At 64.3% G+C, this 57,032-nt stretch carries 52 protein-coding genes (2 of these 52 only partly in view); 22 read left to right on the top strand and 30 right to left on the bottom strand.

Annotation, left to right across the window (positions count from 1 at the left end):
• The 3 genes from C167_RS0123955 to C167_RS0123945 all read right to left on the bottom strand — a co-directional run.
• On the bottom strand, window positions 1–79 hold the 5' portion of the coding sequence (locus C167_RS0123955; RefSeq protein ID WP_017520845.1) for a sensor domain-containing diguanylate cyclase. The gene continues 947 nt to the left of window position 1, outside the view; only the first 79 of its 1,026 coding nucleotides appear in the window; it begins with the start codon at window positions 77–79; its stop codon lies beyond the left edge, outside the window.
• Window positions 80–177: 98 nt separating this feature from the next.
• Window positions 178–2,457, bottom strand: a complete 2,280-nt coding sequence (ptsP, locus tag C167_RS0123950) for a phosphoenolpyruvate--protein phosphotransferase (RefSeq protein ID WP_017520844.1) — start codon at window positions 2,455–2,457, stop codon at window positions 178–180.
• A 31-nt stretch (window positions 2,458–2,488) separates the two neighbouring features.
• A complete protein-coding gene (locus tag C167_RS0123945; protein WP_017520843.1) occupies window positions 2,489–2,968 on the bottom strand; it encodes an RNA pyrophosphohydrolase in 480 nt (159 codons plus the stop codon).
• A 147-nt stretch (window positions 2,969–3,115) separates the two neighbouring features.
• On the opposite strand from C167_RS0123945, the gene C167_RS0123940 reads away from it, so the two are divergent.
• On the top strand, window positions 3,116–3,769 hold the full coding sequence (locus C167_RS0123940; RefSeq protein ID WP_017520842.1) for an HAD family hydrolase: 654 nt from the start codon (window positions 3,116–3,118) through the stop codon (window positions 3,767–3,769).
• On the opposite strand, the gene C167_RS0123935 is transcribed toward C167_RS0123940, so the two are convergent.
• From C167_RS0123935 to ilvA, 3 genes are all read right to left on the bottom strand, one after another.
• Window positions 3,756–4,241 (bottom strand): DUF2269 family protein, encoded by a 486-nt coding sequence (locus C167_RS0123935; RefSeq protein WP_017520841.1) that lies wholly within the window; start codon window positions 4,239–4,241, stop codon window positions 3,756–3,758. The two genes, C167_RS0123940 and C167_RS0123935, sit on opposite strands and share 14 nt — an antisense overlap.
• A 10-nt stretch (window positions 4,242–4,251) precedes the next feature.
• Window positions 4,252–4,719, bottom strand: a complete 468-nt coding sequence (locus C167_RS0123930) for a DUF2269 domain-containing protein (RefSeq protein ID WP_017520840.1) — start codon at window positions 4,717–4,719, stop codon at window positions 4,252–4,254.
• A gap of 69 nt (window positions 4,720–4,788) precedes the next feature.
• On the bottom strand, window positions 4,789–6,315 hold the full coding sequence (gene ilvA, locus C167_RS0123925) for a threonine ammonia-lyase, biosynthetic (RefSeq protein ID WP_085988865.1): 1,527 nt from the start codon (window positions 6,313–6,315) through the stop codon (window positions 4,789–4,791).
• Window positions 6,316–6,505: 190 nt separating this feature from the next.
• Between ilvA and rpiA the strand changes: the two genes are divergently transcribed.
• The 3 genes from rpiA to C167_RS0123910 all read left to right on the top strand — a co-directional run bounded on the left by rpiA (window position 6,506) and on the right by C167_RS0123910 (window position 9,760).
• A complete protein-coding gene (rpiA, locus tag C167_RS0123920) occupies window positions 6,506–7,177 on the top strand; it encodes a ribose-5-phosphate isomerase RpiA (RefSeq protein WP_017520838.1) in 672 nt (223 codons plus the stop codon).
• Between the two features lie 93 nt (window positions 7,178–7,270).
• Window positions 7,271–7,603, top strand: a complete 333-nt coding sequence (locus tag C167_RS0123915) for a YegP family protein (RefSeq protein ID WP_017520837.1) — start codon at window positions 7,271–7,273, stop codon at window positions 7,601–7,603.
• A gap of 213 nt (window positions 7,604–7,816) precedes the next feature.
• Window positions 7,817–9,760, top strand: coding sequence for an autotransporter outer membrane beta-barrel domain-containing protein (locus tag C167_RS0123910; protein WP_017520836.1), 1,944 nt, complete (start codon window positions 7,817–7,819; stop codon window positions 9,758–9,760).
• Window positions 9,761–9,858: 98 nt separating this feature from the next.
• Here the strand turns inward: C167_RS0123910 and C167_RS0123905 are convergent, their stop codons facing one another.
• Entirely contained in the window at window positions 9,859–10,629 is a 771-nt protein-coding gene (locus C167_RS0123905; protein ID WP_017520835.1) for a CatB-related O-acetyltransferase, read from the bottom strand.
• A 62-nt stretch (window positions 10,630–10,691) separates the two neighbouring features.
• Window positions 10,692–11,624 (bottom strand): SdiA-regulated domain-containing protein, encoded by a 933-nt coding sequence (locus C167_RS0123900; RefSeq protein ID WP_017520834.1) that lies wholly within the window; start codon window positions 11,622–11,624, stop codon window positions 10,692–10,694.
• Window positions 11,625–11,763: 139 nt separating this feature from the next.
• On the opposite strand from C167_RS0123900, the gene C167_RS0123895 reads away from it, so the two are divergent.
• From C167_RS0123895 to C167_RS0123865, 7 genes are all read left to right on the top strand, one after another.
• Complete coding sequence (locus C167_RS0123895) at window positions 11,764–12,780, top strand: AraC family transcriptional regulator (protein ID WP_017520833.1); 1,017 nt, start codon at window positions 11,764–11,766, stop codon at window positions 12,778–12,780.
• 894 nt (window positions 12,781–13,674) lie between these two features.
• A complete protein-coding gene (locus C167_RS0123890) occupies window positions 13,675–14,724 on the top strand; it encodes an ABC transporter ATP-binding protein (RefSeq protein ID WP_017520832.1) in 1,050 nt (349 codons plus the stop codon).
• Window positions 14,721–15,635, top strand: coding sequence for an ABC transporter permease (locus C167_RS0123885; protein WP_017520831.1), 915 nt, complete (start codon window positions 14,721–14,723; stop codon window positions 15,633–15,635). The genes C167_RS0123890 and C167_RS0123885 overlap by 4 nt, the downstream gene beginning before the upstream one ends.
• Window positions 15,632–16,420 carry an ABC transporter permease gene (locus C167_RS0123880; RefSeq protein WP_017520830.1) on the top strand — a complete coding sequence of 263 codons (789 nt, stop codon included), beginning with the start codon at window positions 15,632–15,634 and terminating at the stop codon, window positions 16,418–16,420. The genes C167_RS0123885 and C167_RS0123880 overlap by 4 nt, the downstream gene beginning before the upstream one ends.
• A gap of 43 nt (window positions 16,421–16,463) precedes the next feature.
• On the top strand, window positions 16,464–17,513 hold the full coding sequence (locus C167_RS0123875) for an extracellular solute-binding protein (protein ID WP_017520829.1): 1,050 nt from the start codon (window positions 16,464–16,466) through the stop codon (window positions 17,511–17,513).
• A gap of 385 nt (window positions 17,514–17,898) precedes the next feature.
• Window positions 17,899–19,287, top strand: coding sequence for an APC family permease (locus C167_RS0123870; protein WP_017520828.1), 1,389 nt, complete (start codon window positions 17,899–17,901; stop codon window positions 19,285–19,287).
• A 55-nt stretch (window positions 19,288–19,342) separates the two neighbouring features.
• Window positions 19,343–20,374, top strand: coding sequence for a histone deacetylase family protein (locus tag C167_RS0123865; RefSeq protein WP_017520827.1), 1,032 nt, complete (start codon window positions 19,343–19,345; stop codon window positions 20,372–20,374).
• Between the two features lie 264 nt (window positions 20,375–20,638).
• Here C167_RS0123865 and C167_RS0123860 read toward each other — a convergent pair whose 3' ends face one another.
• The 4 genes from C167_RS0123860 to C167_RS0123845 form a co-directional block, all read right to left on the bottom strand.
• Complete coding sequence (locus C167_RS0123860) at window positions 20,639–21,022, bottom strand: NirD/YgiW/YdeI family stress tolerance protein (RefSeq protein WP_017520826.1); 384 nt, start codon at window positions 21,020–21,022, stop codon at window positions 20,639–20,641.
• 118 nt (window positions 21,023–21,140) lie between these two features.
• Window positions 21,141–22,061, bottom strand: a complete 921-nt coding sequence (locus C167_RS0123855; protein ID WP_017520825.1) for an SdiA-regulated domain-containing protein — start codon at window positions 22,059–22,061, stop codon at window positions 21,141–21,143.
• An 84-nt stretch (window positions 22,062–22,145) separates the two neighbouring features.
• The gene (locus tag C167_RS0123850; RefSeq protein ID WP_017520824.1) at window positions 22,146–22,811 is read right to left on the bottom strand and encodes a fumarylacetoacetate hydrolase family protein; all 666 of its coding nucleotides are present in this window, start codon (window positions 22,809–22,811) and stop codon (window positions 22,146–22,148) included.
• 157 nt (window positions 22,812–22,968) lie between these two features.
• Window positions 22,969–24,363 (bottom strand): FAD-binding oxidoreductase, encoded by a 1,395-nt coding sequence (locus C167_RS0123845; RefSeq protein ID WP_017520823.1) that lies wholly within the window; start codon window positions 24,361–24,363, stop codon window positions 22,969–22,971.
• 190 nt (window positions 24,364–24,553) lie between these two features.
• Here C167_RS0123845 and serA point away from each other — a divergent pair, with 190 nt between their 5' ends.
• Window positions 24,554–25,783: a phosphoglycerate dehydrogenase gene (gene serA / locus C167_RS0123840; protein ID WP_017520822.1), complete on the top strand. Its 1,230-nt coding sequence runs from the start codon at window positions 24,554–24,556 to the stop codon at window positions 25,781–25,783.
• A gap of 251 nt (window positions 25,784–26,034) precedes the next feature.
• Here the strand turns inward: serA and C167_RS0123835 are convergent, their stop codons facing one another.
• Together C167_RS0123835 and C167_RS0123830 are read right to left on the bottom strand one after the other, a co-directional pair.
• On the bottom strand, window positions 26,035–26,466 hold the full coding sequence (locus C167_RS0123835; protein WP_017520821.1) for a DUF4399 domain-containing protein: 432 nt from the start codon (window positions 26,464–26,466) through the stop codon (window positions 26,035–26,037).
• 142 nt (window positions 26,467–26,608) lie between these two features.
• Complete coding sequence (locus tag C167_RS0123830; RefSeq protein ID WP_017520820.1) at window positions 26,609–27,103, bottom strand: DUF523 domain-containing protein; 495 nt, start codon at window positions 27,101–27,103, stop codon at window positions 26,609–26,611.
• Between the two features lie 256 nt (window positions 27,104–27,359).
• On the opposite strand from C167_RS0123830, the gene C167_RS0123825 reads away from it, so the two are divergent.
• On the top strand, window positions 27,360–27,908 hold the full coding sequence (locus tag C167_RS0123825) for a DUF6160 family protein (protein WP_017520819.1): 549 nt from the start codon (window positions 27,360–27,362) through the stop codon (window positions 27,906–27,908).
• A gap of 4 nt (window positions 27,909–27,912) precedes the next feature.
• Here C167_RS0123825 and C167_RS0123820 read toward each other — a convergent pair whose 3' ends face one another.
• The gene (locus C167_RS0123820) at window positions 27,913–28,524 is read right to left on the bottom strand and encodes a 2OG-Fe(II) oxygenase (RefSeq protein WP_026079242.1); all 612 of its coding nucleotides are present in this window, start codon (window positions 28,522–28,524) and stop codon (window positions 27,913–27,915) included.
• Window positions 28,525–28,651: 127 nt separating this feature from the next.
• Here C167_RS0123820 and C167_RS0123815 point away from each other — a divergent pair, with 127 nt between their 5' ends.
• A complete protein-coding gene (locus C167_RS0123815; protein ID WP_017520817.1) occupies window positions 28,652–29,392 on the top strand; it encodes a hypothetical protein in 741 nt (246 codons plus the stop codon).
• A gap of 153 nt (window positions 29,393–29,545) precedes the next feature.
• Here C167_RS0123815 and C167_RS0123810 read toward each other — a convergent pair whose 3' ends face one another.
• Window positions 29,546–30,484, bottom strand: a complete 939-nt coding sequence (locus C167_RS0123810) for an alpha/beta hydrolase (protein WP_017520816.1) — start codon at window positions 30,482–30,484, stop codon at window positions 29,546–29,548.
• 122 nt (window positions 30,485–30,606) lie between these two features.
• Here C167_RS0123810 and C167_RS0123805 point away from each other — a divergent pair, with 122 nt between their 5' ends.
• Together C167_RS0123805 and C167_RS34130 are read left to right on the top strand one after the other, a co-directional pair.
• Complete coding sequence (locus C167_RS0123805; RefSeq protein WP_017520815.1) at window positions 30,607–31,182, top strand: DUF6436 domain-containing protein; 576 nt, start codon at window positions 30,607–30,609, stop codon at window positions 31,180–31,182.
• A gap of 88 nt (window positions 31,183–31,270) precedes the next feature.
• On the top strand, window positions 31,271–31,783 hold the full coding sequence (locus C167_RS34130) for a hypothetical protein (protein WP_017520814.1): 513 nt from the start codon (window positions 31,271–31,273) through the stop codon (window positions 31,781–31,783).
• Between the two features lie 3 nt (window positions 31,784–31,786).
• On the opposite strand, the gene C167_RS0123795 is transcribed toward C167_RS34130, so the two are convergent.
• Window positions 31,787–32,836, bottom strand: a complete 1,050-nt coding sequence (locus tag C167_RS0123795) for an AraC family transcriptional regulator (RefSeq protein WP_017520813.1) — start codon at window positions 32,834–32,836, stop codon at window positions 31,787–31,789.
• Window positions 32,837–32,943: 107 nt separating this feature from the next.
• Here C167_RS0123795 and C167_RS0123790 point away from each other — a divergent pair, with 107 nt between their 5' ends.
• Window positions 32,944–35,331, top strand: a complete 2,388-nt coding sequence (locus C167_RS0123790; RefSeq protein WP_017520812.1) for a penicillin acylase family protein — start codon at window positions 32,944–32,946, stop codon at window positions 35,329–35,331.
• Window positions 35,332–35,753: 422 nt separating this feature from the next.
• Here the strand turns inward: C167_RS0123790 and C167_RS0123785 are convergent, their stop codons facing one another.
• From C167_RS0123785 to C167_RS0123750, 8 genes are all read right to left on the bottom strand, one after another.
• Entirely contained in the window at window positions 35,754–36,626 is an 873-nt protein-coding gene (locus C167_RS0123785; protein ID WP_017520811.1) for an ABC transporter permease subunit, read from the bottom strand.
• Window positions 36,627–36,708: 82 nt separating this feature from the next.
• Window positions 36,709–37,590, bottom strand: a complete 882-nt coding sequence (locus tag C167_RS0123780; RefSeq protein WP_085988864.1) for an ABC transporter permease subunit — start codon at window positions 37,588–37,590, stop codon at window positions 36,709–36,711.
• A gap of 26 nt (window positions 37,591–37,616) precedes the next feature.
• A complete protein-coding gene (locus tag C167_RS0123775) occupies window positions 37,617–38,771 on the bottom strand; it encodes an ABC transporter ATP-binding protein (RefSeq protein ID WP_017520809.1) in 1,155 nt (384 codons plus the stop codon).
• 151 nt (window positions 38,772–38,922) lie between these two features.
• Window positions 38,923–40,017 (bottom strand): polyamine ABC transporter substrate-binding protein, encoded by a 1,095-nt coding sequence (locus C167_RS0123770; protein ID WP_017520808.1) that lies wholly within the window; start codon window positions 40,015–40,017, stop codon window positions 38,923–38,925.
• A gap of 229 nt (window positions 40,018–40,246) precedes the next feature.
• Entirely contained in the window at window positions 40,247–41,347 is a 1,101-nt protein-coding gene (locus C167_RS0123765) for a polyamine ABC transporter substrate-binding protein (protein WP_017520807.1), read from the bottom strand.
• A gap of 118 nt (window positions 41,348–41,465) precedes the next feature.
• On the bottom strand, window positions 41,466–42,833 hold the full coding sequence (locus tag C167_RS0123760) for an aspartate aminotransferase family protein (protein ID WP_017520806.1): 1,368 nt from the start codon (window positions 42,831–42,833) through the stop codon (window positions 41,466–41,468).
• Window positions 42,834–42,894: 61 nt separating this feature from the next.
• Window positions 42,895–44,253, bottom strand: coding sequence for a glutamine synthetase family protein (locus C167_RS0123755; protein ID WP_026079240.1), 1,359 nt, complete (start codon window positions 44,251–44,253; stop codon window positions 42,895–42,897).
• Window positions 44,254–44,293: 40 nt separating this feature from the next.
• A complete protein-coding gene (locus C167_RS0123750) occupies window positions 44,294–45,043 on the bottom strand; it encodes a gamma-glutamyl-gamma-aminobutyrate hydrolase family protein (RefSeq protein ID WP_017520804.1) in 750 nt (249 codons plus the stop codon).
• A 278-nt stretch (window positions 45,044–45,321) separates the two neighbouring features.
• On the opposite strand from C167_RS0123750, the gene C167_RS0123745 reads away from it, so the two are divergent.
• The 4 genes from C167_RS0123745 to aguA all read left to right on the top strand — a co-directional run bounded on the left by C167_RS0123745 (window position 45,322) and on the right by aguA (window position 50,089).
• Window positions 45,322–46,701, top strand: coding sequence for a glutamine synthetase family protein (locus tag C167_RS0123745; RefSeq protein ID WP_017520803.1), 1,380 nt, complete (start codon window positions 45,322–45,324; stop codon window positions 46,699–46,701).
• A 245-nt stretch (window positions 46,702–46,946) separates the two neighbouring features.
• A complete protein-coding gene (locus C167_RS0123740) occupies window positions 46,947–48,008 on the top strand; it encodes a polyamine ABC transporter substrate-binding protein (RefSeq protein ID WP_017520802.1) in 1,062 nt (353 codons plus the stop codon).
• Window positions 48,009–48,063: 55 nt separating this feature from the next.
• Window positions 48,064–48,705: a TetR/AcrR family transcriptional regulator gene (locus C167_RS0123735; RefSeq protein ID WP_017520801.1), complete on the top strand. Its 642-nt coding sequence runs from the start codon at window positions 48,064–48,066 to the stop codon at window positions 48,703–48,705.
• Between the two features lie 274 nt (window positions 48,706–48,979).
• The gene (gene aguA / locus C167_RS0123730; protein WP_017520800.1) at window positions 48,980–50,089 is read left to right on the top strand and encodes an agmatine deiminase; all 1,110 of its coding nucleotides are present in this window, start codon (window positions 48,980–48,982) and stop codon (window positions 50,087–50,089) included.
• Window positions 50,090–50,310: 221 nt separating this feature from the next.
• Here the strand turns inward: aguA and C167_RS0123725 are convergent, their stop codons facing one another.
• Window positions 50,311–51,687: an OprD family porin gene (locus tag C167_RS0123725; protein WP_017520799.1), complete on the bottom strand. Its 1,377-nt coding sequence runs from the start codon at window positions 51,685–51,687 to the stop codon at window positions 50,311–50,313.
• Between the two features lie 898 nt (window positions 51,688–52,585).
• Here C167_RS0123725 and C167_RS0123715 point away from each other — a divergent pair.
• Window positions 52,586–52,888 carry an integrase core domain-containing protein gene (locus C167_RS0123715; protein WP_017520797.1) on the top strand — a complete coding sequence of 101 codons (303 nt, stop codon included), beginning with the start codon at window positions 52,586–52,588 and terminating at the stop codon, window positions 52,886–52,888.
• A gap of 476 nt (window positions 52,889–53,364) precedes the next feature.
• Here the strand turns inward: C167_RS0123715 and C167_RS0123710 are convergent, their stop codons facing one another.
• The 4 genes from C167_RS0123710 to C167_RS0123695 all read right to left on the bottom strand — a co-directional run.
• Window positions 53,365–54,486: a polysaccharide biosynthesis/export family protein gene (locus C167_RS0123710; RefSeq protein ID WP_017520796.1), complete on the bottom strand. Its 1,122-nt coding sequence runs from the start codon at window positions 54,484–54,486 to the stop codon at window positions 53,365–53,367.
• Between the two features lie 31 nt (window positions 54,487–54,517).
• A complete protein-coding gene (locus tag C167_RS0123705; RefSeq protein WP_017520795.1) occupies window positions 54,518–55,918 on the bottom strand; it encodes an undecaprenyl-phosphate glucose phosphotransferase in 1,401 nt (466 codons plus the stop codon).
• Window positions 55,919–56,020: 102 nt separating this feature from the next.
• A complete protein-coding gene (gene rfbA, locus C167_RS0123700; protein WP_017520794.1) occupies window positions 56,021–56,896 on the bottom strand; it encodes a glucose-1-phosphate thymidylyltransferase RfbA in 876 nt (291 codons plus the stop codon).
• A protein-coding gene (locus tag C167_RS0123695) for a glycosyltransferase family 4 protein (protein WP_017520793.1) crosses the window boundary here: on the bottom strand, window positions 56,893–57,032 show its 3' end. The gene runs 979 nt beyond the window's last position; only the last 140 of its 1,119 coding nucleotides appear in the window; its start codon lies beyond the right edge, outside the window; it ends in the stop codon at window positions 56,893–56,895. Before C167_RS0123695 ends, rfbA begins: the two co-directional genes overlap by 4 nt.

The raw sequence follows: 57,032 nt of genomic DNA, 5'->3' as shown, positions 1-57,032 counted from the left end.
TGACGATGCTCAGGGCATAGCGCAGGGTACGGGCGCTGTCGCTGGCTTGTGTGCAGGGATTTTGGTCGAGCTTTTCCATAAGCTGCGTCCCGGCCGGTCTTCCAGCCTTGTTTCTTCGTCCGCCCTGCAGTGATGCACGTATCCGTCAGGGGTCTTTCGCCAAGGGCTGCTGCAGCGTCAGGCCTGGATGGTCGCCGCCGGGTTGATCACACGGCCCAGCCCCAGGTTGCGCAGAGCCAGGTGCAGCGAACTGTGGATGACCTGCGGGTTGTCGAAGGTCATCAGTTGGCCGAGCAGTTCGCGAGCCTTGGACAAGGTCATCTGGCGCAGCAGCCATTTAACCTTAGGCAAGTTGGTGGCGTTCATCGACAGGGAATCGAAGCCCATGGCCATCAACAGCACGGCGGCGGCGGGATCACCGGCCATTTCTCCGCAAATGCTCACCGGCTTGCCTTCGGCGTGGGAGTCGTCGACTACCTTCTTCAGCGCCTGCAGCACGGCCGGGTGCAGGTAGTCGTAGAGATCGGCGACGCGCGGGTTGTTGCGGTCCACCGCCAGCAGGTACTGGGTCAGGTCGTTGGAGCCGACCGAGAGGAAGTCCACCTGGCGCGCCAGTTCGCGGGTCTGGTACACGGCCGCGGGGATTTCCACCATCATGCCGATCGGCGGCATGGGGATGTCGACGCCTTCGTCGCGCACCTCGCCCCAGGCGCGGTGGATCAGGTGCAGCGCCTCTTCCAGCTCGTGGGTGCCGGAGATCATCGGCAGCAGGATGCGCAGGTTGTCCAGGCCTTCACTGGCCTTGAGCATGGCGCGGGTCTGCACCAGGAAGATTTCCGGGTGGTCAAGGGTGACGCGGATACCGCGCCAGCCGAGGAAGGGGTTGTCTTCCTTGATCGGGAAGTAGGACAGCGCCTTGTCGCCGCCGATGTCCAGGGTGCGCATGGTCACCGGCAGCGGATGGAAGGCGGAGAGTTGCTCGCGGTAGATGGCGAGCTGTTCCTTCTCGCTGGGGAAGCGGTCGTTGATCATGAACGGCACTTCGGTGCGGTACAGCCCGACACCCTCGGCGCCGCGCTCCTGGGCGCGCGCCACGTCCGCCAGCAGGCCGGTGTTGACCCACAGCGGCATGCGATGGCCGTCCAGCGTCTCGCAGGGCAGCTCGCGCAGCGCGGCCAGGCCCTTGCTCAGTTCCTTCTCTTCGGCGACCACTTCGCCGTACTGCTTGACCAGCTGCGGCGAGGGGTTGGTATAGATCTCGCCGTGGTAGCCGTCGACGATCAGGTCGATGCCGTCGACCTTGGAATACGGCAGGTCGACCGCGCCCATCACCGTGGGGATACCCATGGCGCGGGCGAGGATGGCGACGTGGGAGTTGCCCGAGCCGAGCACCGAGATCAGGCCCACCAGCTTGCCTTCGGGCACCTCGCCGAGCATGGCCGGCGACAGCTCCTCGCTGACGATGATGGTCTGGTCGGGGTAGGTCAGCGACTGCTTACGCTCTTCCTGGAGGTAGGCCAGGATGCGCCGGCCGATATCCTTGACGTCCGATGCGCGCTCGCGCAGGTAGGCGTCGTCCATCAGTTCGAAGCGCTGCACGTGCTCCATGACCACCTGGCGCAGGGCGCCCTGTGCCCACTGGCCGGTGCGGATGATGCGTTTGACTTCGAGGCCGATGGAAGCGTCGTCGAGCATCATCAGGTAGACGTCGAACAGCGCCCTCTCTTCCTTGCGCAGCTGGGTGGCCAGCTTGCTGGAGAGGTTGCGCATGTCTTCGCGGACCGATTCCAGCGCCTGCTTGAAGCGCTCGACCTCGGCCTCGACATCGTCGATGGGTTTGTCCGGGACCACTTCGAGATCGGCCGGCGGCAGGACCACTACGGCCTTGCCCACGGCCACGCCGGGCGCGCCGGGGACGCCGACGAACTTGGCTTCGCTGATGCCCTTGCCCATCTTGCCCAGGCCGCGGATCGAGCCGGTGGCTTCGGCGTGGGCGATAACACCGGCGAGCTGCGCGCTCATAGTGACGAGGAAGGCTTCCTCGCCCTCGTCGAACTGGCGCTTTTCCTTCTGCTGCACGACCAGAACGCCCATCACCCGGCGGTGGTGGATGATCGGCGCGCCGAGGAAGGAGGCGTAGCGTTCCTCGCCGGTCTCGGCGAAGTAGCGGTAACGGGGGTGTTCGGAGGCGTTCTCGAGGTTCAGCGGCTCCTCGCGGGTGCCGACCAGGCCGACCAGGCCCTCGTTGGGTGCCATGCTGACCTTTCCGATGGAGCGCTTGTTCAGGCCCTCGGTGGCCATCAGCACGAAGCGGTTGCTCTCCGGGTCCAGCAGGTAGACCGAGCACACCTGGGTGCCCATCGCCTCCTTCACGCGCTGCACGATGATGCCCAGCGCCGCCTTGAGGTCCTTGGCGGAGTTCACTTCCTGGACGATCTTACGCAGCGTGTTGAGCATGGCGTGGGGGTCTAACTCCTTGAACTTCGTGCTAGTCGCGCGCCAGGAGGCGCGGTGCCAATTCCTTCAGTGCCCGGCGGTAGACCTCGCGCTTGAAGGTCACGACCTGGCCCAGCGGGTACCAGTAGCTCACCCATTTCCAGCCGTCGAATTCGGGTTTGCCGGTCACATCCATGCGCACCCGGCTTTCCTCGCCGGTCAGGCGTAGAAGGAACCACTTCTGTTTCTGCCCGATGCACAGCGGCTGGCTGTTGGTACGCACCAGGCGTTGCGGCAGGCGGTAACGCAGCCAGCCCCGGGTACAGGCGAGGATCTTGACGTCCTGCTCTTCCAGGCCGACTTCTTCGTTCAGTTCGCGGTACAGCGCTTCCTCAGGGGTTTCGCGGGCGTTGATGCCGCCCTGGGGAAATTGCCAGGCTTCCTGGTTGATGCGCCGTGCCCACAATACCTGTCCGACATCGTTGCAAAGGATGATGCCGACATTGGGGCGAAAACCATCGGGATCGATCACGGCGGTACATCCTCGAAATCGCGTGTGCCCGCATTGTTCCACAAAGCTTGTGACAGCGGCAACGCGGGCTTCGGCGTCCTGTGCCAGGTGGGCAAAAGCCGTTACTCTAGGCGACTTTTCCGTATTGGCAACTGGCGGTAATCCATCGTGCGACTGGCTCTCTTCGATCTCGACAACACCCTCCTGGCTGGCGACAGCGACCACAGCTGGGGCGAATGGCTGTGCCAGCGGGGGCTGGTGGATGCTGGCGAGTACCAGGCGCGCAACGATGCCTTCTATGCCGACTACATGGCCGGTACCCTCGACGTATTCGCCTACCAGGCCTTCACCCAGGCGATCCTGGGCCGCAACAGCCTGGAGCAGCTGGCCATCTGGCACCGCCAGTTCATGGAGGAAGTGATCGAACCCATCGTCCTGGCCAAGGGCGAGGCGCTGCTGGCCGAGCACCGCGCCGCCGGCGACAAGCTGGTGATCATCACCGCCACCAACCGCTTCGTCACCGGGCCGATCGCCGAACGCCTGGGCGTGGAAACCCTGATCGCCACGGAGTGTGAGATGGACAACGGCCTCTACACCGGCCGCACCTTCGACGTGCCCTGCTTCCAGGGCGGCAAGGTGACCCGCCTGAACCGCTGGCTGCAGGAAACCGGGCTGACTCTGGACGACGCCTACTTCTACAGCGACTCGCGCAACGACCTGCCGCTGCTGGAGCTGGTCGCCAACCCGGTGGCGGTGGACCCCGACGACACCCTGCGCGCCGTCGCTATCGAGCGCGGCTGGCCGGTAATCAGCCTGCGCTGAGGGCTCCGAAGCCCTTGTTGACCATCAGGTAGAAGATCGCCAGGAACGCCAGGAACGCCGGCCAACCCAGGGCGAACCACCCGCGCATATAGAGGAAGGCTCGCGGCGGCAACGCGGTGCCTTCCCGGTGCGCAGCCTCGGCCATGTTCCGCACGCGAATCTGCAGCCAGACCACCGGCAGCCAGCAGGCGCCCGCGAACATATAAAGCCCCAGGCTCCACAGCAGCCAGCCCGAGTCCAGCGGCCAGCCGGCCATGTGCGCCATGGCGATGCCACTCAGCGGCTGGAACACCGCCGTGGTGGCGATGAACAGCCAGTCGGCGGTGACCAGGTGGCGGAAGGTGATGCGGATGGCGTCCAGGTTGCCGCTGCGCCAGGCGCGCCAGCTGTAGTAGGCCGAGCCCAGGCCGGTGCCGAACAGCAGCGTGGAAGAGAGGATGTGCAGGGTCTTGAGCAGCAGGTAGAGGTTCACGCGGCGGGCATCACACCGGCTTGCTGATCATCAGCACCAGGATGGCAACCACGCACAGCAGCGCCAGCGCGAAAAAGGCCAGGCCGAACTTCCATTGCCGCGCCGCACCGGCAGCGATCGGTTCGCCACTGCCCTGCGCCGCCAGCGCCAGGTCGCGGATGCGCCACAGGCGGGTGGTGAAGAGCAACCAGAAGATCGTCGCGACGATCAGCAGGCAGGCGCTGCCCAGCAACCAGGTCTGGCCCAGCGGCCAGCCGACGGTCTGCACCATGCGATAGCCGCTGACCGGCAGGCTGGCGACGCTGCCGGCGACCAGCACCCAGCCGATCAGGCCGATGCGCTGCAGCGCCTTGGCGATCACCCCGGCGTCACCGCCACGCCAGCTGCGCCAGCCGTACCAGGCCAGGCCGATGATGGCGAGGAAGGGCAGCACGGCGGCGATGCCGTGGAGGATGCGCAAGGTCTGCAGGCTTTCCATTTCAATTCCCTGTGAAGAAGACGGCGATGCGACAAGCCTAGCAGCAGTCGCGCCGCCCCGGCCTGGTCCTCAGCCGAGGAACAGGCGGTAAGCCGGGTTGTCCGTCTCGTCCCAGTAGGGGTAGCCGATCTCATCGAGCGCGGCCGCCACCAGGTGGCGCTCTTCTTCCGGCACTTGCAGGCCCGCGACTACACGGCCGTCGGCGGCGCCGTGGTTGCGGTAGTGGAACAGGGTGATGTTCCAGCGCCCGCCCAGGCGGTTGAGGAAGTTGAACAGCGCCCCGGGGCGCTCGGGGAACTCGAAGCGGAACACCTGCTCGCCGGAAACGCGCGGCGAATGGCCGCCGACCATGTGGCGGATGTGCAGTTTGGCGAGCTCGTTGTCGGTCAGGTCCAGCACCGGGAAGCCCTGGTCCTGCAGCTGCTGCACCAGCGCCGCGCGCGGGTCGTTTTCCGGATGCGTCTGCACGCCAACGAAGATGTGCGCCTCGCTGTCGGTGTTGTAGCGGTAGTTGAACTCGGTGATCTGGCGCTTGCCGATGGCCTCGCAGAAGGCCTTGAAGCTGCCCGGGCGCTCGGGGATGGTCACGGCGATGATCGCCTCGCGCTTCTCGCCCAGCTCCGCACGCTCGGCCACGTGGCGCAGGCGGTCGAAGTTGATGTTGGCGCCCGAATCGATGGCGACCAGGGTCTCGCCCTTCACGCCTTCGCGCTCGACGTACCGCTTGATCCCGGCCACCGCCAGCGCGCCGGCCGGTTCGGTGATCGAACGGGTGTCGTCGTAGATGTCCTTGATCGCCGCGCAGATCTCGTCAGTACTGACGGTGATCACCTCGTCGACGTAGTCCTTGCACAGCTCGAAGTTGTGCTTGCCGATCTGTGCCACGGCCACGCCGTCGGCGAACAGCCCGACCTGGCCGAGCACCACGCGCTCGCCGGCGGCCTTGGCGGCCTGCAGGCAGTTGGAGTCGTCCGGCTCGACGCCGATGACCTTGATCTCCGGGCGCAGGTATTTGACGTAGGCGGCGATGCCGGCGATCAGGCCGCCGCCGCCGACGGGCACGAAGATCGCGTCGATGCGGCCCGGGTTCTGGCGGAGGATTTCCATCGCCACGGTGCCCTGGCCGGCGATCACGTCCGGATCGTCGTAGGGATGGATGTAGACGTAGCCCTTCTCTTCCACCAGCTTGAGCGAATGCGCCAGCGCATCGGGGAAGGCATCGCCGTGCAGCACGGCCTTGCCGCCGCGGGCGCGTACGCCCTGGACCTTCAGCTCCGGCGTGGTACGCGGCATCACGATGGTCGCCTTGATGCCCAGTTCGCGGGCGGCCAGCGCCACGCCCTGGGCGTGATTGCCGGCGGAGGCGGTGACCACGCCGCGGGCGAGTTCTTCCGGGCTCAGCTGCGCCAGCTTGTTGTAGGCGCCGCGGATCTTGAAGGAGAACACCGGCTGCAGGTCTTCGCGCTTGAGCAGAATCTGGTTGCCCAGGCGCTCGGAGAGCTGGCGGGCGGGCTGCAGGGGCGTTTCCACGGCAACGTCGTAGACACGCGAGGTGAGGATCTTCTTGACGTAGTGTTCGAGCATCGGAAGGGCTATATCGGCGGCTTTTCGAGGAACCGCGAGTCTACTCCAGCGGGCGCGGCGCGGGCCACCGAACAATCCGCGCGCAGATGACCGTAACAGTTGCCCGGCGGCGCAACACCGGCGCGCCATCGACCGCTATAATCCGCCCTTTCGATTATTCCCCGGCGCTTTCGCGCCCAGCCAGGTAAGAAGACCCTTCGCCATGAACCAGGATCAGCTCAAGCAGGCAGTGGCCCAGGCCGCCGTCGACCACATCCTTCCGCACCTCGACAGCAAGAGCATCGTCGGCGTGGGCACCGGCTCCACCGCCAACTTCTTCATCGACCTGCTGGCCAAGCACAAGGCCGAGTTCGACGGCGCCGTGGCCAGCTCCGAAGCCACTGCCCAGCGCCTGAAGGGCCATGGCATCCCGGTCTACGACCTGAACAGCGTCAGCGAGCTGGAGTTCTATGTGGACGGCGCCGACGAGACCAACGAGCGCCTGGAGCTGATCAAGGGCGGCGGCGCCGCACTGACCCGCGAGAAGATCGTCGCGGCGGTCGCCAAGCAGTTCATCTGCATCGCCGACGCCAGCAAGCTGGTGCCGATCCTCGGCGGCTTCCCGCTGCCGGTGGAAGTCATCCCCATGGCCCGCAGCCACGTGGCGCGCCAGCTGGTGAAGCTGGGCGGCGACCCGGTGTACCGCGAGGGCGTGCTGACCGACAACGGCAACATCATCCTCGACGTGCACAACCTGCGCATCGACAGCCCGGTGCAACTGGAAGAAGCGATCAACAACATCGTCGGCGTGGTCACCAACGGCCTGTTCGCAGCGCGCCCGGCTGATTTGCTGCTGCTGGGCACCGCTGAAGGCGTGAAGACGCTCGAGGTCTGAGCCCGCGAGGCGCCATCCGCCGGATGGCGCCTTCCAGAGCGCCTGCTGCCGTCTACGCTGGGATGACCGAGTCCTTCCGCAAGGAGATGCAGCATGGCCGCCAAGTACCATCTGAAGAAGGCCAGTGATGGCCAGTTCCTCTTCAACCTCCACGCCAGCAATGGCGAGATCGTCCTGACCAGCGAGCTCTACAAGGCCAAGCCTTCGGCCCTGGGCGGCATCGAGTCAGTGCGCAGCAACTCCCAGCGCGAGGGCGCCTTCGAAATCAAGGTCGCCAGCAACGGCAAGCATTACTTCGTGCTCAAGGCCAGCAAAGGCCAGGTCGTCGGGCAGAGCCAGATGTACGCCAGCAAGGCCACCGCCGACGCCGGGGTGACAGCGGTCAAACGCTATGCACCAGAAGCGCCGATCAGCGACGACACCTGATAACGCACTGACTTGGTGAGCGCCCCCGCGCGCATGCCTTTCACGGCCGGCATCCCCACCGGTCGTGTATCGCTATTGTTACAGTGGCGCGACACCCTCGGATACTGAAGCGTCAAATTCCGCCCATCTCCGGCGAACCGGTCCACATCCTGCTTTCCTCCGCCGCACGCATCGAAGACCGATGCGATTCCAATCGACACAGAGGAAAGTGCCGTGTTCAAACCCTTAGCCGTTGCAGTCAGCCTGGGCTGCGCTGCGCTGGCGATCGACGCCAATGCCTACGAATACGGGGAATACGCCGGGGATACCCTCGACACCCTGATCAACGATTACCCCGGCCGTTACCGCGGTACCGCCAGCTTCGCCGGCGCCACCGCGCTGATGCAGTCGCGCCTGGGCTTCGGCTACCAGACGCAGGTCCAGGACTTCACCTGGGCCGGCAACCGCAGCTCGCAGAACGTCATCGCCAGCGCTCCGGGCAGCAGTGGCCAGTACGTGGTGCTGGGCGCCCACTACGACACCTACTACGGCCGCCCCACACTGCAGGGCCTGGACGATAACGGCTCGGGCGCCGCCGTACTGACGGAGATCGCCCGCAACCTGGGCGGCATCGCCCTGGAGAACGGCCTGGAAGTGGTCGGTTTCGGCGCCGAAGAGGAAGGCCTGCGCGGTTCGCGCGCCTACGTCGCCTCCCTGAGCGACGAGCAGCGCAGCAACCTGCTGGGCATGATCAACCTCGACAGTCTCATCACCGGCGACAGGATGTACGCCCACGCCGGCTTCAACAGCGTCGACAACCCCGCACTGGGCGCCTACCGCGACCAGCTCCTGCGCATCGCCCAGGAACTGAAGATTCCGCTGTTCACCAACCCCGGCCTGAACGAGGAATATCCCGCCGGCACCGGTTGCTGCAGCGACGGCGAAAGCTTCGAAGGGCTGAACGTCCCGGTGCTGTTCATCGAGGCCACCAACTGGGAGCTGGGCGACCTGGATGGCTATGTGCAGACCGACAACCCCGCCATCCCCGGCGGCGCCACCTGGCACAATCCGACCCTGGACAATGAGCAGGTCCTTACCGGCGCCTTCGGCCAGGAGCGCATCGACCAGCGTCTGCGCGACTTCTCCCGCTTGCTCACGCGACTGGTGCTGGAGCTGACCAACGCCGACCTGCTTGCGTCCACCGCTTCCGGTGGCGCCATGGCCCGGCAGATGGAAGACCAGCTGCAGCGCCAGCACCTGGCCCTGACTCGCCTGCACGACCGCCGGTGGCTGACGCTGCTGGGCACTTCCCGCCCAGTCGGCAGCTTCGACGGTGCCGTCGGCGTGGAAGGCGAAACCACCCCCGAAAGCGGCTTCGACATGCCCGGAGACCCGCGCTCACACCGCGCCGGTGTCAACCTGCTGGGCGACTATCGCGCCAGCGAAGCCGTGACCGTCGGCGGCAGCCTGAGCTTCCAGCGCAGCCGCGACAACCTGGACCACAGCGCCCGCCTGGAAGCGGAAACCTGGCAGCTGGGTCTCTACGGCCTGCTCAACGATGGCGGCCCGTCCTGGCTGGCCGGCGAGCTGAGCGCAGGCTACGCCGAATTCGACAGCAAGCGCTCGGTGTACCTGAAGGCGAAGAACGGCCCGGTACTGCTCGACCAGCGCATCGACGGCGATACCAACGCCTGGTTCTGGGGCGCACGGGTCGACGGCGGCTATGACTTCGACATCGCCGGCATCAAGACCGGGCCGCAAGGCGGGCTGGACTACGTGCACTACAAGATCGACGATTTCAACGAGGACGACGACCTGCGTACTGCGCTGGGCTATGAGAAGCAGGACTACGATTCGGTAGAAGCCAGCCTCGGCTGGGGCCTGCGCGGCGAGCTGCCGCTGGGCAACCGCATGGCGGTGCAGCCCTATGCCAGCGTGCGCTGGGTGAAGGAACTGGCAGACGGCCGCCTGGACGATATCGCGCTGACCGCCCTGGGCGATGGCCGCACCCGCAACGCTGACCTGGGCGACGTGGACAAGGACTTCGGGCGCGCCCAGGCCGGCGCCCTGCTGGCAGTCACCGAGCAGTTGGGCGTGTTCGCCGAGGCCAACTCGCGCTTCGCCCACAGCGAAGGCAGCCAGGCGTCCTACTCCCTCGGCGTGCAGTGGCAGTTCTGATCGATGCTGAGCGAGGCGCCCTCCGGGGCGTCTCGCGCTTCTTGTGCAGCGGGCCGTAACCGGGCTCGCCGGCCTGCTTCAGCGGCAACTGCCAGGCATCATGTATCGGAGGCACCGGTCAGCGACGCGGACTGCGCCGGCTCCGCCGGCATCACTCGCAGTCGGAAGGGCTCCGAAGCAATCTGCAGACGGCGCGGACGGACAGCCGCTGGCGGTGTTATTTTTTCCAGGGCCACCAGACAGGCTTGTGGATCATCCAGCGGAAGCTCGCCGAGGACGTCCAGCGGCAAGTCCCACCAGCGACTGGCCAACAGGCCTTCGATGACCTCCGGCTCGAAGCGATAGCGGATCACCCGCGCCGGCGTCCCGGCAACGATGGCGTAGGGCGGTACATCGCTGTTCACCAGCGACTGCGCGCCAATGATGGCCCCTGTACCAATCTTGACGCCGTCGAGGATCAGCACGTCGCGGCCGATCCATACGTCATGGCCGATCACCACCGGGCGGTAGGGGTGGTCGCGCTTGATCGGGCGGTTGATCAATCTGGGGTTGGAAGCGAAGTGATGGGTGGTCAGCCAGTCGATGGGGTGCGATTGGCGCGCCTGGCCGATCACCACTTCGGTGGCGATCGAGCAATAGCGTCCGATGCGCGAGACGTGGCGAAACTCGCTGCCACTGACGATATCGGTGTAGGCGCCGATTTCCAGGTCCGCGGAGTAGATCTTCGCCTTGCCGATCTTCACGCCCGGCTCCAACGACAGGCGCGCACCGTCACGCAGTGACTTGATGCCACCGGCGAGGCGGCACTGATGCCCGGCGAGGGATTTTTTCAGACGCCGATTGATCAGCGCCTCTTGAATGACATTCATGGCCCAATCCCGGCTCAACGCCACTACTTAGGATTCGGAAGGCGGCCACTGTATCTCCTTTGTTACTGAGACTCCAATGACGACGACTTTCGGAAGACATAAAAGAGATTCGGTTCACTGACCACGTACAAAGTGCCCTGGTCGTCCATCGCAATGCCTTCGGCCTGCGGCACACTACGTCGCAATCCCTGCATCCCGCGCAACAGCGACAGGGAGCTGATCGGCTCACCATCGGCGCTCAGCTCCAGTACCAGCCGCGACTCGTCGGACAGTGCCAGCAGGTGCCCGCTGCGCTCGTCGTACTGCAGGCTGGACAGGTCGCGGACGAACAGGTTGCGGTTGTGCTGCAGGTCTTCCACGACATGGACGGCAATGGGCTGCTCCGTCTGCTCGTAGGGGAAGCCGCGCACTTCGTAGATATGCACGGGCTTGCGCTCCTTGGCGACAAACAGGCGCTTGCCCACCGAGTCATAGGCCAGCCCTTCGAAACCGCTGTTGCCGCCACGCCCCAGGGCCAGGGCGAGTTGCTGGGCGTCTTCGACGTGCAGTTCCCGGGTGTCATCGCGCAATTCCACACGGATCAGCCGCTGGTGGGTTTCATCGGTGATCACATAGACATTGCGACTGATGTACTCGATGGCCTCGGTGTCGCCGAAGCCATGCAGATCGATCTTGCGCAGCACTTTGCCCTCCAGCGACAGCTCGATGATCTGCGGACGCTGGTTGGTCACGGTGAACAGGGTCTGGCGGTCCGGGTCGTAGGTCAGCGCCGAGACGTCGTCATCCAGTCCTTCGATCGGCTGGGCCTCCAGCACCACGCGGTAGTCAGGCAGCCAGATGGACTTTTCCTGCCACTCGGCGGCGTGCCGCCATTCATTGAGCTTGAACCAGGCGCGCTCGTAGACCCGGAAGCTCTGGCCCAGCGCAAGCAGAGCGGCCAGGGCCAGCAGTGCCAGGAGCAGGAAAAGACGGCGGGGTTTGAGCAGTTGGCGCATGGAAGACTCGAACGGGGGAGTGACGTGGCAGAGTGACAGCAGCGCCTGAAGCCAAGCTTAAAGGTCACCAGGAACTGCCGGCAGGCTAGAGTCAGGTTAGCGCAAGACCGTCGGCAGACCTTTCGTAAGAGGCATACAGATGGCCCAGCACCTGCTCCCCGAACAACGCCAGCAGGCGACCCTGCACACCGTGGTGCTGGCGACCGAGGTGCTGCACCACGCCGGCGTACCGCGCCCTAAGCTGCTGGAAGGCAGCGGCATCGGCGAGGCGGACCTGCTGACGCCGGAAAAGCTGATCACCCACGCGCAGGAACTGCGGGTCTTTGCCAATGCACTCAACTGCCACCATGACCCGGCACTGGGCCTGTACCTGGGCCTGCGCATGCATGTCTCGGCTTACGGCATCCTCGGCTACAGCATGCTCGCCAGCCGCACCCTGCGCGATGCGCTGCAACTGGCGCTGTCCTTTCCCGAGCTGCTCGGCACCTACTTCCGCCTGGCGCTGACGCCGCAGGGCGACGAAGTACACCTGACCGCCGACGGCTACCGCTACGCACCGGAGCTGACCGTGTTCAACACCGAGCTGTGCCTGACCTCGCTGCTGACGGTAATCCGCGACCTGCTCGGCGAGTCGGTACGTCCTCGGCGCCTGCTGCTGGCTTACCGGCCGCCGCTGCACGCGGAGACCTACACCGAGCGCCTGGGCTGCCCGGTGGATTTCGGCGCCCCCACCAGCGCCCTGTGCTTCAGCCCGGCGCTGCTGGACCGACCGCTGCCGCTGGCCGACCCGGTCAGTTGCCACAACGGCGTGCAGCAGTGCCTGCGCATGAGCGGGATGCTCAGCAGCCGCGGCGACGTGATCGACCAGCTGCGCCAGCACCTGGCCAGCCACCTGCAGGACACCGCCAGCCTGGACAGCGTGGCACGCCACCTGCACCGCTCCACCCGTACCCTGCGTCGCCATCTGCAACAGCAGAACACCAGTTATCAGCAGGTGCTCGATGAGGTGCGCTTCGACCGCGCACGGCAGTTGCTCAAGGACACCGACCTGCCGATCTACCTGATCGCCGAGCAGTTGGGTTACAGCGAGACGGCCAGCTTCCGGCATGCCTTCCAGCGCTGGAGTGGGGCGAGTCCGAGCCTGTATCGGGGCTAGGTGCAGACCGGCGACACCCTCTCCCTAACCCTCTCCCTGAAGGGAGAGGGGAATTTCCGCAGCAAGCGGAAAGCCCCAGGCTCGCCGGTTGACTCCATTCCATCCGAAGAACTCCGCACGGCCCCCTCTCCCTTCAGGGAGAGGGGACTTTCCGGAGCAAGCGGAAAGCCCCTCGCTCGCCGGTTGACTCCATTCCATCCGAAGAACTCCAGACGGCTCCCTCTCCCTTCAGGGAGAGGGGACTTTCCGCAGCAAGCGGAAAGCCCCGCGCTCGCCGGCTGACGCCATTACATCCGAAGAACTCCGCACGGCTCCCTCTCCCTTCAGGGAGAGGGGACTTTCCGGAGCAAGCGGAAAGCCCCTCGCTCGCCGGTTGACTCCATTCCATCCGAAGAACTCCAGACGGCTCCGTCTCCCTTCAGGGAGAGGGGACTTTCCGCAGCAAGCGGAAAGTCCCACGCTCGCCGGCTGACGCCATTACATCCGAAGAACGCCGCACGGCCACCTCTCCCTTCAGGGAGAGGGGACTTTCCGCAGCAAGCGGAAAGCCCCTCGCTCGCCGGCTGACTCCATTCCATCCGAAGAACTCCGCACGGCCCCCTCTCCCTTCAGGGAGAGGGCTGGGGAGAGGGCAAAGCCAGTCCACGCGCCGGAGCCGACCGGTTCGTGAGTAAGCTCGCTCCTACAAAAAGCCCGGCAGACGACACACCGCTGACGCCCGAAATCCAGCATTTCAGACGGCATTTTCAACTTGGCCTGATTTATCCCTTATTGGCCTGATCTATCGTTCTGCGCGTCCCGGCGCTTGGTCATTATCAATCCGCAGCTAGGTGAAACGGCCCTAGAAACCGTAAAACCTCAACAATAACAACTGCTTAACTGCATGGTACGAGCATGACCAGCGCGATCACCATCGAGCGGATATGCATGGAGTTCGGTACACCCGGGCAAGGCCTCAAGGCCCTGGACGACGTGTCACTGGAAATCCGCGCCAACGAGTTCTTCACCCTCCTCGGCCCCTCGGGCTGCGGCAAGACCACCTTGCTGCGACTGATCGCCGGATTCGAACAACCCTCCTCCGGCAGCATCCGCCTCTACGGCGATGCGATGGAAGGCCTTCCGCCCTTCAAGCGCCCGGTCAATACCGTCTTCCAGAGCTACGCCCTGTTCCCGCACATGACCGTGGCCCAGAACATCGCCTTCGGCCTGGAAATGCAGGGCAAGCAACGCAGCGACATCGACGGCACCGTGCAGAAGATGCTCGACCTCGTGCGCCTGCCCGACGTCGGCAAGCGCCGCGCCGACCAGCTCTCCGGCGGCCAGCAACAGCGCATCGCGCTGGCCCGCGCCCTGGCCAGCCGGCCCAAGGTGCTGCTGCTCGACGAATCGCTTTCGGCACTGGACCTGAAGCTGCGCAAGGAAATGCAGATCGAGCTCAAGCGCCTGCAGCACGAGACCGGCATCACCTTCATCTTCGTCACCCACGACCAGGAAGAAGCCCTGACCATGTCCGACCGCATCGCGGTGATGAGCCGCGGCAAGGTCATGCAGATCGGCACGCCCACCGAGATCTACGAGGCGCCGGTCAATCGCCTGGTGGCCGACTTCATCGGCGAGACCAACTTCCTCGAAGGCGAATCCAGCGGCGACAGCGTGCGCCTGGCCGACGGCCAGTTGCTGCCGGCCGCCACCACCCTGCCCGGCAAGGTGACCCTGGCGATCCGCCCCGAACGCACCGAGCTCGCCCAGGACGGCCAGCTCGAAGGCGTGGTGGAGAACATCGTCTACGTCGGCACCGACACCGTGTATCACCTCAATGTCGCCGGTCAGGGCGGCTTCCGCGTACGTCAGCAGAACCGCGACGGCGCCCTTTCCACCCACGCGCCCGGCGCGCGGGTGCGGGTTCGCGTTCCCGCCACCGCCATCCGGGTGCTGGCCGAATGAGTACACTGCGCGCACAAGCGGAACGCAGATCCCTGTTCAATCGCCTGGCCCTGACCAGCCCGGCGATGATCATGCTGATCGTGTTCCTGGTCCTGCCGCTGGGCATCATGTTCGCCGTGTCGGTCCAGGCACCGGGCGACTACGGCGGCGTGAAGTGGGGCCAGCACACCGTCGAGGCCTATATCAACTTCCTCTGGGAGCGCGACCTGGACGACAGCCTGTCGTTCAACGCCGACTACCTGGGCATCTTCCAGCGCTCGTTCTGGCTATCGATACTGACCACCCTGGGCTGCGTGCTGATCGGCTTCCCCACTGCGCTGTACCTGGCGCTGCAGGACGAACGCCGGCGCAACCTGTTGCTGTTCCTGGTCACGGTGCCGTTCTGGACCAACCTGCTGGTGCGGGTCTATGCCTGGATGCTGCTGCTGCGCAACGGCGGCCTGATCGACGAAGGGCTGCACGGGCTGGGCTTCTCCGACGCCTCGCTGGGGATTCTCTACACCGACAACGCGGTGATCATCGGCCTGCTCTACACGTACCTGCCGTTCATGGTCCTGCCCATCTACACGAGCCTTGAGAAGATGGACTGGCGCCTGGTGGAGGCGGCCTTCGACCTGGGCGCCAACCGCTGGAAGGCGCTCAAGCGGATCATCATTCCGCTGGCCATGCCCGGCATCGTCGCCGGCTGCATCCTGGTGTTCATCCCTTCGCTGGGCAGCTACATCATTCCCGAGCTGCTCGGCGGCGGTAAGTCGCTGATGATCGGCAACCTGATCCAGCTGCAGTTCGGCACGGCGCACAACTGGCCGTTCGGCGCGGCGCTGTCCTTCGCCCTGCTGGCCTTCGTGCTGCTGGCAATGATGATCTACAGCATGCGGTTCAAGCAGGGCGCGTCGGGAGGTCATCCATGAAGTCGGCCAACCCGCTGTGGAAGTTCACCGGGGTCCGGCCCGCCGCCTGGCTGTTCTTCGCCTTCCTCTACATCCCCATCTTCGTGCTGGTGGTGCTGAGCTTCAACAGCGGCCAGTCAGCCACGCTGTGGGAAAGCTTCAGCCTGAAGTGGTACTCGGTCGTCGCGGACGACCCGGAAATCCTGCGCGCGGCGAAGAACTCGCTGATCGTCGCCACCCTGGCCACCGTGGTTGCCACCACCCTGGCCACGCTCGCCGCGCTGGGCATGCGCGGTCGCTCGTTCCGTGGGCAGACGCTGATGAGCGGCGTGCTGGGCCTGCCGTTGCTGGTGCCGGAGATCGTCACCGCCGTGGCGACCCTGATGTTCTTCGCCTTCATCGGTCTGAAGCTGTCGCTGTTCACCATCCTGCTGGCGCACATCGTGTTCTGCATTCCCTTCGCCTACCTGCCGATCCGCGCCCGTCTCGAAGGCATGGACCCGCGGCTGGCGGAAGCGGCGGCGGACCTCTATGCCTCGCCGTGGAAGACCTTCTGGAAGGTGACCTTCCCCCTGCTGACGCCGGGGATCGTGTCCGGGGCGATGCTGGCATTCATCATCTCGATGGACGACTTCGTCATCACCTACTTCGTCGCCGGTGCCGGAGCCACCACCCTGCCGGTCTACATCTTCAGTTCCATCCGAATGGGGATTTCCCCGAAGATCAACGCCATATCTTCAATAATACTGTTGATTTCCATCGCGTTCGTTGCGTTGTCGTACTACGTCGGCCAGCGTCGCCGCTGACCTCCTGCCGCCAAACAAAACAACATTGCAAGGAGCTTCACCGATGAAATTCCGCCGTACCCCCATCGCCCGCGCGCTCGTCGCCGCCAGCCTGCTGCTGGCCGGCAGCGCCCATGCCGAAGGCACCCTGCACTTCGCCAACTGGTCCGACTACTTCCCGCCGGAGCTGCTGAAGAAGTTCGAGAAGGACACCGGCATCCACGCCACCCTCGACTCCTACGACAGCAACGAGACCCTGCTGGCCAAGCTCAAGGCCGGCGGCGGCGCCTACGACGTGGTGGTGCCGTCGGACAGCTTCATCGAGATCTTCGTCAAGGAAGGCCTGCTGCAGAAGCTCGACAAGTCGCAGCTGCCGAACCTGGCCAACCTGAAGGACAAGTTCAAGACCCTGACCTACGACCCGGGCCACGACTACTCCGTGCCCTACCTGTGGGGCACCACCGGCTACAGCTACGACAGCGCCAAGGTCCCCGGCGGCAAGCTGGATGAAAGCTGGAAACCGTTCTTCGAACCGCCGGCGGAGCTGAAAGGCAAGGTCGTCGCGCTCAACTCCATCGAGGAGCTGTACGCCCCGGCGTCCTATTACCTGGGCGTCGACGAGTGCACCGAGGACCCGAAAGAGGCGGCGAAGATCCAGGACCTGCTGCTCAAGCAGAAACCCATGCTGGCCATGTACAACAGCGACGGCACCATCGAACGCATGGCCGCCGGCGAAGTTTCCATGCACCAGCAATGGAACGGCGCCTTCCACCGCGCCCACGCCCAGCGCGCCAGCCTGGTCTACGTCTATCCCAAGGAAGGCGTGCGCCTGTTCATCGACAACCTGACCATTCCCAAGGACGCCACCAACATCAAGGAGGCCCATGCCTTCCTGAACTGGATGATGCAGCCTGAGAACATCGCCCTGGCCTCCAACTTCGCCAAGTACAACAACGCGATCGAAGGCTCGGACAAGTTCATGGACAAGGAGCTGTTCGACGATCCGGCGATCAACACCCCGGCGGACAAGCTGGATCGCCTGAAGCCCTTCAAGCTCTGCTCGCCCAAGGCCCTGCAGCTGCGCTCCAAGGTCTGGACCAAGCTGAAGAAATGACCGAGAGGTCACCCGGCGCGGCGGTGCGCGTCGGGTGACCCTGACAGCCAGTTTGGCCATTTCGATCCCTTTTTGACCCTTTGCAGGGTTCTGCCCGACACCCTGCGTTGCTAGAGTCGGGCGGCTCGCGCAGGGAGCGGCTGGAAAGGCGGCCAGCCCTTGCACCATCTCAGATGGCGCAGGGAATTCCCGAGGGAACGCGAGCGCGTTATCCACAAGAACAAATGCCCCGAGAACGCCCATGACCAGCTTTTGCGTCACCCTGCAGCACACACCCTCATTCCTCGCGCGTCGTCAACGCTGCGGCTGAGCCGTAACCCGACGACATCAGGACGGCCACCGAACGCCGCCCGCACCAGACCATAAAAATCGCGAGGACTCTTCCATGGCCAGCCAACACAGCGCCAGCACTGCACACACTCCACAACAGGGCACCGCGACCAACGCCGACGCCCGCCTGAAACGCGTCCTGGGCCTGCCCGCCCTGGTCTTCTTCGGCCTGGTCTACATGGTCCCGCTGACCATGTTCACCACCTACGGCGTGGTCACCGAGATGACCGGCGGCCGCACCGCCACCGCCTACCTGATCACCCTGCTGGCGATGCTGTTCACCGCAGCCTCCTACAGCTTCATGGTGCGCAAGTACCCGATCTCCGGCTCCGCATACTCCTACACCAGCCTGAGCTTCGGCCCGGTGGTCGGCTTCCTGTCCGGCTGGTCGCTGCTGCTCGACTACCTGTTCCTGCCGATGATCAATTACCTGCTCATCGGCCTGTTCATGAACATCGCCTTCCCGGAAATCCCGGCCTGGATGTTCGTGGTCGCTTCCATCGCCCTGGTCACCGTGCTCAACGTGGTCGGCATCAGCCAGGTCGCCGGCATGAGCAACGTCATAGTCGGCGCGCAGCTGGTGTTCATCGTGGTGTTCGTGGGCATGTCGATCAAGACCCTGGCCGGCGGCGCCGCCATCGACTTCAGCCTGCCCTTCGTCGGTGACGGCAGCCAGCCCGGCTTCGCCCCGCTGATGGCCGGCGCCGCGGTGTTGTGCCTGTCGTTCCTGGGCTTCGATGCAGTCTCGACCATGGCCGAGGAAACCCGCGACGCCCGCCGTGACATCCCCCGTGCGATCATCATCACCACCGTGATCGCCGGCCTGATGTTCACCCTGTTGGCGATCATCAGCCAGCTGGTGTTCCCCGGCAGCGTGTTCCAGAACGCCGACTCGGCGGCCAACGAAGTGATGCTCAAGGCCGGCGGCCAGTTCCTCGGCAACTTCTTCACCTCCGCCTACATCGCCGGCTGCATCGGCTCGGCGCTGGCCTCGCAGGCCTCGGTGTCGCGCATCATCTTCACCATGGGCCGTGACGGCATCCTGCCGCGCAGCCTGTTCGGCGTCCTGCACGCACGTTTCCAGACCCCGGTGGTGGCGATCCTGGTCGTCTCGGCGGTTTCCCTGCTGGCCATCGTGCTGGACCTGACCACCCTCGCCTCGATGATCAGCTTCGGCGCGCTGGTGGCCTTCTCCGTGGTCAACCTGGCGGTGATCCGCACCTACCTGGGCGTCGAGCGCCGCCGTGGCGCGAAGAACGTCCTGCTGTACGGCGCCATCCCGTTCATCGGCCTGTGCCTGACCCTGTGGCTGTGGACCAGCCTCTCGCAGCTGACGCTGGTCGTCGGCCTGAGCTGGTTCGCGGTCGGCTTCGCCTACCTGGCGGTGCATACCGGCGGCTTCCGTCGCAAGGCGCCGACTGTGAATTTCGAGGAAAACGCCTGACGGCAGAGCTATCCAGAACCCAACGGGCGCCCGGAGGCGCCCTCAGGAGCGCGTGATGTTGACGATCTACACCGACGACCATCGCTTGCACCACGGTCAGCATGAGCTGATCGGCGGCCAATTCACCCCCTGCTTCGAAAAGCCCAGCCGTGCCGACATGGTGCTGGACCGGGCCAAGGCGGTGAAACTGGGCGACATCCAGGCCCCTCGCGATTTCGGCCTGGAACCCATCCTGAGGGTGCACAGCGAAGGCTTCGTGCGGTTCCTGCAGCATGCCTGGCGCGACTGGCTGGCCACCGGCCGGACCCATGACATGCTGCCGATCTGCTGGCCGACCCGCCGCCTGCGGCAGAAGGAGCCCGACAGCATCGACGGCCGCCTGGGCTACTACAGCCTGGACGCCGGTGCGCCAATCACCGCCGGCACCTGGCAGGCGGTGCTCAGCTCGGTGAACGTAGCGATGACCGGCCAGGCCGAACTGGCCAAGGGCGCGCGCTCGGTGTTTTCCCTGTGCCGCCCGCCGGGTCACCACGCCTCGGCGGACTTCATGGGCGGCTACTGCTTCTTCAACAACGCGGCCATCGCCGCCCAGTCGATCCTCGACCAGGGCGCCAACCGCGTGGCCATCCTCGACGTCGACTACCACCACGGCAACGGCACCCAGGACATCTTCTACGACCGCGCCGACGTGCTGTTCACCTCGATCCACGGCGACCCGCGCTTCGAGTACCCCTACTTCCTCGGCTACGCCGACGAGAAAGGCCAGGGCGTGGGCGAAGGCTTCAACTTCAACTATCCGCTGGCCTCGGGCAGCGACTGGTCGGTGTGGAGCCTGGCGCTGCAGGCGGCGATCCGGCAGATCTCGGCGTACAAGCCCGACGTGCTGATCGTCTCGCTGGGGGTAGACACCTACAAGGAAGACCCGATCTCCCAGTTCAAGCTGGACAGCCCGGACTACCTGCGCATGGGCGAAGCCATCGGCAAGCTTGGCCTGCCGACGCTATTCGTCATGGAAGGGGGTTATGCGGTGGAAGAGATCGGTATCAACGCGATCAACGTGTTGCAGGGCTTCGAAAGCATTGGTTAAAACATTGGCAGGGCTGAACACCTGAGACTTTGGAGCAGGCCAAAGCCCCTCTCCCCCCGCCCTCTCCCTGAAGGGAGAGGGAGCTGCCCGCGCCGGCTGATGTCGTGGTTTCAACCTGCACCAAACGGTCCCCTCTCCCTTCAGGGAGAGGGTTAGGGAGAGGGCAGCGGAGCGTCTTCCAGGGAGCCCACAAGCACCAAAGAATGCAAAAAAAGCCGCACCGGGGATGGGGATTCCCGGCGCGGCTTTTTTATCGAGGGTGGATTACTGGAGGATTTCCACGCGGTCCACATCGATGTCGGTGGGCTTGACCTTGTGGTGGTCGACCTCACCGGTCAGACGCACCTTGGTGTTCTCGGAAACCGAGGTGCCGGCCGGCCAATCGTCGTTGTCGATCTCGACCTGGATGCTGCCGGTGGCGTCCTTGAACTCGTAGTGCTCGCTGCTGATACGCTTGGTGATGGTGCCTTCGAGCACGACCTTGGTGTCATCGGCGGCGGCCTGGGCCTGTTTCACCGTGGTGATCTGGCCGGCGGCGGCAGCGGCGGGCTGGGCATCGCTGCCCGGGCCGGTATAGCCGCCAGCGGCGAAGGTGACGGTGGAGAACAGGCCAACGGCGGCGATCAGCGGAAGGTGAGTCAGTTTCATGTAAATGCCTCCTGCGGCGTTTTCGATGGGGTCAGCTTAGGACCGATGACTGAAATCAGCCTGAATCCGGACTTAACCCAACCTTAAAGCCACCGAACACTTCTGCCCCCGCTCCAGATCAATCCGCCTTGGGAGGCTCCGCCTCGCGCTTGAAAACGTAGAACAGGTCCGGCTCGCTCACCATGTAGATGGTGCCCTGCTCGTCGATGGCCACACCCTCGGCGCGCGGGATGCGGTTCTCCAGGCCGTTGAGTCCGCCGAGCAGGCTGATGAAGCTGATCGGCTCGCCTTTCTCGTCCAGTTCCAGCAGCAGGTGCGACTCTGCCGACAGCACCAGGGTGTGCCCGGTGCGCGGGTCGATGCTCAGCGCCGAGACATTGGTCATCAGCAGGTCGCTGGGCAGCGGCTGCAGGGCTCCGCTCAGATGCGGACCGCCGTTGCTGGCGAGGCTGAAGAGCGCCAGCGGGTCGCGCTCCTGCCCAAGCACCAGGCGATGCTGACGCGGGTCCCAGGCGATCCCTTCGATACCCTTGTTCTTCTTGCCACGTGGGCCGAGGTCGAAGCTGGACAGCCTTGCGGTGCTCAGCTCGCGGGTCTGCGGGTCGACCTGGAAGATGGTCAGGGAATTCTGGCGCTCGTCGGTCACGGCGATATTGCCGTTCTCCAGCACCGCCACGCCTTCCGGGTTCGACATGCCCAGCAGTGGGATCACACGCAGTACGTCACCGGTGAGCGACAACTCGGCCAGCAGCGGCTTCTTTCCGGTGACGGTGAACAGGGTGCGGGTGACCGGGTTGTAGGCCAGATCGGAGGTTTCCTGCCCTTCGAGGCCCCCCTTGAGCGGCTTGGCCTGGATTACCGCACGGTAGCCGGGCAGCCAGACGCTTTCCGAGCGTGCCTGGGCGCTGGTGTCCTGCTCGCGCAACCAGAGGCGGGCGCGGTCATCCCAGTGGAAGCGGGACGTCAGGTAGCCGAGCACCACCAGGATGAACAGCAGGGCCAGCAGCAGCCAGCGAGGGCGAAGGATGGACATGGTCATGACGACTCTTGTTGGTCAGCACGGCAAGGTGCCCCGCAACAAGCGAAGGCCGCACAAACGGCGGCCTTCGGCGGGACAACGGTGTTAAAGCACGCGGCTTTCGAATCGGCTGGCGCCGGGAAGTTCCAGCACCACCTCACTGCCGCTCTCGAGCGGGCCGACGCCGACCGGAGTGCCGGTGGAGACCACGTCGCCCGGCTGCAGCGAGAAGTGCCCGCAGATGTGCTGGATCAGCGGCACGATGGGATTGAGCATGTCACGGCTGTTGCCGTCCTGGCGGACTTCGCCGTCGATCACCAGGCGGATGCCGATGTCGGTCGGGTCCGGGAAGTGATCGGCGCTGACGAAAGGTGCCAGCACGAAGGCGCCGTCGAAGGATTTCGCCAGCTCCCAGGGCAGGCCCTTTTCCTTGAGCTTGGACTGCACGTCGCGCAGGGTCAGGTCCAGCGCCGGGGCGTAGCCGGAAATGGCGTCCAGCACCTCTTCGGCGCTCGGCTTGCGCGACAGCGGCTTGCCGATCAGCACGGCAATTTCCGCCTCGTAGTGCACCGAGCCACGGTCCGCGGGGATGGAAAAACCACCGGCCTGCGACACGGTGCAGGAACCCGGCTTGATGAACAGCAGCGGCTCGGTCGGCACCGGGTTGTTCAGCTCCTTGGCGTGCTCCGCGTAGTTGCGGCCGACGCAGACCACCTTGCCCAGGGTGAAATGGATCGGGGTGCCATCGACATACTGGTGCTGGTAACTCATGACCGACTCCTGAACGCATGGAAGAGATGTTCCGCGCGGGGCACGTGATCCCGCGCGGTTGCCCGCATCCTGCCGGCGCACGCGCCACTTCCCGTGACGCTGACGTGCAAAGGCCGGCCCCTCTATCCCAAGAGCCGGCCCTTCTGGATGACGCGACTTACTCGGCGAATATCTTGCCAGGGTTCATGATCCCGTTCGGGTCGAACACCGCCTTGACCGCCTTCATGTAGCCGATTTCAGCCTCCGAGCGAGAGTACCCCAGGTAGTCGCGCTTGGTCATGCCCACGCCGTGTTCGGCGGAGATGGAGCCGTTGTACTTCTGCACGGTCTCGAAGACCCACTTGTTGACGGTCGCGCACTTGGCGAAGAACTCGTCCTTGGTCAGATTCTCGGGCTTGAGGATATTCAGGTGCAGGTTGCCATCGCCGATGTGGCCGAACCAGACCACTTCGAAATCGGGATAGTTGGCCGCGACGATATCGTCGATGTCCTTGAGGAAGGCCGGGACCTTGCCGACCGTGACGGAGATGTCGTTCTTGTACGGCGTCCAGTGGGAGATGGTCTCGGAGATGTATTCGCGCAGCTTCCACAGGTTCTGCAACTGCTGCTCGCTCTGGCTCATCACGCCATCGAGGACCCAGCCCTGCTCTACACAATGTTCGAAAGTCGCCAGCGCCTCGTTGGCCACGTCCTCGGTGCTCGCCTCGAACTCCAGCAGGGCGTAGAACGGGCAGTCGGTCTCGAAGGCCGGCGGCACGTCGCCACGGGCCATGATCTTGGCCAGGGCCTTGTCGGAGAAGAATTCGAAGGCGGTCAGGTCCAGCTTGTTCTGGAAGGCGTGCAGCACCGGCATGATCGAATCGAAGTCCGGAGTGCCGAGGACCATCGCGGTAAGGTTCTTCGGCTGGCGCTCCAGGCGCATGGTGGCCTCGACCACGAAGCCCAGGGTGCCTTCGGCGCCGATGAACAGCTGGCGCAGGTCGTAGCCGGTGGCGTTCTTGATCAGGTCCTTGTTCAGCTCCAGCAGGTCGCCCTTGCCGGTGACGACCTTCAGACCGGCCACCCAGTTGCGGGTCATGCCGTAGCGAATGACCTTGATCCCGCCGGCATTGGTGCCGATGTTGCCGCCAATCTGGCTGGATCCCGACGAGGCGAAGTCCACCGGATAGTACAGGCCGTGCTCTTCGGCGAAGGTCTGCAGCTGCTTGGTGATCACGCCCGGCTGGCAGACCACGGTGCGATCGAATTCGTTGAATTCCAGCACCTTGTTCATGTAGTCGAAAGCCACGACCACTTCGCCGTTGGCCGCGACAGCAGCGGCGGACAGGCCGGTACGACCACCGGATGGAACCAGCGCCACCTTGTGCTCATTGGCCCAGCGGACGATGGCCTGGACCTGCTCGGTGCTCTTGGGGAAGGCGATCGCCAGGGGCGCCGGGGCGAAATGCTTGGTCCAATCCTTGCCGTAGGTGTCGAGGGAATCGGCGTCTGTCAGCAGCTTCCCGGCATCCAGCAGGGGCTTGAGCGATTCGATCAGGGCGTCGCGGGTCATTGGAGGAACTCTCAAATGGTTCATGGTCGTCCTGAGAACAGCTCAGGTCGCAACCGGGCAAGGAAAAGGGAGAACATGCTAGCATACGCACCCCACGCAGATCGCCACCTGGCGCCAAGCCTGGCACCGGCCGGTCCGGCCTGAGCTGTTCAATTTCTCGCCACATCCCGGGACTACAGGTTCAAAGCAGATGAGCAAGACTTCTCTCGACAAGAGCAAGATCAAATTCCTTCTCCTTGAAGGCGTGCACCAGAACGCCGTCGACACCCTCAAGGCGGCCGGCTACTCCAACATCGAGTACCTCAAGACCGCACTGTCCGGTGACGAGCTGAAGGAAAAGATTGCCGATGCCCATTTCATCGGTATCCGCTCCCGCACCCAGCTGACCGAAGAAGTCTTCGACGCTGCCAAGAAGCTGATCGCCGTTGGCTGCTTCTGCATCGGCACCAACCAGGTCGACCTGAACGCCGCCCGCGAGCGCGGCATCGCCGTGTTCAACGCGCCCTACTCCAACACCCGCTCGGTGGCCGAGCTGGTGCTGGCCGAGGCCATCCTGCTGCTGCGCGGCATCCCGGAGAAGAACGCCTCCTGCCACCGCGGCGGCTGGATCAAGTCCGCAGCCAACTCCTTCGAGATCCGCGGCAAGAAGCTGGGCATCGTCGGCTACGGCTCGATCGGCACCCAGCTGTCGGTCCTGGCCGAGGCCCTGGGCATGCAGGTGTTCTTCTACGACACCGTGACCAAGCTGCCGCTGGGTAACGCCCAGCAGGTCGGCAACCTGCACGAGCTGCTCGGCATGTCCGACATCGTCTCGCTGCACGTACCGGAGCTGCCGTCCACCCAGTGGATGATCGGCGAGAAGGAAATCCGCGCCATCAAGAAAGGCGGCATCCTGATCAACGCCGCCCGTGGCACCGTGGTCGAGCTGGACCACCTGGCCGCCGCGATCAAGGACGAGCACCTGATCGGCGCCGCCATCGACGTGTTCCCGGTCGAGCCCAAGTCCAACGACGACGAGTTCGAAAGCCCGCTGCGTGGCCTGGATCGCGTGATCCTGACCCCGCACATCGGCGGCTCCACCGCCGAGGCCCAGGCCAACATCGGCCTGGAAGTGGCCGAGAAGCTGGTCAAGTACAGCGACAACGGCACCTCGGTGTCCTCGGTCAACTTCCCGGAAGTGGCCCTGCCGTCGCATCCGGGCAAGCACCGCCTGCTGCACATCCACGCCAACATCCCGGGTGTGATGAGCGAAATCAACAAGGTGTTCGCCGACAACGGCATCAACATCTCCGGCCAGTACCTGCAGACCAACGACAAGGTCGGCTACGTGGTGATCGACGTCGACGCCGAGTACTCGGACCTGGCGCTGGAGAAGCTGCAGCATGTGAACGGCACCATCCGCAGCCGCGTGCTGTTCTAAGCGCTGCCCGGTGGTAAGAAAAAAGGAGGCCTTCGGGCCTCCTTTTTTCGTGTCTGCTTTCTGGAAAGTTCAGTGCGGGGGAGCCCCCTCTCCCCCGCCCTCTCCCTGAAGGGAGAGGGAGCAATTCGGCGCTATCGGATACTGCAAACTCAGCCGGCGAGCGCCAGGGTTTCAGTTGCTCCGGACAGTCCCCTCTCCCTTCAGGGAGAGGGTGAGGGAAAGGGTAAAAGCCCCGCTCCGCAGCCCAACCATCACTTCACATTGACGGTGATCTGCTGCGACTCCACCGGCGGGTCGAACGGTACGTGGTTCTTGTCACCCACCAGCAGTTGCAGGGTGTGCTTGCCCGGTGGCAGGGTCACCTGGGTCTCGGTCTGGCCCTTGCCGAAGTGCTTGATCTGATCGGTCATCGGCAGCGGCATATTCATCGCCGGCTGCTCCTTGAGGTCGATCAGCAGGTGGTGGTGGCCGGTGGCCGGCGAATCCACGCCCGCCGGCGCGACGCCCATGCCCTTGAGACCGAATTTGACGGTGAAGGTCTTGTCCACCGTGGCCCCGTCGGCCGGCTCGATGAAGTACACCTTCGCGCCTTCCGGAGCCGGGGTACGCGGGATGTCGGCAGCCACGGCGGAAGTGCCGGCGAGCAGCGCGGCAAGGCCCAGGCAAGGCAGCAGGGTTCTCATGTTCTTCTCCTTCTACATGACAATCGAAAAGGCGAAGGACCCGCTCAGGCCGGCCTCGCCGTTCCGCATGGAACGCACAAGCATAGGCACCAGGACGCAAGGCTCAAGGAAAATAGTGCATCTTCGAGTGTCGGCGGCCGCTCTAGCCTCCGGCTTCCAGCCCAGCCAGACAGACGGCGGCGGCATCCAGCTCTTCCTCGCTGAACACCAGCACGCCCATGCGCTTGAGGGCGGCGGCAGTGACGCCTTCGCCCGCGACCTTCCGGCCGCTGAAGCTGCCGTCGTAGTTCTCGCGGTTGCCGCAGGAAGGGCTGCGCGCCTTGAGCACCGCCAGGCGGATGTCGTGGCGGCGCACCAGTGCCATCGCTTCCTCGGCGCCGAGCAGGAAGGCGTCGCTGACATCCTCGCCCTCCACCGTCAACACCGGGCGCGCCCGCTCCAGCACCGCCATGCCCTGGCCGCCGGGGATCTCCGCCGGAGCGCGGGGCGTCGGCAGGCCGCCGGCGACTTCCGGGCACAGCGCGACCACTCGCCCCTGGTCCAGCCAGCGCGACAGCAGGTCGAACGGCCCGTGCGCGCCGCCGTCGTAGCGGACGCGATGGCCAAGCAGGCAGCGGCTGACGAGAACCTTCTGCATGGGCGAATCACTCCCTTTTGGAAGGGGACAGACTAGCCGCTCGCCGTTTGCCGGTCACGCCGGGTAACGCAAGTTTCATCGGGGCGTGTGTCGCAACAGGTTTCCGCCCCGCCGAAAGTCGGGCGCCAGAGCGGCGCGCCGGTCGTCGGCACAGCGCTGAAACACAACCTTCGACGGGAACAGCCGTCCGGCACTGGCCGCAAGACAGGCCGCCACCCAGACTCGCGCATCGGCCAATCGCCATGGAGCCTCCGTCATGCCGCGTCTCTTGCTCTGCACCGCCACCTTCGCCGCACTGTCCTACCTGCCCTTTGCGTTCGCCGAACTCCAGGCCCTGGATAACGAGCGCCTGGGCGCCGTCACCGGCCAGGATGGCATCAGCATCCGCGCCGACGTGCTGGCGCGCATGGACAGTGTGGCCTGGAAGGACGACGGCGGCAGCGTCTCGCTACGCAACGTGTTCATCGACAATGGCTGCGTGAGCGCCGGCGACTGCCCCGACGGCCGCGGCGGCAGCCTGCCGTACGGAGCCGCGCAGCTGGGCCTGAGCCTGCCGATCTTCGGCGTCGAGCAGCCAACCCTGCAGGTGGACGTGGTGCAAGGCGCCGGTGGCCAGCAGCAACTGGCGCTGACCCTGCCCGACCTGACCACCATCAACCAGCAGCTCAATGCCAGCGGGCTGCCCTCGCAGACCATCCGCCTGCGCGTGGCCGGCGATCTCTACGTGGGCGGTGGAAAGCTGGGAAGCATCGAAGTCCGCGACATCCAGGACATCAGCGGCACACTGAAGATCTGGGGCCACTGACAGCTCAGAGCGGGGCATCACCGCGGCGGCGGAACCAGCCGGTGAGCGACAGGCGCTCGTGGCTGGCCGGCAACACCTCGTGGGGGAACTCGCCGGAGAGGAACACCACCAGCCGGCCGGCGAGCGGCGGCAGGTCCAGCGTCCGTTCGTCGGGGAGGTACAGGCGCAATTCGCCGCCCTGCGTCACCGGCCAGTCGCGATTGAGGTAGAACACGGCGGAGAGAGTGCGGCGATCATCGTCGCGGAAGCGGTCCAGGTGCTTCTGGTAGAACGCCCCGGGCGGATAGAGCGCGAAGTGTCCCTCGAAGTCCTCCAGGCCCAGGTACAGCGAGCGATTGATCTGCTGGCGCAACGCGTCCAACGCGCCCAGATAGAGGTCACAGGCCTCGGATTGGCCGAGCTCCAGCCACTGGATACGGTCGCCGCGAATGCCTTCGCGCACCGCCTGCCCCTCGCCCCGGCCGATGGCGGCGGAGGTCAGCTTGCCGGCCGCGTCGCGCTCACGACACTCCGTCGCCAACTGGGCGACCAGGGCGTCGGGAAGAAAGGCATCCTGCTGCGACCAGCCTTTCTCGGCGAGGTCGTCAACAATGCGTTGCAGAAGGGGGCCTTGCATGGAGGGAGAATGGGCGTAGAGATACATGGCGCATTGTAACGTCCGGCGCCAGTGTCTCGACAAGCGGGGCAAGCCTTGCCGACAATAGTCCCCGGCGAGCGAACCCTGCCGCCCAAAAGGAGTTGCAATGCGCGTACTGCTGGCCCTCACCCTTCTTCTACTGGGCATGCCTGCCCTGGCCGACAACTACCAGCGCCTGTACCAGGCCGCCGGCTGGCCGGAACAGCGAGCACACTTCAATGACGCCCTGCACGCGGCGCAGAAGCGCTACCAGGGCAACCTGCCGCCGGCGCTGTACCAGACGCTGGTGGACAACAGCAACCAGCGCTTCGCCCCCGCCGACATCGACCAGCGCGCCTTGAACGGCCTGCGCCAGAACCTGCCGGACAGCACCGCGGCGGTGAACTTCTTCGAATCCCCCCTGGGCCGCAAGGTTGCCGGCGCCGAAACTCTGGCCACGCGCAGCGACCAATTGCAGAAATACGCCAATGGCCTGCCGCGCCAGCAGGCCAGCGAGGTGCGCAAGCAGATCATCCACCGCCTGAGCCAGATTCTGCCCGCCCGCGAGGCCGGCGCCGAAGTCAGCCTGGCGCTGGCCAGCGTGGCCGCCGACAGCCTGAGCCAGATGCTCCCCGGCCTGCTCGGCGGTGGTAGCGCCCAGGGCATGCTCGAAGGCCAGCGGCAGAAGCTGATGAGCCAGATCGGCGCCGATCTCGACAACACCCTGCTCTATGTCTATCGCGGCCTGAGCGATGCCGAACTGGGCCAGTTCGCCGACTTCAGCGAGTCGCCGGCTGGCCGCGACTACTACCGCGCTGCCCTGGCGGCCCTCAAGGCGGGCTTGGCAGTGTCGAACAACGGGCAGTAATGGGAAAGAGCCTACACGGCATGCGGACCACTCCGAGAAACTCTGCACTTAGAATGGCACCCGCTGTACAGAGGGTGGCGCCTGAGGATCATGGCGCAAGGAGTGAAGGACACACCCTCGACCACACGGGCTCCCTCCCCCGCCTCCCCCCCGCTAAGCCATCCGCTCACTGAGAAAATCAAAATAACGCCTGCGCAGCGTCTCGCTCTCGTTCGCCAGGTGGTGCCGCGCGCCCGTCAGCAGCAGGCATTCGATCTTCTCGAACTTCTCTTCCAGCACCTTCAGGTTGTAGCGCCAGTCCACCGTCTCGTCGGCGTCGCCTTGCACCACCAGCAGGCTCTGCGCGCCGTGCCCGGCCGCCTCGATGCGCGGAATCCAGCGCGCCAGTGCGCCGACCCAGGCCGTGGGAAGGATCTTCGGCTGCAGCGGATCGCGGTCGCGCAGGAAGGCGAGGAACTCGGTGTCGCTGGAGTTCTCACTGAAGCGCCGGGGGATCGAGTCGACGAAGGGCCGCAGCATCTGGTAGCTGAACTTCGACCAACCCCAGGCCCGCGGCCGCACCAGCGGCGCCAGCAGGATGGTGCGACCCAGTTCCGGGCGCGGCGCGCCGGTGAGCAGGTAGTCCAGCAGGATCGCCCCGCCGGTGCTCTGGCCACACAGGTGCCAGGGTTGCGGCAGGTCCAGCGCTTGGGCCTGTTCCAGCAGCGCGCCGAGCACCACCTGGTATTCGGCGAAGTCACCGATGCTGGCTGCAGCGCCACCGGAAAGCCCATGCCCCGGCAAGTCGCAGGCGAGCACCGCGAAGTTCATGCCCAGCGCCCAGTCGATCACGTGGCGGTAAAGGCCCATGTGGTCGTAATAGCCGTGCAGCAGCACGACGGTGCCGCGCGCCAGCACCGGGCGCCAGTACTGCGCGGCAATCTGGTAGCCGCCGGCCTCGAAGGTGCCCAGGCGGCTCTGCAGACCCGGATGCCGGCCGTGCAGGTCCAGGCCGTAGAAATGCTGGTACAGCGCGATGCCGACTTCGTTCGCCTCTGCGGTCAGAGGTCGCAGCAGGGTGCGCAGCAGATCGGGCTGGAAGGCTTCAGGCATGGGCGTTTCGCTTCTGGCAGGCGGGTGACGAAAGGAGTGCGGGCAGCAGTGGATATTCTGCCGCGCCCGCCCCCGTGGCAAGCTTGTCGGCCATCTTACCGACTCCGCCACTGGTCGCCGTCATGTCCTCACGCCGAAAATCGCTGTTCACCTGGCTGATCGCCGCGCTCTGCCTGGGCGCGCTGCTCGCCACCTACGGGTGGTACGAGAACCGCTTCATCCGTCCGTTCAGCCACCAGCCGCAGCTGTTTTCCGGCGACCATCTGATGCTGCCGACGCAATTGGCCGGCCCCGGCAAGGTCCGCCTGGTGCATTTCTGGGACCCGGCCTGCCCCTGCAATGTGGGCAACCAGCAGCATCTCGCCGAGCTGATCCAGCGCTTCGGCCCGCAGGGCGTGGAGTTCTTCGCCGTGCAGAAACCCGGCACGCGCGGCCACTTGCCCGACACACTGAACGCCATGCGTGCGCTGGATTCCCTGCCGGGCGCAGAGCAGTTGCCGGCCAGCCCCGCCGTGGCGATCTGGGATGCCCAGGGCAAGCTGGCCTACTTCGGCCCCTACAGCGAAGGAGCAGTCTGCACCTCGGGCAACAGCTTCATCGAGCCGATCCTCGACGCCCTGGTGCAGGGCCGCCCGGTGAACGCGACCCACACCCTGGCGGTGGGCTGCTATTGCCCCTGGGATGGCGCGAAGCACTGAGTTGCATCAACGAAGACGATGGCCAATCCATGACTACACTTGGTTCGCCGGCCTATGAAGGGCCGATCGCTACCAAGGAGCTTTTCGCATGCGTCTTCATTCCGCCCTCGCCTTCTGCGCCGCCCTCTCCACGGGGTTTGTCCTGCCCCTGGCCGCCCACGCCGAAGATGCGCCCAACAGCAAACAGGTGATGGAGCAACACAAGCAGGCCATCAACAACCGCATCGCCGACATCGACTACAAGCGCAAGCGCATCGTCGAAGCCAACATGAAGCTCACTCCGCAGGAAACCGAGAAGTTCTGGCCGATCTACAACAGCTACCGCACCGAGGCGGACAAGCTGAGCAAGCAGACCCTGGCGATCATCATCGACTACGCCAACAGCTATAACACCGGCTCGGTAAGCAACGACGACGCGGCGAAGCTGCAGAAGCAGGTGCTGGAGCTGCAGGACGACCGTCAGGACCTCAAGGAGAAGTACCTCAAGCGCATCGCCAAGGAAGTCTCTCCACAGCGTGCCCTGCGCTTCCTGCAGATCGAGGACCAGCTCGACGCCATGGCGCTGCTGGAAGTAAGCCGCGAGATCCCGCTGGCCGAATAACCCTCAGCCCTCGGTGCCGCCCTGCAGACGCTGGCGATAGCGCTCGGGCGGCATCGAGTACCAGCGCCTGAATGCCCGATAGAACGGCGACAACTCGGCAAAACCACAGGCCCGCGCTACCTCGCGTATCGCCTCGCCCTGCTCCAGCAACCGCGCAGCGCGCTGCCGGCGGACCTCCTCGCGCACTTCCCTGAACGTCTGCGCCCGGCTTGCCAGGTTGCGCTGCAGCAGCCCGGCGCGCACACCCAGTTCGCGCGCACAGCTTTGCAGGGTGCACTCTCCCTCCCCCAGCCGGATTGCGATCAGGTAGCGCAGGCGATTGAGCAGGTCGTTCTCGTCCAACGTGCCCAGTTGCTCGCGCGCGTGCTCGGTGAGCAAACGATGGAGTACCGGGTTGCCGGTGCGAGACGGCCTGGCCAGCAGGGCGCGGTCGAACAGCAGCGCATCATTGGGCTTGCCGAAGCTCGGCGCCAGGCCGAACAGCCGTCGGTGCTCGCTCAAACGGCGCGGCTGCGGATGGCGGAACTCGATGGCCTGGACACGGAACTCGTCGTCGGTGATCAGCGCCAGCAGCTTGAGGAACAGCAGCATCAAGCACTCCATCTGCTGACGCAGGTTGCTGCTGCCCAGGTAGTTGAGGTCGAGGATCAGCCGCACCTGCTCGCCCTCCTCGCGCATCTGCGCGGCAAAGCCGCCGGAGAGGATGTGCTGGAAGCGCAGGAAGCTGTGCAGCGCCTCGCGCAGGTCGCTGCTGGCCATCAGCAGGTAGCCGACCACATCCAGCAAGCGCGGCTTCATCGCCTCTCCCAGGTGCAGGCCGATGTCGGCGTCGCCGGTAATCTCGTCAAGCGTCGTCCAGAACAAGGGGGCGTCGTCGTGCACCAGGCGACCGCTCTGCGCCGGTGGCGGCAGCCGCACCTTCTGCAAGGCCTGGCGATAGATGTCGGTGGGGTCGAAGCCCAGCACCGAGAGCGCCTCGTACAGCTGGCGGCGCAGGGTGGCGGACTGGGTCAGCGCCGGGGTATCGGGAAAATTCAGCTCGGGGGCGGCCATGGTCACTCCTGGGATTGACCGGAGAATTCCAGCCTAGAGATGTTTGGTCAATGAGCGGCGAGCGGCAACCACTGCAGAATCGCCCCATAACAACAAGGAGTTGCCGCATGAAACGCACTTTGACTGTCCTCGCTGTCGCCATCGCCGCTGCAACGGCCGCTGGCGGCTGGTACCTGCACGGCAAGCAGCCGGTACGCGACGGACAACTGCCCCTGGCCGGCCTCGCCAGCGAAGTCACGGTTCGCTACGACGAGCGCGGCGTGCCGCACATCAAGGCCGGCAGCGAGGAGGACATGTACCGGGCGATCGGCTATGTCCACGCCCAGGACCGCCTGTTCCAGATGGAAATCCTGCGGCGCCTGTCCCGGGGCGAGCTGGCCGAGGTGCTCGGGCCCAAGCTGGTGGATACCGACCGCATGTTCCGCAGCCTGCGCATCCGCGACCACGCCGCCGAATACGTCGCCAGGCAGGACAAGAATTCCCCGGCCTGGAAGGCGCTGGTCGCCTACCTCGATGGCGTCAACCAGTTCCAGGACAGCCATCCGCGTCCGCTGGAGTTCGACGTCCTCGGCATTGCCAAGCGCCCGTTCACGCCCGAGGACACCGTCAGCGTCGCCGGCTACATGGCCTACAGCTTCGCCGCCGCCTTCCGCACCGAGCCGGTGCTGACCTACGTGCGCGACGAGCTGGGCGCTGATTACCTGAAGGTCTTCGACCTCGACTGGCACCCCGAGGGCGTGATGGGCTCCAGGGCGCTGGCCGCCGCCGACTGGCAGGACCTGAGCGCCATCGCCCGCCTGAGCCACGCCGCGCTGGAGAAGGCCGGCCTGCCGCAGTTCGAGGGCAGCAATGCCTGGGCCGTCTCCGGCAGCCGCACCAAAAGCGGCAAACCGCTGCTGGCGGGCGACCCGCACATTCGCTTTGCCGTGCCGGCGGTGTGGTACGAGATGCAGGCCAGCGCGCCGGGCTTCGAGCTGTACGGCCATTACCAGGCGCTCAACCCCTTCGCCTCGCTCGGCCACAACCTGCAGTTCGGCTGGAGCCTGACCATGTTCCAGAACGACGACGTCGACCTGGTCGCGGAGAAGGTCAACCCGGACAACCCCAACCAGGTCTGGTACCACGGCCAGTGGGTCGACCTGAAGAGCGAGGAGCAGAGCATCGCGGTGAAGGGCGAGGCGCCGGTGAAGATCACCCTGCGTAGCTCGCCCCATGGCCCGCTGGTCAACGATGCGCTGGGCACCGCCTCGGGCAAGACCCCAGTATCCATGTGGTGGGCCTTCCTGGAAACCCGGAACCCGATCCTCGACGCCTTTTACGAGCTGAACCGCGCCGACACCCTGGCCAAGGCACGCACGGCAGCCTCGAAGATCCAGTCCCCAGGCCTCAACGTGGTCTGGGCCAATGCCCGGGGTGATATCGGCTGGTGGGCCTCGGCGCAGCTGCCGGTGCGCCCGGACGGGGTCAACCCGAACTTCCTGCTCGACGGCGCCAGCGGCCAGGCCGACAAGAGCGGCTTCTATCCCTTCAGCGAAAACCCGCAGGAAGAGAACCCGGCGCGCGGCTACATCGTCTCCGCCAACTTCCAGCCGGTGCCCGCCAATGGTCGCCCGGTGCCCGGTTACTACAACCTGCCCGATCGCGGTCAGCAGTTGAACAAGCGCCTGTCCGACACTTCCGTGAAGTGGGACCTGCAGAACAGCCAGGCGCTGCAACTGGACACCGCCACCGGCTACGGCCCGCGCTTCCTCAAGCCGCTGTTGCCGATACTGCGCGAAGCCGCCGCCACCGACGAAGAGAAGGCACTGGTGGAGAGCCTGGCCAACTGGCAGGGCGACCATCCGCTGGACTCGGTGACCGCCACCGTATTCAACCAGTTCCTCTACCAGGTCGCCGACGGCGCCATGCGCGACGAGATGGGCGACGCCTTCTTCGACAACCTGCTGTCCACCCGCGTGCTCGACGTGGCCCTGCCGCGCCTGGCAGCCGACGAGAGCTCGCCCTGGTGGGACAACCGCACGACGCCGCAGAAGGAGACCCGCGCCGATACCGTCAAGGCCGCCTGGAAGGACAGCCTGGCGCACTTGCGTGCCACCCTCGGCCAGGACTCGAAGCAGTGGCAATGGAGCAAGGCGCACACCCTCACCCACGGCCACCCGCTGGGCCAGCAGAAGCCGCTGGACCGCCTCTTCAATGTCGGCCCGTTCGCCGCTCCTGGCGGCCACGAGGTGCCCAACAACCTGTCGCACCGCGTCGGCCCGGCGCCCTGGCAGGTGGTCTACGGCCCGTCAACCCGCCGCCTGATCGACTTCGCCGACCCGGCCCATAGCCTGGGCATCAACCCGGTGGGCCAGAGCGGCGTGCCTTGCGACAAGCACTATGACGACCAGGCAGAGGCCTACATCGACGGCCAGTACCTGCCCCAGCACTACGACGACAACGAGGTGAAAGCCAACACCAAGGGCATCCTGCGGCTGATTCCCGTACGCCGCTGAAGCGTCCTCGACAAGAATCACCGCCCATGAAAAACCCCGCTCCTGCGGGGTTTTTCATGGGGGCGTTGTAGAAGAGTGCTGCGGGAGATGCCGAAGCTCCCTGGCGCGTTATTTCCCCAAGGGATAACGATCGGGGTGTTGTATTGGGCGCCGTCTCCCGCACGGAGTGCCATAAGGCGTCACTGGTAGTTTGCCGGCTACGCGGCCCGGTCCTGGTTCGGGGGGTGACCGGACAACGCATCCGAACACTTCAAGCGTAGTTGGCAATCGGCCGGGAGCGAGTCTTTGCGACCCACGGATTTTTCCGATAAATCCCGAATTTCCAAGCACTTCGGAATAACGTGTGAGCAAAAAGCACGGGCCACCCTGAAGGTGGCCCGTGATTCGACAATCGCCGGATACTACCGGCCGACAAGACGGCGTCAGGCGGTGGCTGCCGAACCCTTCTGCCAATCGGTCGCGTTGGACTCCATGGCTTCCTGGATCGCACGCTTGCGCCGTTCCTCGGCCTGACGGGTGAAGTACCAGGCGAAGAAGGTGAACAGCGAGACGGTCAGCAGGATCAGGCTGGCGACGGCGTTGATCTCCGGCTTCACGCCCAGACGCACGGCGGAGAACACTTCCATCGGCAGGGTGGTGGAGCCAGGACCGGACACGAAGCTGGCCAGTACCAGGTCATCCAGCGACAGCGCGAAGGACATCATGCCGCCCGCCGCCAGCGACGGGGCGATCATCGGGATGGTGATCAGCATGAACACTTTCCAGGGCTTGGCGCCCAGGTCCATGGCCGCTTCCTCGATGGACAGGTCAAGCTCGCGCAGGCGCGCCGACACCACGACCGCCACGTAGGACGAGCAGAAGCTGGTGTGGGCGATCCAGATGGTCACGATGCCGCGCTCCTGCGGCCAGCCGATCAGCTGGGCCATGGCGACGAACAGCAGCAGCAGCGACAGACCGGTGATCACCTCGGGCATGACCAGCGGCGCGGTGACCATCCCGCCGAACAGCGTGCGGCCACGGAAGCGCGGGATGCGCGTCAGCACGAAAGCAGCCAGGGTGCCCAGGGCCACCGAGGAGACCGCGGTGTAGCAGGCGATCTCCAGCGAGCGGAACACCGAACCGACCAGTTGCTGGTTGTCCAGCAGGCCGACGTACCACTTCACCGACCAGCCGCCCCACACGGTCACCAGCTTGGAGCCGTTGAAGGAGTAGATGACCAGGATGATCATCGGCACATAGATGAAGAGCAGGCCCAACACCAGCATGATGTTGGAGAACGACCAACGCTTGTTCATACCTTGCCCTCCAGCTCTTTAGCCACGATCTTGGGTGAAGAGTCTGTTGAAGGGGATGATGGGCGGATCACCTTGAAGGAAGTCATACCTTGCCCTCCAGCTCTTTAGCCTGGTTCTTGTTAAAGAGGATGATGGGCACGATCAGGATCAGCAGCATCACCACGGCAAGGGCGGAAGCCACCGGCCAGTCACGGTTGTTGAAGAACTCCTGCCACAGCACCTTGCCAATCATCAGCGTCTCGGGGCCGCCGAGCAGTTCCGGAATCACGAACTCGCCCACCGCCGGGATGAATACCAGCATGCAGCCGGCGATGATGCCGTTCTTGGACAGCGGCACGGTGATCTTCCAGAAGCTGGTGAAGCTGCGCGCGCCGAGGTCGGAGGCGGCTTCCAGCAGGCTCATGTCGTGCTTCACCAGGTTGGCGTAGAGCGGCATGACCATGAAGGGCAGGTACGAGTAGACGATGCCGATGTACACCGCGAAGTTGGTGTTCAGGATCGTCAGCGGCTCGTTGATGATGCCCAGCCACATCAGGAAGCTGTTGAGCAGGCCGTTGTTGGACAGGATGCCCATCCAGGCGTATACGCGGATCAGGATCGCCGTCCAGGTCGGCATCATGATCAGCAGCAGCAGGACGGTCTGCATTTCCTTGCTGGCGCGGGCGATGGCATAGGCCATCGGGTATCCGATGAGCAGGCACAGGAAGGTGCTGATCGCCGCCATCTTCAGCGAGCCCAGGTAGGCGTCGATGTAGAGCGGGTCGTCCGTCAGCATCAGGTAGTTGCCCAGGTTCATCACGACCTGGAGCGTCTGGTCGGCGTACTGGAATACTTCGGTGTACGGCGGAATGGCCACGTCCGCTGCCGCCAGACTGATCTTCAGCACGATGGCGAAGGGCAGCAGGAAGAACAGGAACAGCCAGAAGAACGGCACACCGATCACGGCATGCCGGCCGTTCGGCAGGCGTTTCATGAGCGATTTGCTGATGTTCATGATTGCAGTACCACACCGCTGTCGTCGTACCAGCTGATGTAAACCGGCTGGTCCCAGGTCGGGCGAGCGACGTGGCGCTCGGCGTTGGCCATGAAGGCCTGGACGATGAAGCCGGAGGCCAGCTTGATGTAGTACACGGAGTGACCGCCCAGGTAGGCGATGTCGTGGACGGTGCCCTGGGCGACGTTGAAGCCTTCGTGCTCGAGGTTTTCCGGCTTCTGCGCGCTGACCATGACCTTTTCCGGACGCAGCGCGTAGGTGATGCGCTTGTTCTCGGCACGGGTGCTGATGCCGTGGCCGATGTAGATCGGGTTTTCCAGCTGCGGGCAGGCAATCACCGCGTGGTCCTGCAGGTCCTCGACGATCTCCCCGTCGAACAGGTTGACGTTGCCGATGAACTCGCAGATCAAGCGGCTGGCCGGGGTCTCGTAGATGTCCATCGGGCTGCCGATCTGCTCGATGCAACCCAGGTGCATGATGGCGATGCGCTGGGCCATGGTCATGGCCTCTTCCTGGTCGTGGGTCACCATCACGCAGGTCACGCCCACGCGCTCGATGATCTCCACAAGTTCCAGTTGCATCTGCGAACGCAGTTTCTTGTCCAGTGCGCCCATGGGTTCGTCGAGCAGCAGCAGCTTCGGACGCTTGGCCAGGGAGCGGGCCAGGGCCACGCGCTGACGCTGGCCGCCGGAGAGCTGGTGCGGCTTGCGCTTGGCGTACTGGGTCATCTGCACGAGCTTGAGCATCTCGTCGACGATCTTGTCGATTTCCGCCTTGGGCAGGCCGTCCTGCTTCAGGCCGAAGGCGATGTTCTGCGCCACGCTCATGTGGGGGAACAGGGCGTAGGACTGGAACATCATGTTGATCGGCCGCTCATAGGGCGGCAGGTCGGTAATGTCCTGGCCATCGAGGAAGATGCGACCTTCAGTGGGACGCTCGAAACCAGCCAGCATGCGAAGCAGAGTCGACTTGCCCGAACCCGAACCACCGAGCAGGGCGAAGATTTCGCCTTTCTTGATGTCCAGCGTCACGCTGTCCACTGCCAGCGTTTCATCGAACTGCTTGCTGACCCGGTCGATTTTTACCAGAACCTCTTTCGGCTTCTGGTCGCCACTCAAGGCTTTCTTGTAGGCACCGGAGGCTATTGCCATTACCACAACTCCCAAATCATAGAGGCCCGGCCCCCGCGGCCGGGCATGCTTGGTATTACTCAGGGCTGGCGCAGTTTACGTGCGCCACGGAGCCTTTCGAGGGGCTCCGCGACGCTCCGTGCCCGCGCGGACGGATGGGGGGAAACCCGTCTTACTTGCCCGATTTGATCTTGGTCCAGGAACGGGTCATGAGGCGCAGGACCTTCGGCGGCAGCTCATGCTGCACGAAGAGTTTGTCGAGAACCTCCTGGGGTGGGTACACCTCAGGATTGTTGCGCACGGACTCATCCATGAATTCGCCAGCCTTGGGGTTCGGGTTGGCGTAACCGACGTAATCGCTGACCTTGGCGATCACTTCGGGCTTGAGCAGGTAGTTGATGAACGCATGGGCCGCCTTCGGGTTGGAGGCATCCTTCGGGATCGCGAGGATGTCGAACCAGAGGTTGGCGCCTTCCTTGGGAATGGCGTAGGCGATGTTCACGCCCTTGCCGGCTTCCTTGGCGCGGTTGGCGGCCTGGAATACGTCACCGGAGAAACCGGCCGCGACGCAGATGTTGCCGTTGGCCAGGTCGGAAATGTATTTGGAGGAATGGAAGTAGGTGACGTACGGACGCACCGCCATCAGCTTGCCCTCCACCTTCTTGTAGTCCTCCGGATTGGTGCTGTTGGGGTCCAGCCCCAGGTACTTGAGCACAGCCGGCATCATCTCGTCGCCCGAATCGAGGAAGGCGACGCCGCACTGGCTGAGCTTCTTCATGTTCTCGGGCTCGAAGAGGACAGCCCACGAATCGATCTTGTCGACACCCAGCACGGCCTTGACCTTCTCGACGTTGTAGCCGATGCCGTTGGTGCCCCACAGGTACGGCACGCCGTACAGGTTGCCCGGGTCATTCGCCTCGAGCTGCTTCATCAGGTGCGCATCGAGGTTCGACCAGTTCGGCAGTTGGCTCTTGTCCAGCTTCTGGAACGCGCCGGCCTTGATCTGGCGACCGAGGAAGTGGTTGGACGGCACGACCACGTCATAGCCGGTACGACCGGCCAGCAGCTTGCCTTCCAGGGTTTCGTTGGAGTCGAAGACGTCGTAGACCGGCTTGATCCCGGTTTCCTTCTCGAAATCGGCGAGGGTGGTTTCACCGATGTAGTCCGACCAGTTGTAGATATGGACGGTCTCCTGCGCCTGAACCTGCGAAGCCAGGCCGAGGACGGAGACTGCAGCGATCAGGGTTCTGCGGAAGGGAATACGCACACGTGAGTCCTCTCGTTGTTTATTGCGACTTCAGTCGGTTGCTGCCGGGGTTTCGACGGCCGGTCCGTGGATAGCGCCGAACCCTCCATCAGCACGAGAGCGCCGGGGGCTTGCGCAGCCATTCCACCGATGGAAGCTGTTTGTTGCTGCCGGTAGCGGGCGAGGGAGCGCACTCCCCCGCCGCTGCCCGGACCATCCGCTGCCGCGCCAGGCGGCAGCGACTACCCGATTACTTGCCGGACTTGATGGTGGTCCAGCTGCGGGTCATCAGACGCTGGGTCTTCGCCGGCAGGTCCGGGAAGGCGTACAGCTTCTTCATGGTTTCCGGAGTCGGATACACGCCCGGGTCGTTGCGGATCGCCTCGCTCACCAGCGGAGTAGCGGCTGCGTTGCCGTTGGGGAACTGAACGACGTTGGTGATTTCGGACATGACCGCCGGCTCAAGCAGGAAGTTGATCCACTTCAGCGCGGCTTCCTGGTTCTCGGCATCCTTCGGAATGGCGACGGTGTCGAAGAACGCGCCGGCACCTTCCTTCGGAATGTTGTATTTCACAGTGACCTTGTTCTTGGCTTCTTCGGCGCGCGACTTGGCCTGGTACACGTCGCCCGAGTAACCGATGGCCACGCAGATGTTGCCGTTGGCGATGTCGGAGATGTACTTGGAGGAGTGGAAGTAAGAGATGTACGGGCGAATTTTCAGGAACAGCGCTTCGGCTTCCTTCAGCTCTTTCGGGTCCTGGCTATCGGGCTTGTAGCCCAGGTAGTGCAGGGCGGCCGGGAGCATTTCGGTCGGCGAGTCGAGGAAGCTCACGCCGCACGCCTTCAGCTTCTGGATGTTTTCCGGCTTGAACACCAGGTCCCAGGAATCCACCGGGGCGTTGTCGCCCAGCACGGCCTTGACCTTGTCCGGGTTGTAGCCGATGCCGATGGTGCCCCACATGTAGGGAATCGCGTACTGGTTGCCCGGGTCGCTGATTTCCAGGGTCTTCATGATGTCCGGATTCAGGTTCTTCCAGTTCGGCAGCTTGGACTTGTCCAGCGGCTGGTAGACACCCGCCTTGATCTGCTTGGCCAGGAAGGAGTTGGACGGCACCACGATGTCGTAGCCCGACTTGCCGGCGAGCAGCTTGGCTTCCAGCACTTCGTTGCTGTCGTAGACATCGTAGACGACCTTGATTCCGGTTTCCTTGGTGAACTTGTCGACCGTGTCCGGCGCGATGTAGTCCGACCAGTTGTAGACGTGCAGCACCTTGTCATCTGCCTGCGCCATACCAGCCACAGCGCCCGCCAGCGTTACAGCGAGCAGGGATTTGCCGAAGGTCTTGAACATGCGGGTAGCTCCAGTTGTTTTTCTTGATGTTCCGGGTGGCGTGGACATCTCCTTCCGTCACCACCCGGTGAGCCTGGCCAACGCACAGGCGCAGTCTGTCAAAGGTCCGGTGAAAGACTCAAGACAGAACGGCTGCGGCGGTTTGATCAAGGCACTTGCGCGCCAGGGTGATCAGGTCATCGATCTGCGATTTCTCGATCACCAGCGGCGGCGAGATAATCATAGTGTCTCCTACCGCGCGCATGATCAGACCGTTGCGGAAGCAGTGCTCGCGGCACAGCATCCCGACGCCCTTGCCGTCGAAGCGCTCGCGGGTCTTCTTGTTCTTCACCAGCTCCAGTGCTGCCACCAGGCCTACCCCGCGGGCTTCGCCTACCAGGGGATGGTCGGCCAGCTCTTGCCAGCGCTGCTGCAAATACGGTGCCGTTTCGGCCTTCACCTTCTCGACGATCTTCTCCTCGCGCAGGATGCGGATGTTCTCCAGCGCCACCGCAGCGGCGACCGGGTGACCAGAGTAAGTGAAGCCGTGGTAGAACTCCCCACCCTCATTCAGGGTATGGACGATCTCGTCGCGAACGATCACGCCGCCCATGGGGATGTAGCCGGAGGTCAGGCCCTTGGCGATCGGCATCAGGTCCGGAGCGTTGCCGAAGTACTGGCTGCCGAACCATTCGCCGGTACGGCCGAAGCCGCAGATGACTTCGTCGGCGATGAACAGGATGTCGTACTTGGCGAGGATCTCGCGGATCTTCGGCCAGTAGGATTTCGGCGGAACGATCACGCCGCCGGCGCCCTGCAGGGGCTCGGCGATGAAGGCGGCGACCTTGTCTTCGCCGACTTCGAGGATCTTCTTCTCCAGCTGCTCGGCCGCCCAGACGCCGAACTCTTCCGGGTCCATGTCGCCGCCTTCGCCGAACCAGTAGGGCTGGGCGATGTGCTCGATGCCGGGGATCGGCAGGTCGCCCTGCTCGTGCAGCGCCTTCATGCCGCCCAGGCTGACGCCGGCAACGGTGGAGCCGTGGTAGCCGTTCCAGCGGCCGATGACCACTTTCTTCTGCGGCTGGCCCTTGATGCTCCAGTAGTGGCGGACCATGCGCAGCACGGTGTCGTTGGATTCCGAGCCCGAGCCGGTGAAGAACACGTGGTTCATGCCTTCGGGGGCGATATCGGCAATGGCTTTGGCCAGCTCCAGCGCCGGCGGGTGGGCGGTCTGGAAGAACAGGTTGTAGTAGGGCAGTTCCTGCATCTGCTTGTAGGCGGCTTCAGCAAGCTCCTTGCGACCGTAGCCGACGTTCACGCACCACAGGCCAGCCATGCCGTCGAGGATCTTGTTGCCCTCGCTGTCCCACAGGTACACGCCTTCGGCCTTGGTGATGATGCGCGCACCCTTCTCGTTCAGCTGCTTGTAGTCGGTGAACGGAGCCAGGTGGTGATCGCGGCTGAGCGCCTGCCAGTGTTGGGTGTTGGCGCTGGTCTGGTTAGTCATCTTGATAAAACCTCTTTTCTAAGAAACACGGGGCCCGGCCACGCGCCGGACCCCACGCCGATCAGACAGAAAGCAGGAGGAACTCACGCTCCCAGGAACTGATTACTCGCTTGAAGTTCTCGTGCTCGGCGCGCTTTACCGCGACATAGCCTCGGATGAACTTGTCGCCCAGGTATTTCTCCAGGGTCTTGCTGCCTTCCATGCACTCCAGTGCGGCCTCGATGGTCAGCGGCAGGCGCAGGTTACGCCGTTCGTAGCCACGGCCCTTGACCTGGGCACTGGGTTTGAAACCTTCGACCATGCCGATGTAGCCACACAGCAGGCTCGCGGCCAGGGCCAGATAAGGGTTGGCGTCGGCACCGGCCAGGCGGTTCTCCACGCGGCGGTTGTCCGGGGTGGAGTCCGGTACGCGCAGGCCCACGGTGCGGTTTTCCTCGCCCCACTCCACGTTCACCGGCGCCGAGGTGTCGGGCAGGAAGCGGCGGAACGAATTGACGTTCGGGGCGAACAGCGGCAGCGCCTCGGGGATCAGCTTCTGCAGGCCGCCGATGTGGTGCAGGAACAGCTCGCTCATGCTGCCGTCGGCGTTGGAGAAGATGTTCTTGCCAGTCTTGATGTCGACGATGCTCTGGTGCAGGTGCATGGCACTGCCCGGCTCGCCGGTCATCGGCTTGGCCATGAAAGTCGCGGCCACGTTGTGCTTGAGCGCGGCCTCACGCATGGTGCGCTTGAACACCACGATCTGGTCGGCCAGGTCCAGGGCATCGCCGTGACGGAAGTTGATCTCCATCTGCGCAGTGCCTTCTTCATGGATCAGGGTGTCCAGATCCAGGCCCTGCAGCTCGCACCAGTCGTACATGTCCTCGAACAGCGGGTCGAATTCGTTCGCCGCGTCGATGGAGAAGGACTGACGCCCCGTCTCCTGGCGACCGGAACGGCCTACCGGGGCCTGCAGCGGATAGTCGGGGTCGTCGCTGCGCTTGGTCAGGTAGAACTCCATCTCCGGCGCCACGATCGGCCGCCAGCCCTTGTCGGCGTAGAGCTGGAGCACACGCTTGAGCACGTTGCGCGGCGACAGCTCGATGGGGTTGCCCAGCTTGTCGTAGGTGTCGTGGATGACCATCGCGGTCGGCTCGATGGCCCAGGGGACGAGGAACACGGCATTCTCGTCCGGGCGGCAGACCATATCGATGTCGGCCGGGTCCAGCAGGTCGTAATAGATGTCGTCCTCGACGTAATCACCGGTCACGGTCTGCAGGAGAACGCTCTCCGGCAGGCGCATGCCTTTCTCGTTGAGGAATTTCGCGGTCGGCGCGATCTTGCCCCGGGCAATGCCGGTCAGGTCGGCGATCATGCATTCCACTTCGGTGATCTTGCGTTCCTTCAACCAGCTGCTCAGCTGGTCTAACGTGCTAGTCATAAAGACCTCAGGGTTTGAGAGCCCGGCCCCAACGCCGGACTCAGCGGTTCCCCGCCCTCTTGCCGCAGGCTTTGCCGAATGCCTGGAAGATAGCGAGATAGTTGGGGTTCGTTTCGACCTGCCATTCCGGGTGCCACTGCACCCCGACGGCGAAGGCCGCACCTTCGACGGAGAAGGCTTCAACCAACCCGTCAGGCGCCAGAGCTTCTACACGAAGGCCGGGCGCCAGACGATCAACGCCCTGGCCGTGAATAGAGTTGACCTGGAACTGCGAGGGTAGCCCGATACCGGCGAAAACGCCGCCCGGCTGCACGTCGACGACATGCCGCAGACCATATTGGATTTCGATCGGCTCACCGGCGGGTTCGCGGTGATCCATAAAGCCCGGGGTCTCGTGCACCTTCTGGTGCAGCGAGCCGCCGAAGGCGACGTTCATTTCCTGGAAGCCGCGGCAGATGCCCAGCACCGGAATCCCGGCCGCGACGGCGCGGCGGATCAGCGGCAGCGTCGTGCTGTCGCGTGCGGAATCATGAGCAGTGCCGGCTTCGCTTGCGGAGCCACTATAATGATGAGGCTCCACGTTCGACGCCGAGCCTGTGAAGAGCAGACCGTCGAACGCGGCCAGCATGTCTTCCTGGTCGATCGCATCGCCCAGGGAGGGAATGATCAACGGAATGCCCGAGGCCCCTGAGATCACAGCTCTGAGGTATTTGTCGCCAGCAACATGGTAGGGTTTGGAACCGATCTGCTTGAGGCAGGCGGACACGCCGATTAACGGCAGGCGAGACATGGGACACCCGTGTTTGTAAGTGTTATGGGCTTGAGGCCGAGCTTAGCCTTGTTCATTTTTTTACACAATAGCCATGTAAAAAATCAAACACGCCCCACTGAACAGCCCGCCAGCAAAGGCTCTCCGCTTAACAAAAGCGGCCCGAAACGCCCCAAAAACGGCCCATCAGGACTGGTGCGCCCCACTTTGGTGCGACATTGACAACCCTTGCCAATTCGGATTGACTCACACCTCAGCTTTCGAATGATTGAAATTTTTAACAATAAAGGTGTTACATCATGTCGGTACCCCAGAGTGCCGTGTCGCTCGAAGAAGCGAGTGAGTTCCTGAAGGAACACCCCGAGGTCCAATTCGTCGACCTCCTTATTGCAGACATGAATGGTGTGGTCCGCGGCAAGCGCATCGAACGCACCAACCTGCCCAAAGTCTATGAGAAAGGCATCAACCTCCCCGCCTCGCTCTTCGCTCTCGACATCACCGGCTCCACGGTAGAAAGCACCGGCCTCGGCCTGGACATTGGCGACGCGGATCGCGTCTGCTTCCCAATCCCCAATACCCTCTCCATGGAACCCTGGCAGAAGCGCCCCACCGCGCAGCTGCTGATGACCATGCACGAGATGGAAGAACGCACGCCGTTCTTCGCCGACCCGCGTGAAGTGCTGCGCCAGGTCGTGCAGAAGTTCACCGACATCGGCCTGACTATCGTCGCGGCCTTCGAGCTGGAGTTCTACCTGATCGACCAGGAGAACGTGAACGGCCGCCCGCAGCCGCCGCGCTCGCCGATTTCCGGCAAGCGTCCGCAATCGGTCCAGGTCTACTCCATCGACGACCTCGACGAGTACGCCGATTGCCTGCAGGACATCATCGACGGCGCCCGCGCCCAGGGCATCCCGGCCGACGCCATCGTCAAGGAAAGCGCCCCGGCCCAGTTCGAAGTCAACATGCACCACGTTGACGACGCCCTGAAGGCCTGCGACTACGCGGTCCTGCTCAAGCGCCTGATCAAGAACGTCGCCTACGACCACGAGATGGACTCGACCTTCATGGCCAAGCCCTACCCGGGTCAGGCTGGCAATGGTCTGCACGTCCACGTCTCGCTGCTCGACAAGGACGGCAAGAACATCTTCACCAGCGAGGATCCCGAGCAGAACGCCGCGTTGCGCCACGCGATCGGCGGTGTGCTGGAGACCCTGCCGGCGTCGATGGCGTTCCTCTGCCCGAACGTCAACTCGTACCGCCGTTTCGGTTCGGCCTTCTTCGTGCCGAACGCACCGAGCTGGGGCCTGGACAACCGTACCGTCGCCCTGCGCGTACCCACCGGCACTCCGGAAGCGGTGCGCCTGGAACACCGCGTCGCCGGTGCCGATGCCAACCCGTACCTGCTGCTCTCGGCGGTGCTGGCGGGCATCCACCACGGCCTGACCAACAAGGTCGAGCCGGGCGCGCCGATCGAAGGCAACGCCTACGAGCAGCTGGAACAGAGCCTGCCGAACAACCTGCGCGATGCCCTGCGCGAGCTGGACGACAGCGACGTGATGAACAAGTACATCAGCCCCGAGTACATCGACATCTTCGTCGCGTGCAAGGAGCATGAGATGCAGGAGTTCGAGTATTCGATCTCCGACCTCGAGTACAACTGGTACTTGCACACCGTATAAGTGGTAAACGAAACGCCGGCCCTGTGCCGGCGTTTTCTTGTGCCTCTGGCACATCCGGGAACAGCGACATCGTGACGGCGAGGAGGGGCGCCATAGCGATCCATGCCGCCGCACCCGCCTGCCCGCGATGCTCCATCCGCCCGCCCGGGCGTCCGTCGCGTCTGCCGTGTCTTTGTTGTCGCGCTATCGAGCGGCGAATGACTGCCGCATCCGCTGATTACGTGGTTCATTCAGGGAGATCGCCAATGCCACGCCTGTACGCCTTGATGTTGTTGCTGCTGTGCCCGCTGTCCGGCTGGGCCGACCAGGTCATCCGTGTCTACAACTGGAACGACTACATCGCCCCCGAAGTGCTGAAGGACTTCGAGAAGGACACCGGCATCCGGGTCGACTACACCACCTACAGCACCGATGAAGAGCTTCTGAAGGCATTGGAGAAGGGCGAAAAGATCGATGTCGCCGTGCCTTCGCACAACGACCTGCCGGCACTGATCAAGAAGAAACTGATCCAGCCGCTGGACTTCGCCAAGCTGCCCAATCGCAGCCACCTCGACAGCCAACTGCTGAGCAAGCTCGCGGCGGCCGACCCGAACAACCAGCACGCCGTGCCCTACCTGTGGGGCGCCGTGGGCTTGGCAGTCAATGAGCCTGAAGCCGAAAAAGCCTACGGTGGCAAACTGCCGGACAGCTGGAGCGTGCTCTTCGATCCGCAGCAGAGCCAACGCCTGAAGAGCTGCGGCCTGAGCCTGCTGGACGCCCCGGACGAAGCCTTCTCCGTGCTGATGAACTACCAGGGTCGCAACTTCGCCCGCAGCGCCCCGTCGCAGATCCGCCGTGCCGGCGAGGTGCTGGCCGAACTGCGCCCGAACCTGCGCTACATCGACAGCGAGCGTTACATCCAGGACCTCAACAGCGGCAAGCTCTGCGTCGCCATGGCCTGGGTCGGCGACGCCCTCGGCGCGGCCAACGCCGGCCAGCCGGTGCGCTTCGTGGTGCCGCAGGAGGGCTCGGTGCTGTTCATCGACAACCTGGTGATTCCCGCCAGCGCCGAACACTCCGACCTCGCACTCAAGTTCATCGACTACCTGATGCAGCCCAAGGTTGCCGCGCAGATCACCGCCGCCACCCTGTACCCCAACGGCAACAAGGACTCGGCACAGTTCCTCGACGCCGCCCTGCGCGACCAGCCGGGCCTCTATCCGGACCAGGAGACCAAGCGCCGCCTGTTCGCCCTCGAAACCGCGCCGGAGAAGACCGCCCCGGTGATCACCGAGGTCTGGGGCAAGCTGCGCGCCGGCGGCAGCTGACTTGCCGAGCGCCCCGGAGCTGGCGTCCAATAGCCGCCCAGCTCCGGAGGTCGTCATGCCCGCACCCTCTCCCACCCGCAAGCCCCGCGCCAGCAGCCAGGCACGCATCAACGTGATCCTCCAGGCAGCCCGCTCCCTGCTGGCCGAGAGCGGCGCCGCGGGCCTGTCGATCTACGCGGTGGCCGAGCGCGCGGAGATCCCACCCTCCTCCGTCTACCACTTCTTCCCCAGCGTGCCGGCCCTGCTCCAGGGCCTGACCAGCGACGTTCACGCCGCCTTCCGCGCCTGCCTGGAGCAACCCGTCGACCACGCCGCCCTGCGCGACTGGCGCGACCTCGCACGGCTGGTGGAGCAGCGCACCCTGGCCGTATATGCCGAGGACGCCGCCGCGCGGCAGCTGATCCTCGCCAGCCATGGCCTCGCCGAAGTCACGCAGGCGGACAGCCAGCACGACGTGCAACTGGGCGCGGCGATGCGCCAGCTGTTCGAGCGCCACTTCGAGCTGCCGCCCCTGCCGCAGGACCTTGAAGTCTTCAGCCTGGCCATCGAACTGGGCGACCGCGTCTACGCCCTCTCCGTGCAACGGCACGGGCAGATCACCGAACGCCTGGCCGAAGAAGGCATGCGGGTGATCGACGCCTACCTCTCGCTGTACCTGCCGCCCTGCCTGCCAAAACGGTCAGCGCCCCTTAAATAATCGATTTTTATCCGATAAAAAACCGGACAATAGTGCGAACCATTTCAATATCGCACTTCATAAACCGATTTTTATCGGCTATAAACCTTCCTATCTGTGGACGCAGCGCCGCGAAACCTTGCCGAGCGACCTATACTGGCCGCTCGCGGCACTCGACGGCGACGCCCCCTCGAATGACACAACCCATTGCGTAGGATGGGAGGAGCGCAGCGATACCCATCGATGAGTATCCGCGTGCGCCCCATCCTGCGAAGCAACCCTCAAGGACCGCCCCATGACCACGCTGACCAGCACTCCCCGCGCCGATGGCTTCCGCATGCCTGCGGAATGGGAACCCCAGACCCAGACCTGGATGGTCTGGCCCGAGCGTCCGGACAACTGGCGCCTGGGCGGCAAGCCCGCGCAGGCCGCCTTCAGCGCCGTGGCCCGCGCCATCGCCCGCTTCGAGCCGGTGACCATCGGCGTTTCCGCCGGCCAGTACGAGAACGCCCGCGCGCAGCTGGCTGACGCGGCCAACATCCGCGTGGTGGAGATCAGCAATGACGACGCCTGGGTGCGCGACACCGGCCCGACCTTCGTCATCAACGACCAGGGCGATGTGCGCGGCGTGGACTGGACCTTCAACGCCTGGGGTGGCCTGGAAGGCGGCCTGTACTTCCCCTGGCACCGCGACGACCAGGTGGCGAGCAAGATCCTCGGCATCGAGCGCTGCGACGGCTACCGCACCGAAGGCTTCGTGCTGGAAGGCGGCTCCATCCACGTGGACGGCGAAGGCACCCTGATCACCACCGAGGAATGCCTGCTCAACCACAACCGCAACCCGCACATGAACCGTGAGGAAATCGAGGCCGTGCTGCGCGAGCACCTGGCCATCGACACCGTGATCTGGCTGCCGGACGGCCTGTTCAACGACGAGACCGACGGACACGTCGACAACTTCTGCTGCTACGTGCGTCCGGGTGAAGTCCTGCTGGCCTGGACCGACGATGTGAACGACCCGAACTACGAGCGCTGCCAGGCCGCCATGCGCGTGCTGGAAAGCGCCCGTGACGCCAAGGGCCGCCAGCTGACCGTGCATAAGATCGTCATCCCCGGCCCGATCCACGCGACCGAAGCCGAGTGCGAAGGCATCGACCTGGTGATCGGCACCCAGCCGCGCGATCCGTCGATCCGCCTGGCCGGCTCCTACGTCAACTTCCTGATCGTCAACGGCGGCATCATCGCCCCGCGCTTCGACGACCCGGCGGACGCCGAGGCCGAGGCGACCCTCAAGCGCATCTTCCCCGAGCACGAGATCGTGATGGTGCCCGGCCGCGAGATCCTCCTTGGCGGCGGCAACATCCACTGCATCACCCAGCAGCAGCCGGCGCCTCAGCAGCGCTGATTCGCTGAGTAATGAAAGGCCGTCGCCCTAACGGAGCGACGGCCTTTTCATTGGCAGAGAAATGCCTCTGTAGGAGCGAGCTTGCTCGCGAACGGCTTCGCAGCGGGGATCATTCGCGAGCACGCTCGCTCCTACAAAAAGCAACGCCCGAAGGTGTGGGGCAGACATGAAAAAGCCGCCGCCTCTTGCGAGGTCGGCGGCTTTTCTGCAGCCCGCAGGAATTACAGCAGCGGGATGGTGTAGCTGACGATCAGGCGGTTTTCGTCCTGGTCGCGCTGGGTCGCGGTGCCCGAGCCGCTGGTCGGCAGACCGCTGCGCAGTGCGGCGTTCTTCCAGGTGAAGCCCAGGCCCTTGAGGGTGCCATCGGGAATCACGTAGGCGAGGGAAATGTCACGCTCCCACTCGCTCTTGTCGCCGTACTTGGTGTCGATGTTGTCACCATGCAGGTACAGGGTCTGGAAGGTCAGGCCCGGCAGGCCGGCCTTGGCGAAGTCGTAGCCGTAGCGGACCTGCCAGGTACGCTCGCCGGCACGCTGGAACTTGCCGATCTGCACGTCGGTGATCAGGTAGGCGGTCGAACCCTCGCCATCGCCACGGTTGAGGAACGGGAAGTCGCTGTCGCCGTTGAGCACCTGGTAGCCCGCGCCGAAGCTATGACCGCTGACGGAGTATGTGAAGAGGCCACTGAATGCGCGGTTGTCCACTTCGCCCTTGGTCACACCATTGCCGTAATAACCGGTGCTGACATAGCCATCGGCGCGGCCGGTGGAGCTGCCGTTCTTACCGTCGGAGCTGCTGTCGAAGGCGCGCAGGTCAGTCTTCAGGACGCCCGGGCCGATGGCCCAGTTGTGCTGCAGGCCCAGGAAATGTTGTTGATAGAAGTCAGTGAGCTGACCGTAGTAGTACTGCAGGGTCAGGTCTTTGTTCAGCTTGTAGTCGCCACCGGCGTAATAGAACTTGTTGCTGTCGCGCGAGCTGGTGGAACTGCCGTTGGCACCGGCAATGCTCAGGCTGCGATTGTCGGTGGAGTTACGGCCCTTGGAGTGCTCCAGTTGACCGGCAGTCAGGGTGAAGTCTTTCAGGTCGGTGGAGGTGACCTGGCCACCTTCAAAGGTGACCGGCAGCAGACGACCATCGTTGTAGGTCACGACCGGCAGCTTGGGCTGCAGGGTGCCGTAACGGAATTCGGTGTTGGACACCTTGGCCTTGGCGGTCAGGCCCAGGCTGCTGAAATCATCCACTGCATCGCCGTGGCTATCCGACGGGAAGACGGTGCCGCCGCGCTGCGAAGAGGACTCGTAGTGAGTGCCGCCGCCGCTGTCGAGCTTCACGCCCAGCAGGCCCAGTGCATCGACGCCGAAGCCGACGGTGCCTTCGGTGAAGCCGGAGCTGTAGTTGAGCAGGAAGCCCTGGCCCCACTCTTCCTGCTTGCTCGGCTCGGCGGTGCCGTTGCGGTTGTCGGTGTTGATATAGAAGTTGCGCAGGGTCAGGTTGGCCTTGCTGTCTTCGATGAAGCCGCCGGCGACGGCGGATTGCGCCAAGCCTGCGGCAGCTATGGCGAGCGCGAGGCTCGATTGCGTGAGAGTGCGGCTTTTCATTGGAATTTCCCCATTTTATTGATCTTGAAACACACCATTCGCAACGACGACTGGCTCCCCCGGGAGTCCGACCGAATGGCAGGCAGCGGCCACGACGTGACGAGCACGACGGGCATGCAGGATTCGTTGGTTGTTTCGACGCCCCGCTAGACGGGAACGAAGCGCAGGCAGGCGGACAGGGATACGGCAGAAGATGGGAAGGGCATGGATCGATTCTCGTGTCTTGTTGTTGTGGCGATGCGCTGGGCATTCGCCACCTGACAAGGCAATCCCCAGGCCAACCGGCCTGCCCTGCCCGACACTACCGTTTTCCGGCCTCCGGCTCGATTTCCGAGCCACTCCCCCCAAGGCCAGGTCAGCGGAAAACCGCCACACTACCGCAACGGACTGGCGGTTTACCGCCACCCTCTTCTGCTCTGCCCGAGACAGCTCGCGGCAACGCAGGGCAACGATAAAAGAACCGTCATAAATCCAAAAAGAATTAATTATTAATATGTAATTTCTTTATGGAATATATGATACACGTCTCAACCGCCCATGGCTGCTTCCCTCTGGAGGTACTCCCTACGGCCAGTGGCGTGTAGGAGAATGCCTCGCCAGCAGACGGAATCACTTTCGCAGCGCGCCAATTCGCTCGCTACGTCAACCTAGAAATTCCATCTGGGCGCTGGACCTGACCGGCAAGCAGTATGTCCACGGGAAACAGCACCGGATCCTCGGGATGATCGATCACGACACACGCTGTTTGATTGACCTGCGACCCGTGCCGAATAAATCCGCGTGGACATTGCTCGGGTAGCTATTCCTCGCCATCGGGCGTTACGGCAAACCGCAGACTTTGCGCACCGGCAACGAACGGAATTTCACAGGTCGAGTATTTACCCAAGCGCTGAAGTGAATGGGCATTCGCCACCAACGCTGCGAGGTCGGTTGCCCCTGGCAGAACGGACGGATCGAGCGGTTGTTCGGCACGCTGAAACGTAAGCTCGATCAGTGGCGCGTAGCGAATGACGAGCAACTGCAAGCGGCGCTGAGGATATTTTCGTTCTGGTACAACGCCGTACGGCCGCACCAGAACCTGAAAGGACAAACACCGCTGGAAGCCTGGGCCGGGGGCGATCCTTTTGAGCGGCTGCCGAAACGGGTGGAGTGGTTCGAGGCCTGGGACGGATTGCTGAGCCGGTTTTATCTGAGCAGATAATTCTGTTGGCTAGTTTGCGCAGGGAAATCAGCTGTCCACGGATCGGCAGAATTCGCCTGGCTGGGCCATGGGAATTTCCATTTCCCAGGCGGTTTTCGGGCCGAAAACCGACGGATGGTCGGTGATGGAGGGGAATTCCCAGCACTTCACCCAAGAAAACCATTCCGCCAACTGGCCGGGAAATTGGTTTGGACACTTGGACGGGACAGAGAGGCAAAAAAAACCCGCCGGCGCTGCAACGCGGGCGGGTTCGGGACCCTGTGCTAGGGGAAGGCCCCAAAGGAGAGTGGCAGACATCTGTCAGCCTTAAGGAGTGGCGCAGCACTGCGCCGGCCGAGGGGATAGTGGCCAACAGCCTGCAACCAGTCGATTCCAACAAGCCTCCCTCAGTCGTAGGAAAATTCCCTAGTCGTAAGGGGCTCGGCGAGACCCAGGGTCAGGCCGGTCCACGGTTGCCCTCCGGACCTCCCGCGCCATCAGTTGCCGCCCACGGCGGCGCTGGTGCTGACGATGCTGGCCGATGGCAGCAGCTGGCTGATGAAGCGGTTCCAACGGGTGATGTTGGCCGGTCCGATGAACACCACGTCCTGCGGCTGCATGGCGAATTCCTTGGCCAGGGCATAGGCCGTCGGGCGCTTGGCTTCCAGGTGGAAGACCTGCGCCTGGAAGGTACCCGGCGCTGTGCCGGCGACCGGTTCCGGGTTGCCACGGATCACGTAGACCGAGTCGCCATCGGAGGTTTCCGGAGCCAGGCCGCCGGCATTGCCGAGCACTTCCAGCAGGGAAAGGCCGGTGGTGCGATAGGTGACCACTTGCGGGCGTTCCACCTCGCCGACCACATAGACTTTCTTGCGGTCGTTGTAGGGCAGGTGGATCTGGTCACCCTTCTTCAGGTAGATGCCGCTCAGGGTCGAACCGGAGCGGTTCAGCGCGTCGACGTCGAGCACGTACTCGCGGCCATCACGCTTGAGCGTCAGCCCCGAAAGGTCCGCTTCACCGGTAATCACACCGGCCTTGCTGACTGCCTGCACCAGGGTGGTGGGCGTGTTGTTCAGCTCGACCTGGCCGCCATTCTGGAAGGCGCCGGAAAGCACCACGAACTGGCTCGCATAGCGCAACACGGTGACGTCCACCTGCGGGTCGACTATGCCCTTGTTCGCCAGCCGCCGGGCCAGGCTCGAGCGCAATTGCGCCGGGGTCTGCCCTTCGGCCCGCACCACGCCGGCGTAGGGGAAGAAGATGTTGCCGTCGGCGCCAACCACGCGGCCGTTGGCTTCCATCTGCTGGGTCGAGCCGGGGCTGGTCAGTTCCGGGTGATCCCAGACGGTCACCAGCAGCACGTCGCCGCCGCCGATCACGTAGTCCTCCTGGGGCGGACGGTAGTTGAGCAACTCCGCAGGTACGCCGGGCCTGGCGGCGAACGCGGCCTCCTGGCGTTGCAGCACCTGGGGCGTGATGGGCACGAGGGTGATGTTCATTCCCTCCTTTTGTGCCTCGCGTTGGATATCGGAATCCGTCATGTGCTGACCGGGGGAGAACACGCAGCCTTGTAGCGCCAGACTGCCGACTACAAAGCTGAAAGCGAGCAGGTTTTTCATGGCAATCCTTCCTTGAAGCGTGTGTGAAAACTCAATAGGCATTGCGGTGGACGAAACCCTTGAACAGGGTCAGCAGGACAATCTTCAGGTCCCACCAGACGGACCAGTTCTCGATGTAGTCCAGGTCGAACTCGATGCGCTTCTGCATCTTCTCCAGGGTGTCTGTTTCGCCACGCCAGCCGTTCACCTGGGCCCAGCCAGTGATGCCTGGCTTGACCTTGTGACGCAGCATGTAACGGCTGACCTGACGCCGGTATTGCTCGTTGTGCGCTACGGCGTGGGGGCGTGGGCCGACCACGGACATGTCGCCGAGCAAGACGTTGAAGAACTGTGGCAATTCATCCAGCGAGGTGCGCCGCAGAAAGGCGCCCAGCGGGGTGATGCGGCAATCGTTGCGCGAGGCCTGGGTGACGGTGTCGCCGTCTTCCATCACCGTCATGCTGCGGAATTTCCAGACGCGGATGGGCCGGCCGTCCATGCCGTAGCGGGTCTGGCGGAACAGCACCGGCCCGCGCGAGGTGAGCTTCACGGCAATCGCGATCAGCAGCATGGGCACGGCGATCAGCAGCAGGATCAGCGAGGCCAGCACCACGTCCTCGATGCGCTTGAGCACGGCGTTGGGGCCGTCCATGGGCGTATCGAAGATGCTGATGGTGGCCAGCCCGTTGATGCTTTCGCTGCGCGCGTGCAGCAGGTCGAACATGAACAGGTCGGGGATCAGGTAGACCGACACCGTGGTGTCGGACAGCTCGCGGATCAGCTCGTTGAGCAGCGGCTCGCGGGACAGCGGCAGGGTCAGGTAGACCTTGTCGATCTGTCCGGAACGGGCGGCCTCGATCAGCGCCAGGCGATCGCCTTTCACCGGCACCCGTTCGCCCAGCTCCATCTGCTGCGGGCGGTCGTCGTAGAAGCCGATCAGGCGCAGGCCCATCCAGGGCGCGGCGAGGATGGTCTCGGCCAGCCTTGCGCCGACTTCGCCGGTGCCGTAGATGGCCACGTTGCGGCTGTTGAAGCCGTGGCGGCGGGCGACGCGCAGCAGCATGCGGATGGCCAGGCGGTAGCCGCCCATGATCAGCAGCGCCACGGCAAACCAGCCCAGGCGCCGGGGTTCTTCCAGGTCTACGTGGCGCAGGGAGATATCCAGCAGCAGCACGGCGAAGAACGCCAGCGACCAGTAGAGGGTGACGCTCAGTGACTCGCGCAGCAGCGACTCGCCGCGCCACGACCCGTAGAGCTGGTTCAACTCGCCGAGCCAGTGGAACAGCATCACGCAGAGCAGCACCGAGACCCAGAGTTGAGCGTCCAGCACGCCGCTGCCGGCGCTGAGCAGTACGACTCCGGTGAGCACGATCACCAGGATGTCACTCAAACGGTGCGCCAGCGAGATCAGCGACTGGTGCGCACGCAGGATTCCTTTCGTCTTGTTGGGCATGATGACCTCACGACTGCCGGCGTCGCTCCTGGCGCCGCTGCATCGCAGTCCGTTATCGGGCGCAATGCCGGCCAGCCCGCCTCGGGCTCGCCGGGTGCGGGTTCACTGTCGCTTGTCCAGCAGCAGTTGCTGCAGGTAGCGGCCATAGCCGGTCTTGCTCAGGCGTTCGGCCTGCAGCGCCAGCAGCGTCTCGCTGAGCCAGCCCTGCTGGAAGGCGATTTCCTCCAGGCAGGCGACCTTCAGTCCCTGGCGCTCCTCGATGGTCTGCACGAAATGGCCGGCTTCCATCAGCGACTCGTGGGTGCCGGTGTCCAGCCAGGCGAACCCACGGCCGAGCAGGCTCACGTGCAGTTCGCCCAGCTCCAGGTAAAGGTTGTTGATGTCGGTGATTTCCAGCTCGCCGCGGGCCGAGGGGCGGATTCGGCGGGCCATTTCCACTACTCGGTTGTCGTAGAAATACAAACCGGTGACGGCGTAGTTCGAGCGCGGAACGCGGGGCTTTTCCTCGATGGAAAGCACGCGGCCGTTGGCATCGAACTCGACCACGCCAAAGCGTGCGGGATCGGCCACCTGATAGCCGAACACGGTGGCGCCACGGGTGCGCGCGGCGGCCTCGCGCAGGGTTTCGGTGAAGCCCTGGCCGTAGAAGATGTTGTCGCCCAGCACCAGGCACACCGAGTCGTCGCCGATGAACCGGGCGCCGATCAGGAAGGCCTGCGCCAGGCCATCGGGCGAGGGCTGCACGGCGTATTCCAGATGCACCCCGAACTGTTCGCCGTCACCCAGCAGCGCACGGAAGTTCGGCAGGTCGGTGGGCGTGCAGATGAGCAGGATGTCGTCGATGCCGGCGAGCATCAGCACCGACAGCGGGTAGTAGATCATCGGCTTGTCGTAGATCGGCAGCAGTTGCTTGGATACGCCCAGGGTGATGGGATGCAGTCGCGTGCCGGAGCCTCCGGCGAGGATGATGCCCTTCATGATCTGCCTCCTTGCTTGGCGATCTGTTTGGCGTCGAAACGCGCCGGGTAGTCCGAGCGCTCCATCAGAAAGCTGTCGATCAGGCTGGAGAGCCTCAGTGCGGAGATATCCCAGGAGTAACGCAGCACGTTCTCCT

It is taken from the genome of Pseudomonas nitroreducens TX1 (assembly GCF_000313755.1).
GTDB lineage: Bacteria > Pseudomonadota > Gammaproteobacteria > Pseudomonadales > Pseudomonadaceae > Pseudomonas > Pseudomonas nitroreducens_A.
Note: the sequence above shows the minus strand (reverse complement) of the source record. Positions and strands in the feature narration are given on the sequence as shown.

Coding starts and splice junctions, on each gene's coding strand:
- ptsP (WP_017520844.1), bottom strand. CDS start 2,457: ATGCTCAACACGCTGCGTAAGATCGTCCAGGAAGTGAACTCCGCCAAG.
- C167_RS0123930 (WP_017520840.1), bottom strand. CDS start 4,719: ATGGAAAGCCTGCAGACCTTGCGCATCCTCCACGGCATCGCCGCCGTG.
- rpiA (WP_017520838.1), top strand. CDS start 6,506: ATGAACCAGGATCAGCTCAAGCAGGCAGTGGCCCAGGCCGCCGTCGAC.
- C167_RS0123915 (WP_017520837.1), top strand. CDS start 7,271: ATGGCCGCCAAGTACCATCTGAAGAAGGCCAGTGATGGCCAGTTCCTC.
- C167_RS0123905 (WP_017520835.1), bottom strand. CDS start 10,629: ATGAATGTCATTCAAGAGGCGCTGATCAATCGGCGTCTGAAAAAATCC.
- C167_RS0123900 (WP_017520834.1), bottom strand. CDS start 11,624: ATGCGCCAACTGCTCAAACCCCGCCGTCTTTTCCTGCTCCTGGCACTG.
- C167_RS0123895 (WP_017520833.1), top strand. CDS start 11,764: ATGGCCCAGCACCTGCTCCCCGAACAACGCCAGCAGGCGACCCTGCAC.
- C167_RS0123890 (WP_017520832.1), top strand. CDS start 13,675: ATGACCAGCGCGATCACCATCGAGCGGATATGCATGGAGTTCGGTACA.
- C167_RS0123885 (WP_017520831.1), top strand. CDS start 14,721: ATGAGTACACTGCGCGCACAAGCGGAACGCAGATCCCTGTTCAATCGC.
- C167_RS0123880 (WP_017520830.1), top strand. CDS start 15,632: ATGAAGTCGGCCAACCCGCTGTGGAAGTTCACCGGGGTCCGGCCCGCC.
- C167_RS0123875 (WP_017520829.1), top strand. CDS start 16,464: ATGAAATTCCGCCGTACCCCCATCGCCCGCGCGCTCGTCGCCGCCAGC.
- C167_RS0123870 (WP_017520828.1), top strand. CDS start 17,899: ATGGCCAGCCAACACAGCGCCAGCACTGCACACACTCCACAACAGGGC.
- C167_RS0123865 (WP_017520827.1), top strand. CDS start 19,343: ATGTTGACGATCTACACCGACGACCATCGCTTGCACCACGGTCAGCAT.
- C167_RS0123860 (WP_017520826.1), bottom strand. CDS start 21,022: ATGAAACTGACTCACCTTCCGCTGATCGCCGCCGTTGGCCTGTTCTCC.
- C167_RS0123855 (WP_017520825.1), bottom strand. CDS start 22,061: ATGACCATGTCCATCCTTCGCCCTCGCTGGCTGCTGCTGGCCCTGCTG.
- C167_RS0123850 (WP_017520824.1), bottom strand. CDS start 22,811: ATGAGTTACCAGCACCAGTATGTCGATGGCACCCCGATCCATTTCACC.
- C167_RS0123845 (WP_017520823.1), bottom strand. CDS start 24,363: ATGACCCGCGACGCCCTGATCGAATCGCTCAAGCCCCTGCTGGATGCC.
- serA (WP_017520822.1), top strand. CDS start 24,554: ATGAGCAAGACTTCTCTCGACAAGAGCAAGATCAAATTCCTTCTCCTT.
- C167_RS0123835 (WP_017520821.1), bottom strand. CDS start 26,466: ATGAGAACCCTGCTGCCTTGCCTGGGCCTTGCCGCGCTGCTCGCCGGC.
- C167_RS0123830 (WP_017520820.1), bottom strand. CDS start 27,103: ATGCAGAAGGTTCTCGTCAGCCGCTGCCTGCTTGGCCATCGCGTCCGC.
- C167_RS0123825 (WP_017520819.1), top strand. CDS start 27,360: ATGCCGCGTCTCTTGCTCTGCACCGCCACCTTCGCCGCACTGTCCTAC.
- C167_RS0123820 (WP_026079242.1), bottom strand. CDS start 28,524: ATGCAAGGCCCCCTTCTGCAACGCATTGTTGACGACCTCGCCGAGAAA.
- C167_RS0123815 (WP_017520817.1), top strand. CDS start 28,652: ATGCGCGTACTGCTGGCCCTCACCCTTCTTCTACTGGGCATGCCTGCC.
- C167_RS0123810 (WP_017520816.1), bottom strand. CDS start 30,484: ATGCCTGAAGCCTTCCAGCCCGATCTGCTGCGCACCCTGCTGCGACCT.
- C167_RS0123805 (WP_017520815.1), top strand. CDS start 30,607: ATGTCCTCACGCCGAAAATCGCTGTTCACCTGGCTGATCGCCGCGCTC.
- C167_RS34130 (WP_017520814.1), top strand. CDS start 31,271: ATGCGTCTTCATTCCGCCCTCGCCTTCTGCGCCGCCCTCTCCACGGGG.
- C167_RS0123795 (WP_017520813.1), bottom strand. CDS start 32,836: ATGGCCGCCCCCGAGCTGAATTTTCCCGATACCCCGGCGCTGACCCAG.
- C167_RS0123790 (WP_017520812.1), top strand. CDS start 32,944: ATGAAACGCACTTTGACTGTCCTCGCTGTCGCCATCGCCGCTGCAACG.
- C167_RS0123785 (WP_017520811.1), bottom strand. CDS start 36,626: ATGAACAAGCGTTGGTCGTTCTCCAACATCATGCTGGTGTTGGGCCTG.
- C167_RS0123775 (WP_017520809.1), bottom strand. CDS start 38,771: ATGGCAATAGCCTCCGGTGCCTACAAGAAAGCCTTGAGTGGCGACCAG.
- C167_RS0123765 (WP_017520807.1), bottom strand. CDS start 41,347: ATGTTCAAGACCTTCGGCAAATCCCTGCTCGCTGTAACGCTGGCGGGC.
- C167_RS0123760 (WP_017520806.1), bottom strand. CDS start 42,833: ATGACTAACCAGACCAGCGCCAACACCCAACACTGGCAGGCGCTCAGC.
- C167_RS0123755 (WP_026079240.1), bottom strand. CDS start 44,253: ATGACTAGCACGTTAGACCAGCTGAGCAGCTGGTTGAAGGAACGCAAG.
- C167_RS0123750 (WP_017520804.1), bottom strand. CDS start 45,043: ATGTCTCGCCTGCCGTTAATCGGCGTGTCCGCCTGCCTCAAGCAGATC.
- C167_RS0123745 (WP_017520803.1), top strand. CDS start 45,322: ATGTCGGTACCCCAGAGTGCCGTGTCGCTCGAAGAAGCGAGTGAGTTC.
- C167_RS0123740 (WP_017520802.1), top strand. CDS start 46,947: ATGCCACGCCTGTACGCCTTGATGTTGTTGCTGCTGTGCCCGCTGTCC.
- C167_RS0123735 (WP_017520801.1), top strand. CDS start 48,064: ATGCCCGCACCCTCTCCCACCCGCAAGCCCCGCGCCAGCAGCCAGGCA.
- aguA (WP_017520800.1), top strand. CDS start 48,980: ATGACCACGCTGACCAGCACTCCCCGCGCCGATGGCTTCCGCATGCCT.
- C167_RS0123725 (WP_017520799.1), bottom strand. CDS start 51,687: ATGAAAAGCCGCACTCTCACGCAATCGAGCCTCGCGCTCGCCATAGCT.
- C167_RS0123715 (WP_017520797.1), top strand. CDS start 52,586: ATGGGCATTCGCCACCAACGCTGCGAGGTCGGTTGCCCCTGGCAGAAC.
- C167_RS0123710 (WP_017520796.1), bottom strand. CDS start 54,486: ATGAAAAACCTGCTCGCTTTCAGCTTTGTAGTCGGCAGTCTGGCGCTA.
- C167_RS0123705 (WP_017520795.1), bottom strand. CDS start 55,918: ATGCCCAACAAGACGAAAGGAATCCTGCGTGCGCACCAGTCGCTGATC.
- rfbA (WP_017520794.1), bottom strand. CDS start 56,896: ATGAAGGGCATCATCCTCGCCGGAGGCTCCGGCACGCGACTGCATCCC.